At 69.8% G+C, this 55,161-nt stretch carries 52 protein-coding genes, 2 tRNA genes and 1 pseudogene; 32 read left to right on the forward strand and 23 right to left on the reverse strand.

Annotation, left to right across the window (positions count from 1 at the left end; translation table 11 throughout):
- From B9H04_RS06455 to B9H04_RS06480, 6 genes and pseudogenes are all read left to right on the forward strand, one after another.
- A pseudogene (locus B9H04_RS06455) lies at positions 1 to 195 on the forward strand (PAS domain-containing sensor histidine kinase); the annotation flags it as partial.
- A gap of 30 nt (positions 196 to 225) precedes the next feature.
- Positions 226 to 309 (forward strand) — tRNA-Leu (locus tag B9H04_RS06460).
- Positions 310 to 811: 502 nt separating this feature from the next.
- Positions 812 to 2,467 carry a CTP synthase gene (locus tag B9H04_RS06465; protein ID WP_049932723.1) on the forward strand — a complete coding sequence of 552 codons (1,656 nt, stop codon included), beginning with the start codon at positions 812 to 814 and terminating at the stop codon, positions 2,465 to 2,467.
- On the forward strand, positions 2,468 to 3,385 hold the full coding sequence (guaA, locus tag B9H04_RS06470) for a glutamine-hydrolyzing GMP synthase (RefSeq protein WP_049932721.1): 918 nt from the start codon (positions 2,468 to 2,470) through the stop codon (positions 3,383 to 3,385).
- Positions 3,385 to 3,771: a DUF7126 family protein gene (locus B9H04_RS06475; protein ID WP_049932720.1), complete on the forward strand. Its 387-nt coding sequence runs from the start codon at positions 3,385 to 3,387 to the stop codon at positions 3,769 to 3,771. Before guaA ends, B9H04_RS06475 begins: the two co-directional genes overlap by 1 nt.
- Entirely contained in the window at positions 3,768 to 4,058 is a 291-nt protein-coding gene (locus tag B9H04_RS06480) for a glutaredoxin family protein (protein WP_085682553.1), read from the forward strand. The genes B9H04_RS06475 and B9H04_RS06480 overlap by 4 nt, the downstream gene beginning before the upstream one ends.
- Before the next feature lie 45 nt (positions 4,059 to 4,103).
- Here B9H04_RS06480 and B9H04_RS06485 read toward each other — a convergent pair whose 3' ends face one another.
- Entirely contained in the window at positions 4,104 to 5,786 is a 1,683-nt protein-coding gene (locus B9H04_RS06485; RefSeq protein WP_049932717.1) for an HVO_2922 family protein, read from the reverse strand.
- A gap of 117 nt (positions 5,787 to 5,903) precedes the next feature.
- Between B9H04_RS06485 and B9H04_RS06490 the strand changes: the two genes are divergently transcribed.
- From B9H04_RS06490 to B9H04_RS06505, 4 genes are all read left to right on the forward strand, one after another.
- Positions 5,904 to 7,088, forward strand: a complete 1,185-nt coding sequence (locus tag B9H04_RS06490; protein WP_176450643.1) for a metal-dependent hydrolase family protein — start codon at positions 5,904 to 5,906, stop codon at positions 7,086 to 7,088.
- 75 nt (positions 7,089 to 7,163) lie between these two features.
- Positions 7,164 to 9,329, forward strand: a complete 2,166-nt coding sequence (ligA, locus tag B9H04_RS06495; RefSeq protein WP_085682554.1) for an NAD-dependent DNA ligase LigA — start codon at positions 7,164 to 7,166, stop codon at positions 9,327 to 9,329.
- A gap of 81 nt (positions 9,330 to 9,410) precedes the next feature.
- Positions 9,411 to 10,418, forward strand: coding sequence for an ABC transporter ATP-binding protein (locus B9H04_RS06500; RefSeq protein WP_049932714.1), 1,008 nt, complete (start codon positions 9,411 to 9,413; stop codon positions 10,416 to 10,418).
- Positions 10,415 to 11,230, forward strand: coding sequence for an ABC transporter permease subunit (locus tag B9H04_RS06505; RefSeq protein ID WP_049932712.1), 816 nt, complete (start codon positions 10,415 to 10,417; stop codon positions 11,228 to 11,230). Before B9H04_RS06500 ends, B9H04_RS06505 begins: the two co-directional genes overlap by 4 nt.
- A 500-nt stretch (positions 11,231 to 11,730) precedes the next feature.
- Here the strand turns inward: B9H04_RS06505 and B9H04_RS06510 are convergent.
- A tRNA-Val gene (locus tag B9H04_RS06510) sits at positions 11,731 to 11,804 on the reverse strand.
- Between the two features lie 61 nt (positions 11,805 to 11,865).
- On the opposite strand from B9H04_RS06510, the gene B9H04_RS06515 reads away from it, so the two are divergent.
- Positions 11,866 to 12,345, forward strand: a complete 480-nt coding sequence (locus tag B9H04_RS06515; RefSeq protein ID WP_049932711.1) for a DUF192 domain-containing protein — start codon at positions 11,866 to 11,868, stop codon at positions 12,343 to 12,345.
- Positions 12,346 to 12,411: 66 nt separating this feature from the next.
- Positions 12,412 to 12,825, forward strand: coding sequence for an SHOCT domain-containing protein (locus B9H04_RS06520; protein ID WP_049932709.1), 414 nt, complete (start codon positions 12,412 to 12,414; stop codon positions 12,823 to 12,825).
- Between the two features lie 35 nt (positions 12,826 to 12,860).
- On the opposite strand, the gene B9H04_RS06525 is transcribed toward B9H04_RS06520, so the two are convergent.
- The 4 genes from B9H04_RS06525 to B9H04_RS06540 form a co-directional block, all read right to left on the reverse strand.
- Complete coding sequence (locus B9H04_RS06525; RefSeq protein ID WP_085682555.1) at positions 12,861 to 13,979, reverse strand: ABC transporter ATP-binding protein; 1,119 nt, start codon at positions 13,977 to 13,979, stop codon at positions 12,861 to 12,863.
- Positions 13,980 to 14,081: 102 nt separating this feature from the next.
- A complete protein-coding gene (locus B9H04_RS06530; protein WP_049932707.1) occupies positions 14,082 to 15,026 on the reverse strand; it encodes a carbohydrate ABC transporter permease in 945 nt (314 codons plus the stop codon).
- Positions 15,023 to 16,009 carry a carbohydrate ABC transporter permease gene (locus B9H04_RS06535; RefSeq protein WP_049932706.1) on the reverse strand — a complete coding sequence of 329 codons (987 nt, stop codon included), beginning with the start codon at positions 16,007 to 16,009 and terminating at the stop codon, positions 15,023 to 15,025. Before B9H04_RS06535 ends, B9H04_RS06530 begins: the two co-directional genes overlap by 4 nt.
- 53 nt (positions 16,010 to 16,062) lie before the next feature.
- The gene (locus B9H04_RS06540; protein WP_049932704.1) at positions 16,063 to 17,406 is read right to left on the reverse strand and encodes an ABC transporter substrate-binding protein; all 1,344 of its coding nucleotides are present in this window, start codon (positions 17,404 to 17,406) and stop codon (positions 16,063 to 16,065) included.
- A 147-nt stretch (positions 17,407 to 17,553) separates the two neighbouring features.
- Between B9H04_RS06540 and B9H04_RS06545 the strand changes: the two genes are divergently transcribed.
- From B9H04_RS06545 to B9H04_RS06565, 5 genes are all read left to right on the forward strand, one after another.
- A complete protein-coding gene (locus B9H04_RS06545; protein ID WP_049932702.1) occupies positions 17,554 to 18,210 on the forward strand; it encodes a DUF4013 domain-containing protein in 657 nt (218 codons plus the stop codon).
- Between the two features lie 84 nt (positions 18,211 to 18,294).
- The gene (locus tag B9H04_RS06550) at positions 18,295 to 19,344 is read left to right on the forward strand and encodes an AAA family ATPase (RefSeq protein WP_085682556.1); all 1,050 of its coding nucleotides are present in this window, start codon (positions 18,295 to 18,297) and stop codon (positions 19,342 to 19,344) included.
- The gene (locus B9H04_RS06555) at positions 19,341 to 19,982 is read left to right on the forward strand and encodes a protein sorting system archaetidylserine decarboxylase (RefSeq protein WP_085682557.1); all 642 of its coding nucleotides are present in this window, start codon (positions 19,341 to 19,343) and stop codon (positions 19,980 to 19,982) included. Before B9H04_RS06550 ends, B9H04_RS06555 begins: the two co-directional genes overlap by 4 nt.
- Positions 19,983 to 20,130: 148 nt before the next feature.
- A complete protein-coding gene (locus tag B9H04_RS06560) occupies positions 20,131 to 20,799 on the forward strand; it encodes an HVO_2922 family protein (protein WP_049932699.1) in 669 nt (222 codons plus the stop codon).
- Positions 20,800 to 20,902: 103 nt separating this feature from the next.
- On the forward strand, positions 20,903 to 22,078 hold the full coding sequence (locus tag B9H04_RS06565; protein ID WP_049932698.1) for a DNA primase: 1,176 nt from the start codon (positions 20,903 to 20,905) through the stop codon (positions 22,076 to 22,078).
- Positions 22,079 to 22,124: 46 nt separating this feature from the next.
- On the opposite strand, the gene B9H04_RS06570 is transcribed toward B9H04_RS06565, so the two are convergent.
- From B9H04_RS06570 to B9H04_RS06590, 5 genes are all read right to left on the reverse strand, one after another.
- Positions 22,125 to 22,340 (reverse strand): DUF7472 family protein, encoded by a 216-nt coding sequence (locus tag B9H04_RS06570; protein ID WP_049932697.1) that lies wholly within the window; start codon positions 22,338 to 22,340, stop codon positions 22,125 to 22,127.
- 58 nt (positions 22,341 to 22,398) lie between these two features.
- Positions 22,399 to 22,590: a hypothetical protein gene (locus B9H04_RS06575; protein WP_049932696.1), complete on the reverse strand. Its 192-nt coding sequence runs from the start codon at positions 22,588 to 22,590 to the stop codon at positions 22,399 to 22,401.
- Positions 22,591 to 22,714: 124 nt separating this feature from the next.
- Complete coding sequence (gene rpl12p / locus B9H04_RS06580) at positions 22,715 to 23,059, reverse strand: 50S ribosomal protein P1 (protein WP_049932695.1); 345 nt, start codon at positions 23,057 to 23,059, stop codon at positions 22,715 to 22,717.
- A 16-nt stretch (positions 23,060 to 23,075) separates the two neighbouring features.
- Positions 23,076 to 24,122 carry a 50S ribosomal protein L10 gene (locus B9H04_RS06585; RefSeq protein WP_049932693.1) on the reverse strand — a complete coding sequence of 349 codons (1,047 nt, stop codon included), beginning with the start codon at positions 24,120 to 24,122 and terminating at the stop codon, positions 23,076 to 23,078.
- Positions 24,119 to 24,757, reverse strand: a complete 639-nt coding sequence (locus B9H04_RS06590) for a 50S ribosomal protein L1 (protein ID WP_049932691.1) — start codon at positions 24,755 to 24,757, stop codon at positions 24,119 to 24,121. Before B9H04_RS06590 ends, B9H04_RS06585 begins: the two co-directional genes overlap by 4 nt.
- Before the next feature lie 283 nt (positions 24,758 to 25,040).
- On the opposite strand from B9H04_RS06590, the gene B9H04_RS06595 reads away from it, so the two are divergent.
- Together B9H04_RS06595 and B9H04_RS06600 are read left to right on the forward strand one after the other, a co-directional pair.
- On the forward strand, positions 25,041 to 26,585 hold the full coding sequence (locus B9H04_RS06595) for an acyl-CoA carboxylase subunit beta (RefSeq protein WP_085682558.1): 1,545 nt from the start codon (positions 25,041 to 25,043) through the stop codon (positions 26,583 to 26,585).
- Positions 26,585 to 26,923 carry a hypothetical protein gene (locus tag B9H04_RS06600; RefSeq protein WP_049932688.1) on the forward strand — a complete coding sequence of 113 codons (339 nt, stop codon included), beginning with the start codon at positions 26,585 to 26,587 and terminating at the stop codon, positions 26,921 to 26,923. Before B9H04_RS06595 ends, B9H04_RS06600 begins: the two co-directional genes overlap by 1 nt.
- A 271-nt stretch (positions 26,924 to 27,194) precedes the next feature.
- Here the strand turns inward: B9H04_RS06600 and B9H04_RS06605 are convergent, their stop codons facing one another.
- Entirely contained in the window at positions 27,195 to 27,407 is a 213-nt protein-coding gene (locus B9H04_RS06605; protein WP_049932686.1) for a hypothetical protein, read from the reverse strand.
- Positions 27,408 to 27,493: 86 nt separating this feature from the next.
- On the opposite strand from B9H04_RS06605, the gene B9H04_RS06610 reads away from it, so the two are divergent.
- The 5 genes from B9H04_RS06610 to B9H04_RS06630 all read left to right on the forward strand — a co-directional run bounded on the left by B9H04_RS06610 (position 27,494) and on the right by B9H04_RS06630 (position 35,103).
- Positions 27,494 to 29,362 (forward strand): ATP-binding protein, encoded by a 1,869-nt coding sequence (locus B9H04_RS06610; RefSeq protein WP_049932684.1) that lies wholly within the window; start codon positions 27,494 to 27,496, stop codon positions 29,360 to 29,362.
- 136 nt (positions 29,363 to 29,498) lie between these two features.
- Positions 29,499 to 33,404, forward strand: coding sequence for a PAS domain-containing protein (locus B9H04_RS06615; protein ID WP_085682559.1), 3,906 nt, complete (start codon positions 29,499 to 29,501; stop codon positions 33,402 to 33,404).
- 90 nt (positions 33,405 to 33,494) lie between these two features.
- Positions 33,495 to 33,842, forward strand: a complete 348-nt coding sequence (locus B9H04_RS06620) for a hypothetical protein (RefSeq protein ID WP_049932681.1) — start codon at positions 33,495 to 33,497, stop codon at positions 33,840 to 33,842.
- A gap of 158 nt (positions 33,843 to 34,000) precedes the next feature.
- A complete protein-coding gene (locus B9H04_RS06625) occupies positions 34,001 to 34,480 on the forward strand; it encodes a TRAM domain-containing protein (RefSeq protein WP_085682560.1) in 480 nt (159 codons plus the stop codon).
- A 137-nt stretch (positions 34,481 to 34,617) separates the two neighbouring features.
- Entirely contained in the window at positions 34,618 to 35,103 is a 486-nt protein-coding gene (locus B9H04_RS06630; protein WP_049932678.1) for a Tfx family DNA-binding protein, read from the forward strand.
- A 28-nt stretch (positions 35,104 to 35,131) separates the two neighbouring features.
- Here B9H04_RS06630 and B9H04_RS06635 read toward each other — a convergent pair whose 3' ends face one another.
- A complete protein-coding gene (locus B9H04_RS06635; protein WP_049932675.1) occupies positions 35,132 to 36,193 on the reverse strand; it encodes a succinylglutamate desuccinylase/aspartoacylase family protein in 1,062 nt (353 codons plus the stop codon).
- A gap of 188 nt (positions 36,194 to 36,381) precedes the next feature.
- Here B9H04_RS06635 and B9H04_RS06640 point away from each other — a divergent pair, with 188 nt between their 5' ends.
- Complete coding sequence (locus B9H04_RS06640; protein WP_049932674.1) at positions 36,382 to 37,209, forward strand: MBL fold metallo-hydrolase; 828 nt, start codon at positions 36,382 to 36,384, stop codon at positions 37,207 to 37,209.
- 61 nt (positions 37,210 to 37,270) lie between these two features.
- Positions 37,271 to 38,359: a molybdopterin-dependent oxidoreductase gene (locus B9H04_RS06645; RefSeq protein WP_049932673.1), complete on the forward strand. Its 1,089-nt coding sequence runs from the start codon at positions 37,271 to 37,273 to the stop codon at positions 38,357 to 38,359.
- A gap of 19 nt (positions 38,360 to 38,378) precedes the next feature.
- Here the strand turns inward: B9H04_RS06645 and B9H04_RS06650 are convergent, their stop codons facing one another.
- On the reverse strand, positions 38,379 to 40,880 hold the full coding sequence (locus tag B9H04_RS06650) for a DEAD/DEAH box helicase (protein WP_049932671.1): 2,502 nt from the start codon (positions 40,878 to 40,880) through the stop codon (positions 38,379 to 38,381).
- A 260-nt stretch (positions 40,881 to 41,140) separates the two neighbouring features.
- Between B9H04_RS06650 and B9H04_RS06655 the strand changes: the two genes are divergently transcribed.
- Both B9H04_RS06655 and B9H04_RS06660 read left to right on the forward strand, forming a co-directional pair.
- The gene (locus tag B9H04_RS06655; RefSeq protein ID WP_080508603.1) at positions 41,141 to 41,776 is read left to right on the forward strand and encodes an IS6 family transposase; all 636 of its coding nucleotides are present in this window, start codon (positions 41,141 to 41,143) and stop codon (positions 41,774 to 41,776) included.
- Positions 41,777 to 41,902: 126 nt separating this feature from the next.
- Complete coding sequence (locus B9H04_RS06660) at positions 41,903 to 42,367, forward strand: DUF5807 family protein (RefSeq protein WP_085682561.1); 465 nt, start codon at positions 41,903 to 41,905, stop codon at positions 42,365 to 42,367.
- A gap of 36 nt (positions 42,368 to 42,403) precedes the next feature.
- On the opposite strand, the gene B9H04_RS06665 is transcribed toward B9H04_RS06660, so the two are convergent.
- Genes B9H04_RS06665 through B9H04_RS06675 form a run of 3 tightly spaced genes read right to left on the reverse strand, consistent with a single transcriptional unit; the run spans position 42,404 to position 46,740 of the window.
- Positions 42,404 to 44,056, reverse strand: coding sequence for a long-chain fatty acid--CoA ligase (locus B9H04_RS06665; protein ID WP_085682562.1), 1,653 nt, complete (start codon positions 44,054 to 44,056; stop codon positions 42,404 to 42,406).
- Between the two features lie 57 nt (positions 44,057 to 44,113).
- Positions 44,114 to 45,412, reverse strand: coding sequence for a homoserine O-acetyltransferase MetX (gene metX / locus B9H04_RS06670; protein ID WP_049932668.1), 1,299 nt, complete (start codon positions 45,410 to 45,412; stop codon positions 44,114 to 44,116).
- Positions 45,409 to 46,740: an O-acetylhomoserine aminocarboxypropyltransferase/cysteine synthase family protein gene (locus B9H04_RS06675; protein ID WP_049932666.1), complete on the reverse strand. Its 1,332-nt coding sequence runs from the start codon at positions 46,738 to 46,740 to the stop codon at positions 45,409 to 45,411. The genes metX and B9H04_RS06675 overlap by 4 nt, the downstream gene beginning before the upstream one ends.
- A 169-nt stretch (positions 46,741 to 46,909) precedes the next feature.
- On the opposite strand from B9H04_RS06675, the gene B9H04_RS06680 reads away from it, so the two are divergent.
- Positions 46,910 to 48,328: a single-stranded-DNA-specific exonuclease RecJ gene (locus B9H04_RS06680; RefSeq protein ID WP_049932665.1), complete on the forward strand. Its 1,419-nt coding sequence runs from the start codon at positions 46,910 to 46,912 to the stop codon at positions 48,326 to 48,328.
- 59 nt (positions 48,329 to 48,387) lie between these two features.
- Here the strand turns inward: B9H04_RS06680 and B9H04_RS06685 are convergent, their stop codons facing one another.
- The 5 genes from B9H04_RS06685 to B9H04_RS06705 all read right to left on the reverse strand — a co-directional run bounded on the left by B9H04_RS06685 (position 48,388) and on the right by B9H04_RS06705 (position 52,305).
- Positions 48,388 to 48,687, reverse strand: coding sequence for a hypothetical protein (locus B9H04_RS06685; RefSeq protein ID WP_049932664.1), 300 nt, complete (start codon positions 48,685 to 48,687; stop codon positions 48,388 to 48,390).
- Positions 48,684 to 48,965 carry a winged helix-turn-helix domain-containing protein gene (locus B9H04_RS06690; protein ID WP_049932663.1) on the reverse strand — a complete coding sequence of 94 codons (282 nt, stop codon included), beginning with the start codon at positions 48,963 to 48,965 and terminating at the stop codon, positions 48,684 to 48,686. The genes B9H04_RS06685 and B9H04_RS06690 overlap by 4 nt, the downstream gene beginning before the upstream one ends.
- An 85-nt stretch (positions 48,966 to 49,050) precedes the next feature.
- Positions 49,051 to 50,616, reverse strand: a complete 1,566-nt coding sequence (locus tag B9H04_RS06695; RefSeq protein WP_049932662.1) for a molybdopterin-dependent oxidoreductase — start codon at positions 50,614 to 50,616, stop codon at positions 49,051 to 49,053.
- A gap of 3 nt (positions 50,617 to 50,619) precedes the next feature.
- On the reverse strand, positions 50,620 to 51,549 hold the full coding sequence (locus B9H04_RS06700; RefSeq protein ID WP_049932661.1) for a spondin domain-containing protein: 930 nt from the start codon (positions 51,547 to 51,549) through the stop codon (positions 50,620 to 50,622).
- A gap of 192 nt (positions 51,550 to 51,741) precedes the next feature.
- Complete coding sequence (locus B9H04_RS06705; RefSeq protein ID WP_049932659.1) at positions 51,742 to 52,305, reverse strand: HalX domain-containing protein; 564 nt, start codon at positions 52,303 to 52,305, stop codon at positions 51,742 to 51,744.
- A 144-nt stretch (positions 52,306 to 52,449) separates the two neighbouring features.
- On the opposite strand from B9H04_RS06705, the gene B9H04_RS06710 reads away from it, so the two are divergent.
- A complete protein-coding gene (locus tag B9H04_RS06710; RefSeq protein ID WP_049932658.1) occupies positions 52,450 to 53,181 on the forward strand; it encodes an RAD55 family ATPase in 732 nt (243 codons plus the stop codon).
- A 97-nt stretch (positions 53,182 to 53,278) separates the two neighbouring features.
- Here the strand turns inward: B9H04_RS06710 and B9H04_RS06715 are convergent, their stop codons facing one another.
- Positions 53,279 to 53,617: a helix-turn-helix domain-containing protein gene (locus B9H04_RS06715; RefSeq protein ID WP_049932657.1), complete on the reverse strand. Its 339-nt coding sequence runs from the start codon at positions 53,615 to 53,617 to the stop codon at positions 53,279 to 53,281.
- Positions 53,618 to 53,802: 185 nt separating this feature from the next.
- Here B9H04_RS06715 and B9H04_RS06720 point away from each other — a divergent pair, with 185 nt between their 5' ends.
- Complete coding sequence (locus B9H04_RS06720) at positions 53,803 to 54,141, forward strand: hypothetical protein (RefSeq protein WP_049932656.1); 339 nt, start codon at positions 53,803 to 53,805, stop codon at positions 54,139 to 54,141.
- Between the two features lie 224 nt (positions 54,142 to 54,365).
- Positions 54,366 to 54,950: an SHOCT domain-containing protein gene (locus B9H04_RS06725; RefSeq protein WP_049932655.1), complete on the forward strand. Its 585-nt coding sequence runs from the start codon at positions 54,366 to 54,368 to the stop codon at positions 54,948 to 54,950.
- Positions 54,951 to 55,161: the final 211 nt, after the last annotated feature.

Consider the following 55,161-nt stretch of genomic DNA (forward strand, 5'->3'; position numbering starts at 1 on the left):
GGTCCGTGGCTGCCGGAGGAGGATGGCGGACGGTGGGATGTTAGCGCCGTTGGCGTCGCTGCGGGGGGCGGGGGCGGGCGCGGGCTCGCTATCGTCGAGCACGTGGCGGCCGCGCACGGCTGGACGCTCGAAGTCGACGAGTCCCCAGAGGGGGGCTTCCGGGCGACGCTGGTCGGTGCGGAACCGACGGGATAAAGAGGAGGCCGATCCAACGCCAGTCCGCGTGCGAGGGTAGCCAAGCCCGGAAACGGCGGCGGATTCAAGCTCCGCTCCTGTAGAGGTCCGTGGGTTCAAATCCCTCCCCTCGCATCGCCGGGGTCCTCCCCCCGTGATGCGGGAAGACGCTCTCGGAGCGCTCTTCCCTCGCAAAATCCACTCGAACGCCGCGAGCGACTGCTCTGTCAAATCGGCTGCCAGAGGGACCTTCGGTCCCTCGCTGGAGTCAGTCGTCCGAAGCGAAGCGAGGACGACTGACGAGGCCGGGGAGGCGCGAGGTGCGGTTGCTGTGTGGGGCGGGACTCAAACGGGCGGTCGCGACGGCGAAGCACGACGAACAAACACCGCAGGGAGCGAGCGGAGTGAGCGACTGAGGACCACAGCGAGTCGCGCGAGTCCTCGCGACCGGGGCTTTGGCGGTGTTCGCCGATGATCCACGGTCACCGACTTCCGAACAAGCGGTCGACCTGACGGCCTCGATCACCTCGCCACCACACAGTTCTCCACGGTGATCCGACACGTCCCGAAACGACACGAACGTCCAGCGAACCGCGGGGTCCGAAACGGTTTTGCCCCGGCCTGCCGGACGGTCGATATGCCAGCAGATCCCGACACGGGGTACGACCCCTCGCTGGGTCGGAAGTTCGTGTTCGTCACGGGCGGAGTGATGTCCGGGCTGGGCAAGGGCATCACCGCCGCCAGCACCGGGCGCCTTCTCGCCAACGCGGGCTTCGACGTCACCGCAGTCAAGGTGGACCCGTACCTCAACGTCGACGCCGGGACGATGAACCCGTACGAGCACGGTGAGGTGTACGTCCTCAAGGACGGCGGCGAGGTCGACCTCGACCTCGGCAACTACGAGCGCTTCCTCGGGACCGACATGACGTTCGACCACAACGTTACCACGGGGAAGACGTACCAGCACGTCATCGAGCGCGAGCGCGCCGGCGACTACCTCGGCAAGACCGTCCAGATCATCCCGCACGTCACCGACGACATCAAGCGTCGCATCCGGGAGGCCGCCGAGGGGAGCGATGTCTGTCTCGTCGAGATCGGCGGGACGGTCGGAGATATCGAGTCGATGCCGTTCCTCGAAGCCCTCCGCCAGTTCGCCCACGAGGAGGACGACGATGACATCCTCTTCACGCACGTCACCCTCGTCCCGTACTCGAAGAACGGCGAGCAGAAGACGAAGCCCACCCAGCACTCCGTGAAAGAGCTGCGCTCGATCGGCCTCCAGCCCGACATCCTCGTCGGCCGCTCGGAGGACCGGCTCGACCCGGAGACGAAAGAGAAGATCGCGCTCTTCTGTGACGTGCCCACGGACGCCGTCTTCTCGAACCCCGATGTCGAGGACATCTACCACGTCCCGCTGATGGTCGAAGACGAGGGATTAGACGAGTACGTGATGGAGCGGCTCGGCCTCGCCGACGAGGCGCTTCCGAAGGAAGAGCGGTCGACGGAGTGGCGCGAGCTGGTCACCCGCGACCGCGACGAGGAGATCGACGTGGCGCTCGTGGGCAAGTACGCGCTTGAAGACGCGTACATGTCGATCCACGAGGCGCTGAAACACGCCGGCATCCAGACCGGCACCGAGGTGAACGTGCTGTGGGTCGATGCCGACGAGACGCAGGCCGAACACGAGAAGCGGCTCGCCGAGGCCGACGCGGTCGTCGTCCCCGGCGGCTTCGGCTCCCGCGGGACCGACGGGAAGATCGAGGCGATCCGCTACGCCCGCGAGAACGGCGTGCCGTTCCTCGGGCTCTGCTTGGGCTTCCAGATGGCCGTCGTCGAACACGCGCGCAACATCCTCGGGCTCGACGGCGCCCACTCCGCGGAGATCGACCCCGACACGCCGCACCCCGTCATCGACCTGCTCCCCGAGCAGTACGAGACGGAGGACATGGGCGGGACGATGCGGCTCGGCGCCCACGAGACCGACATCGAGCCCGACACGCTCGCCGCCCGGGTGTACGACGCCGACGCCTGTACCGAGCGCCACCGCCACCGCTACGAGGTGAACCCCGAGTACATCGACGATCTGGAGGCCGACGGACTCGTCTTCTCGGGGCGCGCCGACAACCGGATGGAGATACTCGAACGCCCGGACCACCCGTTCTTCTTCGGGACGCAGGCGCACCCCGAGTTCCGGTCGCGGCCCGACCGCGCGAGCCCGCCGTTCGTCTCCCTCGTCGAGGCGGCGCTGGGATCGACGGACACAACCGAGCGGAACGCGGACGTGAGGCTATAGATGGTCGAGACGGAGGAATTCATCGCGGAGGCGAAAGCGGAGATACGGGAGGCGATCGGCGACGCGAACGCCGTGATCGCCTTATCCGGCGGGGTCGACTCCTCGGTCGCGGCGACGCTCGCCTACGAGGCGGTCGGCGACCAGCTCACCCCCGTCTACGTCGACACGGGACTGATGCGGAAGGGGGAGACCGCGGAGATACGGGACACGTTCGACTTCATGGAGTCGCTGCGCGTCATCGAGGCGCAGGACCGGTTCTTCGACCGGCTCGAAGGCGTCACCGACCCCGAGGAGAAGCGCCACGTCATCGGCGAGGGGTTCATCGACGAGTTCGAGACGGTCGCGCGCGACGTGGACGCCGACTACCTCGTTCAGGGGACGATCTACCCCGACCGCATCGAGTCGGAGGGGAACATCAAGTCGCACCACAACGTCGGCGGGCTCCCCGAGGTCGTCGACTTCGAGGGGATCGTCGAGCCCGTCCGCGACCTCTACAAGGACGAGGTGCGCGAGGTCGCCCGGGAGCTCGGCCTCGAGGAGATCATCTCCGAGCGCATGCCGTTCCCCGGGCCCGGGCTCGCCGTCCGGATCGTCGGCGAGGTGACCCCCGAGAAGGCCGCGGTCGCCCGCGAGGCGACCCACGTCGTCGAGGAGGAGTTAGCGGAGTACGACCCGTGGCAGGCGTTCGCCGCGGTCCTCGGCAAGGCGACCGGCGTCAAGGGCGACAACCGCGTCCACGGCTGGGTAGTCGCCGTGCGCTCCGTCGAGAGCCGTGACGGGATGACCGCCCGCGCGCAGGAGCTCGACTGGAGTACGCTCCAGCGGATCCAGAGCCGGATCACCGGCGAGAACGAGAACGTGGCGCGGGTCGTCTACGACGTGACCCACAAGCCGCCCGCGACGATCGAGTACGAGTGATGACGGACCAACCACTCGCCGTCGTCGCCGGCCCCGACGAGCACGGGCTCGGCGAGGAGCTCGCCGCGTGCGGCGTCGCGATCAACCGTATCGAGGGGCTCGTCACCGCCGACGCGCTCGCCGAGGCCGGCATCGCCGACGCCGCGTACTTCGTCCTCACCGACGTGGAGGAAGCGACCGGTATCCCGGTCGCGAAGGAAAAGAATCCGGAGGTCCAGATCGTGACGTACGCGAGCCGGTCGCTGCCGGAGTTCGTCGCGACGGTCGCCGACCTCGCGGTCGGCCCCGAACTGCTGGACGCCGCGACGGTCGCCGAGGAGCTGACCGGCGACGCGGACGACCCCGCCGAACCGGCCGACGACGCGGACGGCTCCTCCGAGCCGTGACCGGGGACGAAGCCTCGGCCGACGACGGCCCGACGACCGTCCCGGTCACCCTCTACACCCGCGAGAACTGCTCGTTGTGCGTCGTCGCCCGCGAGACGATCGAGTCGGTCGCCGCCGACCTCGACCCCGTGACGGTCGATATCGACGAGATAGACGTCGATACCGACCCGGAACTGGCCGACGAGTACGGCGAGCGCGTCCCCTGCGTGCTGGTCGACGGCCACCCGGCGTTCAAGTACGAGGTCGACGAGCGCGACCTGCGGCTGAAGCTCCTCGCGGCGACCTGATCCGGGTGAAAACGCGCGACGGACCGCCCGGCTCTACCGCCCGGTCTACTGCTCGACCGTCTTCGCCCCGGGCGCGTTGGCCTTCACGCCCGTCACGGCCTCGACGGCGTTCGACCGGGAGGCGTACCCCTCGCCTGAGTCCGCGAGGACGTTGCCGTTGCGGTGACGGAGCCGCCAGCGCCACTCGTCGGCGGCGTCCTCGTATATCTCGAACGCCGCCCCGCCGGCCGCCAGCGCGCTCGCGTCGGGGGCGTACTCGCCGACGCGCTTGACCGCGTCCGTCGCGTTCGACTCGGAGGCGTACCCCTGGCCGGAGTCGGCGATGATGTTCCCGTTGTCGTGGACGAGCCGCCAGCGCCACTTGCCGCCCCTGTCCTCGTAGGCTTCGAACGTCGCCTTGCTCTCGCCGTCGCCCGCCCGGCCCTCCGCCTCCTCGTCGTCCGGGAACTCGAGCCCCGCGCCGCCCGCGTTGGACCTGACGCTGTCGAGCCCCTGCTGTGCCTTCGACCGGGAGGCGTACCCCTGGCCGGAGTCGGCGATGACGTTCCCGTTCTGGTGGACGAGCCGCCAGCGGTACTCGCTGGCCGCGTCCTCGAACACCTCGAACGCGGCGGGGTCGATCCGGAGGTAGTCCGCGGCTGCGACGTGGTCGCGCAGCTTCGAGAGCGCGCGCTTCGCGTTCGACTTGGAGGCGTACCCCTCGCCGGAGTCGCCGACGATCTCGCCGTTGTCGTGGCGGAGCCGAAAGCGCCACTCGTCGGCGGCGTCGGCGTACAGCTCGAACGTCGCGTCGCTCTCCGGGCCCTCCGTCTCGTCCGGGATGGCCACGTCCGGGTCCGTCGCGTCGGTCGGCTCCGGGCCGTCGTCGTCGGCCACGGCCGCCGCCTCCTCGACCGGCGTCTCGATCCGGAGGAGGCCGGCGCCGAGCGCGTTCCGGCGCACGCTGTGGAGGCCCTGCTGGGCTTTCCCGCGGCTGCTGTACCCCTGTCCGGCGGTCGCGATGACGTTGCCGTTGCGGTGGCGAAGCCGCCAGCGCGGCTTCCCGCTCGCGTCCTCGAACAGCTCGAACCGGGCCTTGCTCTCGCGCAGCGACGCGACGACGGCCTCCGCGGCCGTCAGCTCGTCACGGGTCGCTTCGAGGTCGGCCTCTGTCTCCGAGAGATCTTCACGGGCCGCCTCCAGCTCGGACTCCGTCGACGCCAGCTCGCCACGGGTCGCCGCCAGCTCCTCACCCGCCTCCTCGGCCGTCGCGGTCGCCGCGGCGGCCTCGTCGCGCATGCGCTCGTAGTCCTCGTAGACGGGGTCCGAGAGCAGGGGGACGACCGTCCCCGCGACCCCGATCAGGAGGAGCCCGACCCCGTAGACGGTGATCACGGCCGGGTCGCCCGACGCGGTGAGCCACCCGTCCGGGAAGACGTTCACGAACCACACGACGCCGAGGACGCTCACCGCCGTGCCGAGGTAGCCGAGGTACGTCCCGGTCCGCCGGAGCGGGAACCGGATCACGGCCCCGAGCATCACGAACGGCGGGGCCAGCGCGGCCAGCGCGTACCCGACGCCGCGGGCGACGGTCGCCGACTCGGTGAGGAGAAACACCGCGACGCCGGCGAGGCCGAGCAGCACGCCGAAGCCGAACAGCCAGTAGCCGTTCACCTCGTCGGTCGTCGTCGGCGTGCCGATTCGCCGCCGGTACAGTCCGCCGCCGTCTTGTTTGTCATCTGTTGCCATATGACGGCTGACTCCGGCCAGCCGGTTATATGTAGTGGCGATTGACACGAGCGCGCGCTCGCCTCCCCGACTACCGCGACCCGAGCGTTTACGACCCTGACGCTCCCTCGTGGTGGCATGTACGTACTGCGAGGCGGTCGCGTGGCGGACGCCGAGGGGACCCGCGAGGCCGACGTGGCGGTCGCGGACGGCGATATCGTCGCGGTCGGCGAGCCGGCGGCGGTCGACGACGCGGTCGCGGAGCGCGACGCGGGGGAGGTCACGGAGGTCGACGCCGACGGGCGGGTCGTCTCGCCCGGACTGATCGACGCGCACGTCCACGCGATGATGGACGGGCGACCGGACGTCTCGACGGCGGTCTCCGACAGCGACTACGCGGCGAGCTACCGGGCCGCGAGCAACCTCGAGGCCGCGGTCGAAGCGGGCGTCACGACCGTCCGCGACCTCGGCAGCCGCGGGACGCTCGCGCTCGACGCCGGCGAGGCGATCGCGGCCGGCGACATCGACGGGCCGCGCGTGCTCGCCTGCGGCCGCAACGTGATCATGACCGGCGGCCACGGCAACTGGTTCGGTCGGGAGGCCGACGGCCCCGCGGAGGTGCGGAAGGCGGCCCGCGAGCAGCTGAAGGCGGGCGCGGACGTGCTCAAGTGTATGGCCACCGGCGGTGTGCTCACCGAGGGCGCGGTGACGGGTGCGCCCGAACTGACACCCGAGGAGCTCGCCGCGTTCACCGACGCCGCGGCGCCCACGGACACGCCGACCGCGGCCCACGCTCACGGCGAGGTCGGGATCAAGAACGCGGTGGAGGCCGGCATCTCCAGTATCGAACACGGGACGTTCATGGACCGCGAGGCCGCCGAAATGATGGCCGAGCGCGGCACCTACTGGGTGCCGACCGCGAGCGCCCTCCGCGGCATCGTCGACAACGGGATCGAGGCCGGGATCCCCGAAGACGCCGTCGCGAAGGCCGAGGACGCCGCCGAGCGCTTCGGCGACGCGTGGGACCACGCGCTCGACGCGGGCGTCCCGATCGCGATGGGGACCGACGCGGGCACGCCGTTCAACTTCTTCGAGGAGATCCCGCAGGAGATGGGGTACATGGTCGATTACGGGCTCTCGCCGGAGCGCGCGCTGGAGGCCGCCACCGTCAACGCCGCCGACCTGCTCGGACTCGACGACGTGGGGCTCGTCGCCGAGGGGTATCGGGCCGACCTCGTCGTCCTCGACGCCGACCCGACCGAGGACGTCGAGGCGTGGCGGGACCCGGACGCGGTGTTCGCCCGCGGCGAGCGCGTCGCCTGACGGCCGACCCGGACACCGTCCGACGGCCGCTCGCGAACCGGCCTTTTTACCGGGTCGCGCCCCGACGATCGACCGATGACGACCCCGTCGACCCGGCACGCGGACCCGGACGGGAACCCTTACGTCGAAGACCCGCCGACCGACTTCGACCCGGTCGCCGACCTCTCCGAGGACGAGGCCGCCGAACAGGCCGCCCTGCTCCGGGCGGCCGTCCGCGAACACGACCACCGGTACTACGTCGAGGCTGCCCCCCTCGTCACCGACGAGGAGTACGACCGGCTGTTCGCCCGACTGGCGGACCTCGAAGCGGCGTTCGACCTCCCGACCGAGGACTCGCCGACGCGCCGAGTCGGCGGCGAACCGCTCGACGAGCTGGAGAGCGTCGAGCACGTCGCGCCGATGCGCTCGATCGACAACGACACCGACGCCGACGCCGTCCGCGAGTTCGACGAGCGCGTCCGCGAGGGATTGGCGGACGCGGCCGACGCCGGCGACCTCCCCGGGTTCGACCCCGGCGACCTCGCGTACGTCTGCGAGCCGAAGTTCGACGGGCTCTCCGTCGAGGTGGTGTACGAAGGCGGCGCGTACGTCCGCGCGGCCACGCGCGGTGACGGGCGCGAGGGCGACGACGTGACCGAGCAGGTCCGGACGATCGGATCGGTCCCCGCGCGGCTCCGGGGCGACGACCACCCCGAGCGCCTCGCGGTCCGCGGGGAGGTGTACATGCCCCGCGACGCATTCGAGGCGTACAACGAGGCGCTCATGGAGCGCGGCGAGGAGCCCTTCGCGAACCCTCGGAACGCAGCGGCCGGGACGCTCCGCCAGCTCGACCCCGCGGTCGTCGCCGAGCGCCCCCTCGACGTCTTCTTTTTCGACGTGCTGGCGTGGGAGACGGGCGACGACGGCCCCGAGCGCCCCGCGCGCCACCGCGACGCGCTCGACGCGTTCGCGTCGCTCGGCCTCCGGCGGAACGACCGCGTGAAAGTCGTCGACGATGTCGAGGCCGCGATCGACTACCGCGACGAGATCCTCGCCGCCCGCGACGAGCTGAACCACGCGGTCGACGGCGTCGTGATCAAGGTCGACGCGCAAGCGCACCGCGAGGCGCTCGGGAGCACGTCGCGCGCGCCGCGGTGGGCGTTCGCGCATAAGTTCCCGCCGCGGACCGCGACGACAACGGTCGAGGGCGTCACGGTCCAGGTGGGCCGCACCCGACGGCTCCCGCCCGTCGCCGAGCCCGACCCCGCCGCGGTCGGCGGGGTCACCGTCTCGCGCGCGACGCTCCACAACCCCGCGGAGATCGAGGCGCTCGGCGTGAACGTCGGCGACCGGGTCCGGATCTACCGCGCGGGCGACGTGATCCCCTACGTCCCGGAGGTCGTCGAGAAGCGGTCGGAGGGGACCTACGAGTTCCCCGACGCCTGCCCGGTCTGCGGCGCCGCGGTCGAGCGCGACGGCCCGCTCGCGTTCTGTACCGGCGGGCTCGGCTGCCCCGCGCAGCTGGAGCGGGCGGTCGAACACTGGGCGCGCCGCGACGCGCTCGACGTGGAGGGGCTCGGCCCGGAGCGCGTCGAACAGCTCCGCGAGGCCGGCCTCGTCGAGTCGCTGCCGGACCTGTACGACCTGACCGCCGCCGATCTCGCCGCACTGGAAGGGTGGGGCGAGACGAGCGCCGAGAACCTGATCGCCGAGCTCGACGCCACCCGCGACCCGCCGCTCGACGACTTCCTCGCCGGACTCGGGATCCCGGACGTCGGCGCGACGACGGCGCGGGCGCTCGCCGCGCACTTCGGGACGCTCGACGCCCTCCTCGACGCCGACGAGGCGGCCCTCCGCGAGGTCGACGACGTCGGCCCCGAAGTGGCCGGGTCGATCCGCTCGTTCTTCGCCCGCGAGGAGAACCGCGCCGCGATCGCGGGGCTCCGCGAGCGCGGCGTCGACCCCGAGCCGTTCGAGAGCGACGCGGGCGACGCTCCGGCCGACGCGCTCGACGGCCTCACCTTCGTGTTCACCGGGTCGCTCTCCGTCCCGCGGAGCGAGGCCCAGGCGCACGTCGAGGCGCACGGCGCGTCGGCGACGTCGAGCGTCTCCGGGAACACGGATTACCTCGTCGCCGGCGAGAACCCGGGCCGGTCGAAGCGCGACGACGCGGCCGCCGAGGACGTGCCGGTCGTCGACGAGGACGGGTTCGGCGACCTGCTCGCGGACCGCGGCGTCGACTGGCCGCCGACCGACGACTGAGGCGACGGGAACGGGGGCACCGTCGGCCGCGCTCCGCGGCGACCCGCAACCATTTATCAACTTACGACGGAACCGAATGATATGACCGCGATCGAACTGCGGGGCGTGACCAAGGAGTTCGGCGACGTCACGGCCGTCCGCGACCTCGATCTCACCGTCGAAGACGGCGAGGTGTACGGGTTCCTCGGCCCGAACGGCGCGGGCAAGTCGACGACGATCGACATGCTCTTGGACCTCGTCCGCCCGACGGCGGGGACGGTCCGCGTCCTCGGTGCCGACGTGGCGACCGACGGGGTCGATGTCCGGCGTCGGACCGGCGTGCTCCCCGACGGATTCTCTGTGTACGACCGCCTCTCCGGGCGGAAACACGTCGAGTTCGCCGTGGAGTCGAAAGAGGCCGCGGACGACCCAGACGCGCTGTTGGCGCGCGTCGGGCTCGCCGACGCCGCCGACCGGGCCGCCGGGGAGTACTCGAAGGGGATGCGCCAGCGGCTCGCCCTCGCGATGGCGCTCGTCGACGACCCCGACCTGCTGGTCCTCGACGAGCCCTCCTCCGGCCTCGACCCGGCCGGCGCGAAGGAGATGCGCGAGATCGTCCGCGCGGAGGCCGAGCGCGGTGCGACCGTCTTCTTCTCCTCGCACATCCTCGAACAGGTCGACGCCGCCTGCGACCGCGTGGGCATCCTCCGCGACGGCGAACTGGTGGCCGAAGACTCCGTCGAGGGGCTCCGCGAGGCCGTCGGCGGCGAGGAGACGCTCGACGTCGCGGCTGCCGGCGCCGACGACGAGGCGGTGGCGGCGGTCCGCGCGCTCGACGGCGTCTCGGGCGTCACCCGCGACGGCGACGAACTGGTGGTGAACTGCGACAGCGACACGAAGACCGAGGTCATCGCCGCCTTGGAGGACGCCGGCGTCGCGGTCGCCGACTTCCACACCCGCGAGGCGTCGCTAGAGGACCTCTTCCTCGCATACACGGAGGGTGGCGCGGCGACGCGCGACGCCGACGCCGCCGCCTCCGCGCCGACCGAGGGCGAACCGACCGACGACGCGACGGACGACGATTCGGCGCCCGAGGAGGTGGACCGATGAGCCTCATCGCCATCGCCCGGAAGGACTTCCAAGAGACGGTCCGGTCACGGGGCATGATCGCTTTGGTGGTGCTGTTCTCGCTGCTCGTCGCGGCGTTCGCGTTCGCCGTGCGCCCCACAGCCGAGAGCGAGCAGTTCGCCACGGAGGTGCTGTTGAGCGTCTTCATTGGTCCGTTCCTCGTCACGACGCTCGTCCCGCTCGTCGGCGTCGTCGTCGGCTACAACGCGGTGAGCGGCGAGCGCGAGTCCGGTTCGCTGAAACTGCTCCTGTCGCTGCCGCACTCGCGGGCGGACGTGGTCTTCGGCAAGGTCGTCGGCCGCGGCGCGGCGCTCGCGCTCGCGGTGTTCGCCGGCTTCCTGCTCCCCGCGCTCGTGTTGATCGCCGCGCCCGTCGTGTTCAACGGCGGCGCGTTCCTCGGGTACACGGTGTTCGCGGCCGCGCTCGGCGTCGTGTTCGTCTCGATCGCGGTCGGCTTCTCCGCCGCGTCGTCGACCCAGCGCCGGGCGCTCATCGGCGGCGTCGCGATCTACGTCCTCTTCGTCCTGCTCTGGGGCGCGGTCACCGGGCGGCTCGTCGGGGCGGCCGGCCCCCTCGTCGACGCGCTCCCGGTGTCGGCGACGCAGCTCCGGGTGTTCCTCCGCGTCTCGAACCCCACGACCGCGGTGGAGGCGCTGTCGAACGCGTTCCTCGGCGAACAGCTGTTCAGCGGCGAGACGGCGAACCGGCAGCTCTCCGCGGCCGCGATGTTAGTCTTCTGGACGCTCGCGCCGCCGCTCGCCGGCCTGCTGAAGTTCGACGCCGACGACCTGTAAGCGGGGGCCGCGCCTGCGGCTCGCGGAGTCGCTCGCCGCAGGAAGTTGGATCGGGAGGATTCGAATCCGCCCTCAGACACGCACGTCGCTGTCGCTCACGGTGTGTTCGCGACAGCGACAGTGGGCTCGGGCGGGTTCGAACCGAAATCGGACGTGCTCGCTCGCTCCGCTCGCTGCGCGCGACCGATAGGGTTCGACAGCCCTCGCACACATTTCTGTGATTCACTCAGCTTTGAACATTGCCGTGTTGACACTCTTGGGCCCGAAATCGGACGGAAAGACGCTCTACGAGGAGTTTACGGTATCGGTCGAACAGGAGAGTGATTCACAGAGGATGATGAAGGCAGCGTTCACGGCGTTTGAACCTCTAGTGGAGAGCGGAGCGTCTGCGGCTGAACCCTCTTTTCCATGCTCACACCGTCTCAGCCGCCATTTTGGTCGATTAAGTGTTAGATACTCAATATTCAAAACTGAGTGATTCTCTTCGTTCGTCCCAGAAATGGGCTCGGGCGGGTTCGAACCGCCGATCTCAGCCTTGTAAAGGCCGCGTCATAACCAGCTAGACCACGAGCCCTCACCCGTTTGAACCCACCGGGAGCGGAAAACGGTTTCTTTCTCCGGCGCGACGATCGACCGTGAACCGCCGTCTCGCCGGGGTCGCGGCCGCGCTCGCGCTCGTCCTCCTCGCCGTCGCCGCCGTCGCCGCGACCAACCCCGCGTTCCTGATCACCGGCTACGACACGACCACGGTCGAGGCCGTCGACGGCGACACCGGGGAGTCGCTCGCGACGGTCGAGGCCCGCGTCGCCGACGGCTTCCTGAAGCAGTACGTCGGACTCTCCGCGACCGATGACCTCGACGCGGGCGAGGGGATGCTGTTCGTTCACGGCGACGCCGCCGAGCGCGCCTACGTGATGCGCGACATGGCGTTCCCAATCGATATCGTCTTCGTCGATACCGACGGGACCGTCACGACGATCCACGAGGCCGCGCGGGAGTCAGGCTCGCTCACGCGCTACGAGGGCACCGGGAAGTACGTCCTCGAAGTCCCCCGCGGGTGGAGCGAGCGCCACGGCGTCGACCCCGGCGACCGACTGGTGATCGACCGCGAGTGACGCCGCGGCGCCGCGGTCGCGCCCGGCGACGAAACCGCTTTCAGCCTCGCCGGCGTCGCCACGACCATGACCGGACTCCCCGCCCGGATCGCGTGGAACCTCCGCCACCGCTGGCGGCGGATGTTCGCGCTCTGCGTCGTCGGCGCCGGCGTCGCCGCGCCCCTCCTCACCGGCGTCTGGTGGTGGCTCCCGCTCGTGTGGTTCTTCGGCCTCTTCATCGCGCTCCCGATCCTCCACACGCTGGTGAAGCCGGTCCCGGACGACGGCTCCGACGAGGACGCGCACGCGACCGGCGACCCCGCGCTCGACGCCCTCCGCGAGCGCTACGCGAACGGCGACATCGACGAACGCGAGTTCGAACGCAAGCTGGACCGCCTCCTCGAAACCGAGGACGCCGAGACGGTCGACGCCCCCAGCGAGGACGTCGCGAACAGGGTCCGCGAGGGCGTCCGGCGCGAGGTAGAGCGGCTGCGGGAGTGAAAACGAGGCCACCCCCCGAAAGCGATTCCGGCGCGTTACTCGTCGATCTCGCGGTTGTGGACCGCTTCGCCGGAGGTCCCGTCGAAGAGGTGGATCGTCTCTTCGGGGATCTCGACGGTGATCTCGTCGCCGGCCGAGACCTGCTGGAGGCCGCCGACGGTGGCGATGAACGTCTCGCCCTCCGGGGCGTCCGCGAACCGGAGGTACACGGTGTTCTCGTCGCCCATCGGCTCGACGACCTCGACGACCGTCGAGAAGGTGTGGTCGCCGGCCGAGTCGCCGGCCAGCGAGATGTCCTCCGGACGGACCCCGAGGGTGAGGTCGGTCACGTCGCCCACGTCGTCGAGCGTCGACCCCGAGAGCGGGTAGTCGAACATGTCGCCGACGAGGGTCTCGCCGTCCCGCTCGACGGGGAAGAAGTTCATCGACGGGTCGCCGATGAACCCGGCGACGAACCGGTTCGCCGGCTCGTGGTAACACTCCAGCGGCGTCGCGACCTGCTGGAGCTCGCCGGCGTTGAGGATCGCGATCCGGTCGCCCATCGTCATCGCCTCGGTCTGGTCGTGCGTGACGTACATCGTCGTCACGTCGAGCTCGTCTTGGAGGCGCTGAAGCTCCGTCCGCAGCTCCGACCGGAGCTTGGCGTCGAGGTTGCTGAGCGGCTCGTCCATGAGAAACACCTCCGGGTCGCGGACGATCGCCCGCCCGAGCGCCACCCGCTGCCGCTGGCCGCCGGAGAGGTCGGCTGGCTTCCGGTCCAGCAGCTCGGCGATGCCCATCGTCTCCGCGGCGTCGGCGACGCGCGTCTCGATCTCCCCGTCGGAGAGATCCGTCGGCTCCTCTAACCCGAACGCCATGTTCTCCTCCACGGTCATGTGGGGGTACAGGGCGTACGACTGGAACACCATCGCGATGTCCCGGTGCTGCGGTTTCACCTCGTTGACCCGCTGGCCCGCGAGGCGGATCTCCCCGCTGGAGATCGTTTCAAGGCCAGCGACCATCCGGAGCGTCGTCGACTTGCCACAGCCTGAGGGACCGACGACGACGAGGAACTCGCCGTCGCGCATCTCGATGTCGACGTCGTCGACGGCGACAATCTCGCCGTCGCCGTCGGGGAACACCTTCGTCACGCCGTCGAGTTCGAGCGTTCCCATCCTATCGCCCCCGCGAGTCGGCGCGGCGGTTTGAGAGCGATTCCTCCGGTCGGCTGCGTGAGTGCTGTCGAGTCATAGATTGCTGCTGGCGAGCGATGGCGGTCACGTCGCCACCCCCTCGGCGAACTCCTCGCCGAACGCGATGTACACCGCGAGCGTCGGGAGGGCGGCGATGAACGCGCCCGCCATGCGGAGCGCGAAGTCTTGGCCTTCGAGGGACGTTCCCAGTCCCGCGAGGATCAACACGATCGGCGCGGCCGCGCTGGACTCCGTTTGGACCAACACGAGGGTGAACAGGAGGTCGTTCCAGATCTGCGTGAACTGATAGATCAGGACCACCGCGAACATCGGTCCCGAGAGCGGGAGCACGATGCGGCGGTAGATCCGGCGAATCGACGCGCCGTCCAGCCGCGCCGCCTCGATCATCTCGTCGCTCATGTTCTTGTAGTACGACCTGAACAGAACAGTACAGATCGGCAGGCCGTACGCCACGTGCGTGATGATCAGTTCGATGACGCTGGCGTAGTCGTTGTTGATCCCGAGCGCCCACAGGAACCCTAACCACTCTTGGAGCGGGATCATCGACCAGAACTGCGAGAGCGGCACGAGAACGGCCTGATAGGGAATGAATACCCCGGCGACCAGCAGCGCGAGGACCGGCGCCTTGTACTTCTGCTTCCAATTCGACTGGGTGAGCCCGTAGGCGGTGAAACTCCCGAGGAGCGCCGAGATGACGGTCGCCGGGATCGCGTACAGCGCGCTGTTGATGAGTCCCCGGCCGAGCGCGTCGAACGCCGCCCGCCACTTCTCGAAAGTGAACGTACCGCCCGTGGGCGGCGCGAAGGGAAGGGACCCGCTCACGCCGCTGGCCGTCTTGAACGAGGTGACGAGCCCCGACTCGATCGGGATCAGGAAGAAGCTCAACATCCCGAGCAGCCCGAGGTACAGGAGGACCCGGTACGCGTCGAGGCCCGAGAGTAGTCCAGCGGACGCTCCGGGGCCCGCTTCCGTTACCGTACCACCGTCGGTTCGTGCGTCGTTGCTCATAGGTTCCCTCGGTTGTACTGGTAGTAGAGGTACGGACCGACGATGCCGAGCGTCATCACGAACAGGGTGATGGCGACCGCGGACGCGTACGCCCAGTTCAGGTTCGCGTACGCCTCGCGGACCATCTTTGTCGCGAGGATGTCGGCCCCGTTCGGTGGTCGGTACCCGCCGACGAGCGAGTAGAGGAAGTCGAACGCCTTCAGCGCGAACACCATCAGGACGACCGAGGCGCTGATCGTCGACCCCTTCAGCTGGGGGATGATCACGCGCCAGTACATCCTGACCGTGGAGGCCCCGTCGACCTTCGCCGCCTCGTAGTGTTCGTTCGGAATCGCCCGCAGGCCCGCGAGGAACACGACCATCGCGTACCCAGCGAACTGCCACATCAGCGCGAACATGACCGCCCAGAGGACGATGTCCGGGTTCCCGATCCAGTCGACTCGGCCGAGTCCGAGCGACGTGATCACGATGTTGATCACCCCGTTGTTGAAGTTGAACATCCACGCCCAGAACTGGGCGGTGACGACGAACGAGAGGCTCATCGGCAGCAGGTAGATCGTCCGGAAGGTGTTCTCAAACCGGATGTTCCGGTCGATGAGGATCGCCAACCCGAGCCCGAGCGCAAGCGTCACGAGGGTGAACCCGACGAGCAGGATGAAGGTGTTGATCGCGGCGTCGACGAACCCGCTGTCCGCCAACGCGCGGCTGTACATCTGGAGGTCGAGGTCGCTGTAGTCCGGGGTCCCGAATCCGGTGAAGTCCGTCAGCGATATCAGGAGGTTCCAGATGATCGCTCCGTAGACGAACAGTCCCACCAACAGGAACGGCGGGAGCCAGAACTGCGACGACTCCACGAAGTCGCTGCCGAAGCGCTCGTTCAGCGCGGCGACCGGACTGAACCCGGAGCGCTGCCCGTCCTCGGCGACGCCGCCGTCCGTGACCGCGTCGCCACTGTCGTCGCCGGTGTCAGTATTTCGTGTCATATTGTTCTTCGTGCGCCGAAACCGCCGAAATCCGGTCGCATCGTGGACCGGAGTCAGTTAGAGACCGCGTCGACGAATCCTTGCGTGGCGGCGTCGACGTCGTACGGTCCGGAGAATTCGCTGGAGATCACGTCGTTCAGCGACGTCATGGTCTCCGAGGGGACGCCGAGACCGTGCTGGAGGTTCGGCGGTCGCTGGTCCGCGCTGGCGAAGTCCTCCTGCGTCTCCTGGAGGTACGGGCCGAACTGGCTCATGTCCACGTCGGTGCGCGTGGGGATCGAGCCCTTATACTGGTTGAACGCGACCTGTGCCGCCTCGCTGCCGGCGAAGGCCATGAACTGCTCCGTGGCCTCCGGACTCGGGTTGTCCGAGGGGTAGAGGAACGAGTCGAAGTGGAGCATGTACATGCCCTCCGAGCCGGGGTACGTCTTGAAGCCCCAGTCCTCGTCGTAATTGAAGTCCTCGGCGTTCCGGTAGGCGCCGGCCGCCCAGTTCCCCTGGTGGATGAACGCCGCGTTCCCCTCGATGATGTTCTGGTTGGACTCGGTGAGCCCGATCGAGGAGGCGTCCTCGTTGATGTAGTTCCCGAGGATCTCCGCGAGCGACTCGAAGGTCGCGCGGACAGCGGCCTCGTCCGGGCTCCCGTCAAGGAAGCTCATGTACGCGTCGTACCCCTCCTGTCCGAGCATCGTCGAGGCGAACAGCTGGGTCGTGGTCCAGGTGCCGCTCGCGCCGTGGGTCATCGGAATCGCGTCAGTCTCGCTCTGGACCGTCTCCAGCGCGTCGATCAGCGCCGAGACGCTCGTCAGCGAGTCGGGGTCGACGCCCGCTTCCTCGACGACCGACGTGTTGTAGAACAGGCAGTTCAGCCGGTGCGAACCGAGCGGAACGGCCCGGTACGCGCCGTTGTACTGGTGGAGGTCGACCGCCTCGTCGACCATCACGTCCTCGAAGCCTTCGGACTCCCAGACGCCGCCGACCTCGCCCAGCACGCCCTCGTACCGCTGGAGGTTCGGGCCGGGCCAGTTGGCGAAGGAACTCGGCGGGTCGCCGTTCTGGAGCCGGTTCGCGACGACCGCGTCGAGGTTCTGATTCCCGCCGCCGCCGATCGGGTTGAACTCGTGGTCGACGTCCGGATACTCCTCCTCGAAGGCCGCGACGAGTGCTTCGGCCGCGCGGGCGCCGTCGCCGCCGGTCCACGCGTGGAGCACTTCGAGCGTGTTATCGCTGCCGCCGTCGCCGTCACTTCCGTCGCCGTCGCCGCCGTCGCTACCGTCGCCGCCGTCGCTACCGTCGCCGCCGTTGCCGCCGGAACAGCCAGCGAGGCCTGCGAGCGTCGCTGCCCCCGTCGCTCCGACGAAGTGTCGCCGCGACAACCGCTTGTCTTGATTTGTCATGGTACTTCACTATGTACAATGGATCTTTGGCATATATACTTACTCATTTTTTTAGAACTATTTCTGACGGATTTCTTTACGGACGGTTTCAGTCCCGAGCGACCCGGGACCGACGGGCATACCACGGTTCGGGCGATGAGCGTACTCATGCGCCCCTCGATCGCCGCCGTCACGTACCCGATCGCCGGCGACGCTGCCGAGCGACCGCTGCTTGCTGTCTGGCTGCTGTTCGCGCTGTCGGTCGTCGTCCCCGTGCTCCCGGCGGTGCCGGTCGTCGGCTACCTCGTCCGCGTGTTGGCCGCCAGCGAGCGCGGCGAGTCGATCCCGCCGTTCCTCTCCGAGCCGCGGACGCTCGTTCGTCGGTCGATCGGGGGAGCGGTCGTCTGTTTGGCGTACCTCGGCGTTCCGCTCGCTGCCCTCCTCGTGACGCTCTACGGGGTCGTCTCGCTGGAACCCGGCGCGAACGCGCCTGTCGGTCGGATCCTCGCCGGCTCGACGGCCGTCCTCTTCCTCGGCATCCTCGGCACGTATCTCGCGCCGATCGCGTTGACCGTGTACGGGCGCGAGGGGTCGCTCCGCGGAGCGTTCTCCCCGGACGCCGTCCGCCCGGTCGCCGGACACGCGGCGTATTTCTTCGGCTGGACGCTCGGCTTCACCGCGCTCGTGGTCACCGTTGGAGTCGGCGGCGCGCTGTTCACCCTGTCGCGTCTCGGCCCCCTCGCCGGGACCCTCGTCCTCGCGTACGGCCTCCTCGTGGCCGCGTACCTCCTGGGTCGCGCCGTCGAGCGCGCGAGGCGACGGTAGGCCGCGCTGTCGGCCGCCGAACGCACGCCGCTGGGGGCGCCGCGACCGACCGATTCTTGACCGGGCGGCCCGGAGGTGACGGTAATGCAGGGACCGCTGTGGATAGACACGCACGCGCCAGATCTCGACGAGATCCGGCAAAACGAGGCCCGCGACCGCCTGCGCCGGGCCGTCGACGAGCCGATGAACCTCGTCGTTCAGGGGCCGCCGGGGGTCGGGAAGACGGCGGCCGCGCGCGCGCTCGCCGACGCGTCGCACGCCGACCCGGACGCCGACCTGATCGAGATCAACGTCGCCGACTTCTTCGGCCGGACGAAAAAAGAGATCCGCACCGACCCGCGGTTCGAGGGTTTCCTCGCGGGGCGGAGCAGCAGGGCGAAACGCGACATGATAAACCGCGTGCTGAAGGAGTCCGCGTCGTACGCGCCGATGTCCGGCGAGTACAAGACGGTCCTGTTGGACAACGCGGAGGCGATCCGCGAGGACTTCCAGCAGGCGCTGCGCCGCGTGATGGAGAAGCACCATCGGACCACGCAGTTCGTGATCGCGACCCGCCAGCCCTCGAAGCTCATCGCCCCGATCCGGTCGCGCTGCTTCCCGGTCCGCGTGCGCTCCCCGACGACCGACGAGACGATCGACGTCCTCGAGACGATCTGCGACTGCGAGGGCGTCGACTACGACGGTGACGGGCTGGAGTTCGTCGCCAGCGCGGCCGGCGGCGACCTCCGAGAGGCGATCCTCTCGGCGCAGGCGACCGCCGTGGAGGGCGACGAGCTCACCATGTCGACCGCCTACGAGACGCTCGGCGAGGTCGGCGACGACGACGCGCTCCGCGAGGCGCTCGCCGCCGCCCGCGACGGCGACCTGAAGGGCGCGCGCTCGACGCTCGACGACCTCCTCGACGAGGGGTACAGCGGGCAGGAGCTGCTCCGCGAGACGCTCCGTGTCGCCCGCGCCGGTTCCGAGTTCGGCGGCGACGACCTCGCGCGGCTCCACGCGCTCGCCGGCGAGGTCGACCTCGACATGACAGACGGGCTCGACGACACGACGCACCTCGTCCACCTGCTCGCGGCGTGGGCCGCGGGGCGGACCGAGCTCTCGCCCGAACTGCGGGACGCGGAGGTGCCCCCGTGAGCCGCGCGCCGCCGCTCTCGCGGCTCCTCCCGTTCCCGGTGGTCGACGCCGCGTGGGACTTGGCGCTCGTCCCGGCGCTCGCGGGCGCCGTCGCGCTGCCTGTCCTCTCGCCGGTCGGCGTCGCGCTCGTCGCGCTCGCGGTCGGGATCCTCTGGTTCCACCGCGACCCGGAACGCGATCCGCCCGACCCGGAGGAAGCGGTCGTCTCCCCCGCCGACGGCACGGTCTCCGTCGTGCGCGAGGAGGGTTCGCGGCTCCGCGTCGGCGTGTTCATGAACGTCACCGACGTCCACGTCAACCGCGCGCCGATCGCGGGCGAGGGCACGGAGGTCCGCCACCGCCCCGGCGCGAACCGCCCCGCGTTCGACAAGGAGTCGGACCGCAATGAGCAGGTCGCGATCGACTTCGGCGACTACGAACTGCTCGTCATCGCCGGCTGGTTCGCCCGCCGGATTCGCCCCGCGGTCGAGGCGGGCGACCGGGTCGAGCGCGGCGACCGCGTCGGACACGTTTCGTTCGGCTCGCGCGCGGACGTCGTGTTGCCCGCGGACGTGACGCGCGACGACCTCCTCGTCAGGGAGGGCGACGGCGTGCGCGCGGGCGAGACGATCATCGCGGAGCGGCCGGACGATCCTTAGATCCCTCGCGCGACGCGGCCGAACGGTTCCGGACCTCTCGCGCGGCGCTGTTGCGCACGGCGTCGAATCGGGCGTCGCCTCGGACCGCACGACCGACATCCGAGTTCGGGCATACGCTTTTGTTTCGCGGCAGTGACCGTTATCGCGTATGCCAGATGATACCATCCACGAGTCGAAGCGGTCGCGGACCCGACAGGGGCTGGCCACGTACCTCCGCCGGATCGCTCGGGCGCTGGGACGCGGCGAGCCGGTGCCGGTCGACGAGGCCGGCACGGTGACCGTCGACGCGGCCGCCACCGGCGACGTCGAGGTCGAACTCGAACGCGACGACGAGACGGTCCACCTCGAGGTCGAGATGGAGTGGCCCGATGAGGAGGCCGCGGTCGACTCCGACGCGGCCGCGAGCAAGGCCACGTTCGAGCTGTACGCCGACAGCGCCGACCAGTACCGCTGGCGGCTCCGACACGACAACGGGAACATCATCGCCGACGGCGGCGAGGGGTACGCCGACAAGCGCGACGCCCGCTCGGGGATCGAGAGCGTCCAGCGGAACGCCCCGGGTGCGCACGTCGTCGACGTCTCGCGCGACGAGGAGGCGCCAGACGAGGGGGGCAGCGACGCCGTCTTCGAGCTGTTCCGCGACAAGGCGGACAAGTACCGCTGGCGGCTCCGGCACGGCAACGGCAATGTCATCGCCGACGGGGGACAGGGGTACGCCTCCAAACAGAAGGCGAAACAGGGGCTGCGCAGCGTCAAGTCGAACGCGCCGGGCGCGGCCGTCGAGGAGCCCGGAGACCCCGAGGGATCCGAGGAGTAGCACCGCCCGCCCCGTCTGGGGCTTCGACCCGCCCGGTCCGATCCCGCTCGACCGACCGCGGACCGCACCGCTTATTCGCCGGCCCTCACTACCTCGGGCCGACATGGACGCGCTCGACGCCAAGTACCCGTTCTTCGCGAGCGCCCGCGAGGCGGTCGCGTCCGCCGGGGTGTCGCTGCCCGACCTCGTCGCGGCCGACGCCCCGGCCGTCGAGCGCGCCCGCGAGCGCGTCGAGCGCGCACTCCTCGAAGGAACGGTCGCCTCGGAGAGCGGCGCGTTTCCCGGCGAGTCGGCGTACGACGTACAGGCCGAACTCCTCTCGTACCCCATCGCCCGGATCCTCGTGTCGCTGCTCGACTCCGACCCCGCCATCGAGAAGTACGCTGCCGCTGAGGCGGCGACTGCTATGGACCGGGTTCGTCGCGACCTCGAGACCGACGACGAGTTGCGGTCGGTGTCGACCGCGACGGTTGCGCTCGACGACCTGCTCGCCGAGTTCGACCTCGCGGACGCGGTGCGCCCCGGCCGTAGCGCCCCCGCCGGCGTCAGCGGCGGTTCGAGGGGCGGCGCGGCCGGGGGAACGACCGGGAACGCCGCGGGCCGTGACCCCGACCACTACCGGATCGACGTCGGATCCTACCTCCGGCTCACCTCGCCCGAGTGGGGGGACTCGTGGCGGCTCGTCAACCGCGCGCTCGCCGACGGCGCGGTGCGCGTCACGCGCGACGAGCTACTGGCGGCGCTGGAGGCCGCCGTCGAGGAGCGCGTCGCCGAGGGACTCCCGTTCGAGGACCTCGGGGAATCGCTCGCCGAGGCACTGGAGTCCCGTGTGGCCGACCTCCGGGGCCTGCTCTCCGAGCGGACGTACGCCGAACCGCCGGATGTCGTCGACCGCGAACTGTTCCCGCCGTGTATGACCAACCTGATCGAGAAGGCCGCGGACGACACTAAGCTCTCGTCGGCCGAGTCGTTCGCGCTGATGGCGTTCCTCGTCGGCATCGGGATGACGCCCGACGAGGTCGTCGCCTTCTGTGCCGACACGAGCCTCGACGCCGAGGGGATCCGCTACCAGACCAAGTTCCTGACCGACGACCGGGGCACCCAGTACCCTCCGCCGACCTGCGAGACGCTCGCGAACTACGGGATCTGCCACAACGAGGACGACCACATGCAGGTCGCGATCGGCCCGCTCTCGTACTACGAGAAACGCGTGGCGGCCGCCGACGAGGTGACGGACTGGCGGGCCGAGCGACGACCGGACGAGACGACCGGGGCGTGAACGCGACGCCCCGGACGCGGAGAAAGAGTCGGCGAGGTCGGACCGGCTACGGCTCGTCTTTCGCGCGCATCAGGTACGTCCCGATGCCGGCCATCAGCAGGACGAATCCGGCCAGCAGCCCGATGAGCGCGATCGCCCCTGCCTCGGGGAGGACCGTCGACCCGCCGAAGGTGACCCCGATCCCGACTAACCCGACGGTGAACACCGCGGCCGCCGCCAGCGAGACGGTGATCTGCCGACGGAGTTCCGCGTCGATTTCCATGGCTGCGGCTTCCCGTCGCCACTAAAAAAGGACTTCGATGGGCGTCCCGCCTGGCGACTCACCGCGCGAGATGGGTGATGTCCCGCCGCAGGCTGTACCCCCGCGGCACACCGACGACCTCCAGGCAGTCGGCGCACAGCACCCGCTCGTAGTCGCGGTTCGTGTCCTTCTCCAACAGAGAGACGTCTTCGAGCGGGAACACCGACTCGCACCGGTCGCACTCCGCCTTGTCGCCGTCGACGATCTTCATCGCCTCTCGGTACCCGGGATCCGTACATAAAATCGCGGCCGGCGTTATCACTCCGGATATCGGCGGTCGGAAAAATCGCGTTCGAGCGTCGGTCGATGCGGTCGGGGGTCGGTGGGCTCCGGCGTTAGCCGAAGAGCTCGCCGAGGCCCTCGCCGCCGTCGCCGTCCTCTTCGTCGTCGTCGGCCTCGTCGGCCTCCTCGGCCTCGTCGGCCTCTTCCTCCTCGTCGTCATCCGCCTCGTCGGCGGCGTCGGCGTCGGCGGCGCCACCGGCGGACGCGCCGGCGGCCGGGGCCGCGGCGGCCGTCTCGATGGCCTCCTCGATGTCGACGTCCTCCAGCGCGGCGACGAGCGCCTTGACGCGGGACTCCTCGACGTCGACGCCGGCGGCTTCCAGCACGCCGGTGACGTTGTCTTCGTTGATCTCTTCGCCAGTCTCGTTCAGGATGAGCGCAGCGTAAACGTATTCCATTGGTGTGTACCTCGTGTTATCCGAACATCGCGCCGAGACCGTCGCCGCCGTCGTCGCCGTCGTCCTCGTCGGCGTCGTCGGCGTCGGCCTCCTCGGCGTCTTCCGTGTTGTCGTCCGCCTGTTCCTCCTCGTCGTCGGCGTCGTCCGTCGCCGGCTCCGCCGCCGGCGCGGCCTCGACGCCCTGGAGCTCCTCGGGGAGCGCCTCGTCGTCGTCGATCTGCGCCGCGAGCGCGCGCAGCTGGGCGTCGGCCTTCCCGATCAGGTCGGGCACGACGTCCGGGCTCTCGATCTCCGCGAACAGCCCGACGGACTTCGCCTCGCCGGACGCCTTCGCGAGAAGGGTGCCGGCGGTGGCGGCCGTCGGGTACGCGGCGTTGACCGAGAGGTTTCGCGCGGCGGCCGCGGCGGACCGGATGTCCGCCTCGTACTCGTCGACGTCGAGTTCGAGTTCTTCCGGCTCGAACAGGACGCCCTCGGAGTAGACGGCGCGCAGGTCGAGACCGACCTCCTTGGGCTCGATGCCGAGCTCGACGAGGACGTTCGCGAGGTCGTCGTCGACGACCTCGCCCTCCTCCAGCACGGTCGAGTCCTCGGTCACCTTGATCGAGCCGTCCATGATGCGGGCGGACGCGCCGACCGTCTGGAGCTCGCCGACGAACGGTCCCGGGTCGACGCCGGTGTCGCCCTCGGGGATCACGATGTCGTTGGGGGCCACCTCGCCCGCGTTGATCGGGGCGGGGGTCTTCGAGGCTTCGAGCTGCTTGAAGAGGCCGAACGGGTTGTCGTTGGTGCCGACGAGCGCCACCTGGCCGCTGACGTACTCCGTCAGCGCCTCGACGCTGTCGCCGACCTCCTCGAGCGCTCGGGTCGTGAGCGTGTTGCGGCTCATGCGGACGGCGGCCGAGCCGTGGAGCTCCCGGCGCATGGCCTGGAGCTGCCGGCTCGGGATGCCGGCCACGCCGACGATCCCGACCGACTGGTAGGAGTCGATGAACTCGACGAGCTCGTCGACTTCCTCCCGTTTCCACTCGGGGATCGTCTCGGTCTTGCGGACCGAGCTCATACGGGCACCTCCTTCGCGGGACCCATCGTGGTCTTCACGTAGATCCCGTCGATGTTGAGCGGGCCCTTCTCGAGGTCTGCTTCGAGTCGCCGGATGATGACGTCGATGTTGTCCGAGATCGCGTCGGCGCCCATGTCCTCGGCGCCCACGCGGGTGTGGAACGTGCGCCGGTCGCGCGACCGGAGCTGCACCGTGTTCTTCATCCGATTGACTGTGTCGACGACGTCGTCGTCCGGCTGCAGTGGGGTAGGCATCTTCCCGCGCGGACCGAGGACGGTACCGAGGTACCGACCGATGTCCTGCATCAGGTTGGCCTCCGCGACGAAGAAGTCGGTCTCGCCGGCGAGGTCCTTTGCGCGGTCGTCGTCGTCTCCTAAGTCTTCGAGGTCGTCGCTGTCCAGCACTTCGTCAGCGACCTCCTCTGCGCGGACGGCGGTTTCGCCCTCCGCGAAGACGACGATCTGTGTCTCCTGCCCCGTTCCAGCCGGCAGCACGACGGACTCGTCGATACGGTTCGACGGATCGTTGAGGTCGAGGTCTCGCAGGTTGATCGCGATGTCCACGGTCTCGCGGAAGTTCCGCTCGGGCGCATCGTCGAGTGCGAGGGTTACGGCCTCTTGTATTGTGTCTGCCATTTTCACCTCCGTAGTACGCAGGTCGCTCCTACGGGTCAGTGAAACAGGCGAAGCCTGTCTCATCGGAGAGTGGTTCATCGGAGGTTTAAAAGCGTCGAACCGCCGGTCGCCGTGTGAACCGGAGGCAGGGCCGCTCGCCGGCGGTCACGCGGTCGCGCCCGCTTCGCCGGGCCGCAGGACTCGGATTCGACGGGCGTCGAACGCCAAAACGTCGGATAGGGGAACCCTTTTGACGGCGCTCTTCGACCCACGAAGTAATGACGCAGGGTGGTCCGCCGTGACGATGGACGACCGCATCGACGACCTCCGGGAGCGCCGCGAGCGGGCGGCCAAGGGCGGCGGCGAAGACCGGATCCAGTCGCAACACGACAAGGGGAAGATGACCGCTCGCGAGCGGATCGACTACTTCCTCGACGACGGCACGTTCCACGAGTTCGACCGGTTCCGCACCCACCGCAACCACACCTTCGGGATGGAGGAGAAGCAGATCCCGGGCGACGGCGTGGTGACCGGCTACGGCGAGGTGAACGGCCGGAAGACATTCGTCTTCGCGCACGACTTCACCGTCTTCGGCGGGTCCCTCGGCGAGGTGTTCGCCGAGAAGGTGTGTAAGGTGATGGACAAGGCGATGGACGTGGGCGCGCCGGTCGTCGGCCTCAACGACTCCGCGGGCGCCCGCATTCAGGAGGGGGTCGCCTCGCTCGGCGGCTTCGCCGAGATCTTCCGGCGCAACACGGCGGCCTCGGGCGTGATCCCCCAGATATCGGCGATCATGGGGCCGTGCGCCGGCGGCGCGGTGTACTCCCCGGCGATCACGGACTTCACCTTCATGGTGAAAGACACGTCGCACATGTTCATCACCGGGCCGGACGTCATCGAGACGGTCACCGGCGAGGAGGTGAGCTTCGAGGAGCTGGGCGGCGCAGTGACCCACTCGTCGACATCCGGCGTGGCGCACTTCGCCGAGGAGAGCGAGGAGGAGGCGCTGGACAACATCGCGCGGCTGCTGTCGTACCTCCCGGCGAACAACGTGGAGGACCCGCCGCGCGTCGAGCCGTGGGACGACCCGGAGCGCGCGGACGACGCGCTCGCCGAGATCGTCCCCGACGCCCCCCGGAAGCCGTACGACATGAAAGACGTGATCGAGAGCGTCACCGACGAGGGCTCCTTCTTCGAGGTTCAGGAGAACTTCGCGAAGAACATCGTGGTCGGCTTCGCCCGGCTCGACGGCCACTCCGTCGGCGTCGTCGCGAACAACCCCCGCGTGAACGCCGGCACCCTCGACATCGAGTCGAGCCAGAAGGGCGCGCGGTTCGTCCGCTTCTGCGACGCGTTCAACATCCCCATCGTCACCTTCGAGGACGTGCCCGGGTTCATGCCCGGCACGGATCAGGAGCACAACGGGATCATCCGCCACGGCGCGAAGCTGCTGTACGCCTTCTCCGAGGCGACCGTCCCGCTGCTCACCGTCATCACCCGGAAGGCGTACGGCGGCGCCTACTGCGTGATGTCGTCGAAGCACATCGGCGGGGACGTCAACTACGCGTGGCCCACCGCGGAGATCGCGGTGATGGGACCGAAAGGCGCGGTCAACGTCCTCTACCGCGAGGAGCTGGCCGAGGCGGACGACCCCGACGCGCGCAGACAGGAGCCCATCGACGAGTACCGCGAGGAGTTCGCGAACCCCTACACCGCCGCCGACCGCGGCTTCGTCGACGACGTGATCGAACCGACCGAGACGCGCGCCCGCCTGATCGAGGACCTGAAAATGCTGAAGGGGAAGCGCTCGGACCAGCCCGCGAAGAAGCACGGCAACATCCCGATCTGATGGCGACCGACCACGAACCGGGCCGCGAGGGGTCGGCGGGCGAGGGTGCGGCCGACGAGGCTCCGACCACGGATCCGGCGCCCGCGCTCGCCGGCCTCTCGATCCCCGACGACGCCCGCGACGACGAGGCGGCCGCGATCGCCGCCGCGGTCGCTGCGCACCTCCGGGACGGCGAACTCGCCGCGGCGGCCGCCGCGAGCGACGCGGACGACGACCGCGACGAGGACCGCTGGGGCTTCGCCGCCCGGATCGACCGGCTCCACCGCCGCCGGGTGCGCGTCCCCGTCGACGCGCCGACGGACCCGTGGACCGCGGCCGGTCGGAGCGACCGGTTCTGACCCTCTCGGCGGAGGCGACCGACCCCGACTTCTCGCCCGACCCACTTCGCTTCGCTCTGTGACGGTCGAGTTCAGACGGTCGCTCGCGCCGTCGCTGGTCGGACACTCGACACGTCGAATAGCGTCGCCGGACGCGGTGGCGTCCGGCCGCGTACATTCCCCCGACGGCGCGCCGTCGACCCGTCGCGCCGTCAACCCGGCCCTGACTCAGGGCGCGTTCGTAGATCCGTCCACTGACATATATACCTGTGGTAGTCTCTCTCGCGGTCGGTCACTCCTCTCCGAGCTCGTCGCCGCCGGAGGTCGACGGCCCACCCCGGTCGCCGAACAGCCGGTTGAGGACCATCGGAACGACGACCACGAAGGCGAGGAGGGCGCCGACTCGGACCAACAGCGACGCGTCGGTCGCTACCGTGAGTCCGAGGTAGACGGCGGCGCCGACGAGGACCGACGGCAGCATGTACGGGTTCCCGGCGTCGAGCATACCTCACCGTGGCGCCCGCCGCCCCCTTAACCGTCTCGGCACGGACCGACAGAGTTTGGTAGCAGTTCGTGGAAGAACCGACAGGAATGTTCGATAAGGTTCTCGTGGCGAACCGCGGCGAGATCGCGGTCCGCGTGATGCGCGCCTGTGAAGAGCTCGGCGTCGACACCGTCGCCGTCTACAGCGACGCCGACAAGCACGGCGGCCACGTCCGGTACGCGGACGAGGCGTACAACGTCGGGCCCGCCCGCGCGGCCGACTCGTACCTCGACGGCGAGGCGGTCGTCGACGCGGCGCGGTCCGCCGGCGCCGACGCGATCCACCCCGGCTACGGCTTCCTCGCGGAGAACGCCGAGTTCGCCGCCCGCGTCGAGGCCGCCGACGGGATCACGTGGATCGGTCCCGCGAGCGACGCGATGGAGCGGCTCGGCGAGAAGACGCACGCGCGCCGCGTGATGGACGACGCGGACGTGCCGATCGTCCCCGGGACGACGGAGCCGGTCACCGACGTGGAGGCCGTCACGGCGTTCGGCGACGAGTACGGCTACCCCGTCGCGATCAAAGCGGAGGGCGGCGGCGGCGGCCGCGGGATGAAGGTCGTCGAGAGCGCCGACGAGGCCGAGGAGGCGCTCGAATCCGCCAAACGCGAGGGCGAGGCGTACTTCTCGAACGACTCGGTGTACCTCGAACGCTACCTCCAGACCCCCCGCCACGTCGAGGTCCAGATCGTCGCCGACGAGGGCGACGACGGCGAGGGCCCCGCCGACACGTCCGACGTGGTCCACCTCGGCGAGCGCGACTGCTCGCTCCAGCGCCGCCACCAGAAGGTGATCGAGGAGGGGCCCTCCCCCGCGCTCTCCGACGAGCTGCGCGAGAAGATCGGCGAGGCCGCCCGCCGGGGCGTCGCCGCCGCCGACTACACCAACGCCGGCACCGTCGAGTTCCTCGTCGAGGAGGACCCCGACCGCGACCCGTCGGAGCCGCTCGGGCCCGACACCCCATTCTACTTCCTCGAGGTCAACACTCGGATTCAGGTCGAACACACCGTCACCGAGGAGCTGACCGGGATCGACATCGTCAAAGAGCAGCTCCGGGTCGCCAGCGGCGAGGGGCTCTCCGTCTCGCAGGACGACGTCGAGCTGGAGGGCCACGCGATCGAGTTCCGGATCAACGCCGAGAACGCCGCGGACGACTTCCAGCCCGCCAACGAGGGGTCGCTGGACACGTACGACCCGCCGGGCGGGATCGGCGTCCGCGTCGACGACGCGCTCCGGCAGGGCGACGAGCTTGTCACGGACTACGACTCGATGATCGCGAAGCTGATCGTACGAGCCGGCGACCGCGAGACCTGTCTTGCCCGCTCGAAGCGCGCGCTCGCGGAGTACGACATCGACGGCGTCGTCACCATCGTCCCGTTCCACCGGCTCATGCTCGACGACGAGCGCTTCGTCGACGGGACGCACACGACGAAGTACCTCGACGAGGAGCTCGACCGGGAGCTGGTCGCCGAGGCGCAGGAGCGCTGGGGCTCCGAGACGGTCGGCGCCGCGGACGACGACGAGGAGGTGACCGAACGCGAATTCACCGTCGAGGTGAACGGCAAGCGCTTCGACGTCGAGTTAGAGGAGCGCGGCGCGCCCGCGATCCCGGTCCCGGAGGGCGGTGGGAGCGGCCAGCAACGCCCGCCGCAAGCGAAATCCGACGACGGCGGCGACGAGGGCGACGTCGACGTCGCGGAGGGCGGCGAGGCGATCGACGCGGAGATGCAGGGAACGATCCTCTCGGTCGACGTCGCGGAGGGCGACGAGGTCGCCGCCGGCGACGTGGTCTGCGTCCTCGAGGCGATGAAGATGGAGAACGACGTGGTCGCCGAGCGCGGCGGCACCGTCGCGGGGGTCCACGTCGCGGAGGGCGACAGCGTCGACATGGGCGACGTGCTGATCGTGTTGGAGTAGTCGGACTCCCGTCCCCGCGAGTCGCTTCGCGCGTTGCCGCGGTGACGAACCCGTCTCTCACGGCACTCGCGGTGGCTCTATCACTGGAAATAATCGGCGGGAATGATTGATACGACCGCGTCGCCGAGAGTCCGTAATGGAACACCCGAGCGACGAACACCCGGAGCGGATTCACGTGCTGTACGTGAACGGCGACGCCGACTTCGCCGAACTCGCCCGGGCGAAACTCGAACGGATCGCCCCGCGAGTCACGGTGACGACCGTCGGCGACGCGCGGGCCGCCCTCGATCGGGCGATCGAGGGCTCCGCCGACTGCCTCGTCACCTCGTACTCGCTGCCGGAGGGGACCGGGATCGACCTCGTCTCGCGAGTCGGGACCGAGCGCCCCGACCTGCCGACGGTCCTCTTCACCGGGAGGGGCAGCGAACGGATCGCCAGCGAGGCGACCCAGGCCGGCGTGTCGGACTACATCCCGATCCACGGGACCCAGGACAGCTTCGAACTGCTCGCCGGGCGGATCCGGACGCTCGTCGACGCGGCGCGCAAGCAGGCGGCCGCCGAGCGGTTGTCGGACCGCTTCCAGCGGACGCTCGAACGCGCCACCGACGCGATCTACGCGGTCGACGACGACTGGCGGGTGGAGTACATGAACGACACGATGGCCGAGCGGGTCGACCGCGACCCGGAGCGCATCGTCGGGAACACGATCTGGGAGGCGTTCCCGTCGATAGTGGGGACGGAGCTCGAAGAGCGGTATCGCACGGCGATGGCCACCGGGGAACCGGCGTCGTTCGAGCAGCGGCTCGGCGAGCCGTTCGACTACTGGGTCGAGGTGCGGGCGTTCCCGGACGAGGACGGGCTCACCGTCTTCTCGCGGGAGATCACTGACGACCGGGAACGCGAACTGGAGCTGGAGCGCAGCGAAGCGGTACTGGAGAACGTCCACGACGCGGTGACGGTCGTCGACGAGGACCGGTCCGTCGTCTTCGCGAACGCGGCCGCGGGCCGACTGCTGTCGGACGATCGGTCGGCGGACCTCACGGGGGAGCGGCTCTCCGACCTCGTCGGCGACCGCGTCGGCGAGTCGGACGCTCGCGCGTTCTCCGAGACCGTCGACCTGACGCTCGACGAGATAGAGAGCGACGGCGGGACCTCCGGGTTCTACGACGCAGACCTCCAGATGGACGTCGCCGTCGGAGGCGGCCAGCGGACGTTCGACATTCGGCTGACGCCGTTCCAGCGCCGATCGACCAACCAGGTGCTCGTCGTCGCCCGCGACGTGACCGAACAGAGCGAGGCGAAACGCCAGCTGGAACGGGAGCGAGACGCGCTCCGAGAGCTCCAGACCGTCATGGGGAAAACCGACATCTCGGCCACGGCTCGCCTCCGGGACCTCCTCCGTGTCGGCTGCCGGACGCTCGGGCTCGAGATCGGCATCGTCTCGCGGATCCGCGACGACGACTACACGGTCGAAGCGGTTCACGCGCCGGACGCCGACCTCGAGGCCGGCGATCGGTTCGACCTCGAAACGACGTACTGCGCGGAAGTGGTCGAGACCGACTCCGTCTGCTCGTTCGCCGACGCGGTCAGCGACGGGAAGGAGACGCATCCCGCGTACCGCGACCTCGAACTCGAGTCGTACATCGGCGTGCCGCTCGTCGTCGACGGCGCCCGCTACGGGACGGTCAACTTCTCGAGCCCGACGACGCGGGTTGCCCCGTTCGGGGCGCTCGAACGGACGTTCGTCGAGCTGTTGGCCGAGCTCGTGAGCGCCGAGCTCTCCCGGGCGCGAGACCGCGCCGAACTGGAGCGACAGGAGTTCCTCTTCGACCGCGTCCAGGACATCGCGGACATCGGCGTCTGGGAGTACTTCCCGTCGCGAGAGGAGCTCACGTGGTCGGACGGGACGCGCCGGATCCACGGCGTCGACGCGGGGTACGAGCCGTCGATCGACAACGCGGTCGAGTTCTACCACCCGGACGACCGCGCGACGATCACCGACGCGGTCGAGGCCGCGGTCGAGGACGGGGAGCGGTACGACCTCGACCTCCGGATCGAGCGGGCGGACGGCGAGGTGCGCGACGTCCGAGCGTGGGGGGAGTACGTCGAGGACGCGCGGCGGGGCGACGCGGCGCTTCGCGGCGTGTTCCAAGACGTGACGGAGCGGGAGGCGAAGCGGCGCGAACACCAGGCACTCGCGGAGGAGTACGCGGCGCTGCTGGAGACGTCCGGCGACGCGATATTCCTGCTTGACGTCGACGCCGCCGGCGACGAGCCGTCGTTCGAGTTCGCCCGACTCAGCCCCGGCTACGAGTCACAGACCGGGCTCACGACCGCGGACGTCCGGGGTGAGACGCCGCGGGCGGTGTTCGGGGAGGAGCAGGGGGCCGAACTCGCGGCCAACTACGCCCGCTGCGTCGCCGAGGGCGAGCCGATATCGTACAGCGAGGAGCTCGAGACCGTCGCCGACGGCCGCTTTTGGGAGACTAGCCTCGCACCGGTGATCGTCGACGGCGAGACGGTCCGGCTCGTGGGTATCGCCCGGAACGTGACCGAGCGGGTCGAACGGGAGCGGGAGCTCGAGGCGACGAACCAGCGACTGGAGTCGCTCATCGAGGCGACCCCGCTCACCGTCATGGAAGTCGACGCCGACGGGAGCGTCGTCCGCTGGAACGAGGAGGCCGAGACCATGTTCGGCTGGTCCCACGAGGAGGTGCGCGGCGAGGAGAACCCGCTCGTCTCGGCGGAGCGGTGGGACGAGTTCGCCGCGCACCGGCGGCGGGCGCTCCGCGGCGAGCGGGTCCGCGCCGAGGAGGTACGGCTAGAGACGAGGGCCGGGGCGGAGCTGGATCTCCTCCTGTCTATCGCCCCGATAACGGATCCCGACGCCGAGGTCACGGGCACGCTCGCCGTCGTCGAGGACATCTCCGACCAGAAGCAGCTGGAGGGCCGGCTCCGGGCGCTCCAGGAGACCGCTCAGCGGCTCAGCAGCGCCGAGTCCGCCGGGGGGATCGGCTCCGTCGCCGTCGGCGCCGCGGCCGACGTCCTCGGCCTCGACATCACCGCGGCGTGGGAGCACGACGAGCGGGCGGACGCGCTCGTCCCGATCAGCGAAACGCCGGCGACGACGGACCTGTTCGGAGCGGCGCCTCGGTTAGACCGCGGCGAGGGGCTCGCGTGGGACGCGTTCGAGTCGGGGGAGACGCGGGTGTACGACGACCTCGACGACGCGGACCGCCGATACGACCCCGACACGCCGATCCAGAGCGTGGTCATCGTCCCGCTGGGCGAGTACGGCGTCATGATCACCGGGTCGACGTCGCCCCGCGAGTTCTCCGAGACCGACGTCGACCTGTTCCGGATCCTCGGCGCGACCGTCGAGGCGGCCTTCGCGCGGGCGAGCCGTGAGGCGGAGCTCCAGCGACAGAACGAGCGGCGCGACGAGTTCGCGAGCGTCGTCGCCCACGACCTCAGGAACCCGATCACCGTCGCGCAGGGGTTCCTCGAAATCGCGGCGGAGACGGGCGACCCGGACCACTTCGACCGGGTACAGTCGGCGCACGACCGGACCGAGCGGCTCATCGAGGACCTGCGCGCGCTGGCTCGCGGCGAGGCCGCGGTCGAGGACGCCGAGACTGTGGACCTCGGGACCGTGACGATGGAGGCGTGGGGGTACGTCGACACGGACGAGGCGGCGCTCGCGGTCGCGGACGCCGTCCCGACGGTCACCGGCGATCCGGGGCGCCTGACGCAGCTCTTCGAGAACCTCTTTCGGAACGCGGTCGAACACGGCGGGTCGACCGTCTCGGTGACCGTCGGGCGGCTGGACGGTGACGGGGGCTTCTACGTGGAGGACGACGGGAGCGGGATCCCGCCGGATCGACGCGACGAGGTGCTCCGTCACGGCGTCACGTCCAGCGACGGAGGGACCGGCTTCGGGCTCTCGATCGTGGCCGACATCGCGGAGGCGCACGGCTGGACGGTCGCCGTGACGGAGGGGAGCGACGGCGGCGCGCGGTTCGAGTTCGACGCGGCCGCGTAGGGCCGCACCCGAGTCGGAGCGGGGGACCGCGACGTCGGTCGGGCCGATCTGACCGACGCTGTTTAACCGAACGCCCGAGAACGAGGGGGTATGGAACCGGTCGACGACTGGCGGTCGGCGATCGCCGAGGCCGGCGAGCTGACCGGCCCGATCGCCGCGGCCCTCGTCGAGGCCCACGGCGACCGCGGCCAGCGCGCGATCGAGGCCGTCGGCGAGGGGCGCGTGAAGCGGTACCGCGATTTCACCGTCGTCGTCGGCCACGAGGACGAGTACGTGGTCGAAGACGGGGAGTGTACCTGCGCGGACGCGACGTACAACCTCGACGCCGACGACCCCGACGAGCGCTGCTGGCACGCCATCGCGGTCGACGTCGCGGACGCGCTCGACGCCGTCGACCACCACGACATGTGGTACTCCGAGGTCCGCGAGTTTCTCTGAGGCCGCCGCCCGCGCCGCTAAGCGTCGCTGCCGCCGCCGCTCTGGGTCGTCGGACCCCACCAAAACAGCCGCCGCTCGCCCGCGTGAGGCGACGTTTTTCGCGAACTTCGGTCTGAGAGTCGAAAACGTTTACAACAGCGGCCGGTCTCCCCTACGGTATGGCGGACTGTCCACTCGCCGACGACTGCCCCAGCTTCGACGAACGGATCCAGGGGATGGGGTGTCAACACTACGGCAACAAAGGCGGCGCGGAGTGGTGTAACCACTACGACATGCCGATCTACGAGCTGAAACAGCAGCCGGTCCAGCCCGGCGAGGCGGTCGTCGTCGAGGTCGACGACATCCACGAGAGCGGTGCTGGCGTCGGCCGCACCGACGACGGGTTCATCGTCCTCGTCGACGGGCTCCTCCCCCCGGCGCGCGCCGAGGTCAAGATCCACCGCGTGAAGTCCAGCCACGCGACGGCGCAGGAAGTCGTCGAGCGCCTCCCCGACGACCCGGACGCCGAGGCGTCCGACGACGACGCGGACGCCGAGGGGAATGACGAGGAGGAGAGCGAGGACGACGAGGGTCGCAGTCGCCGCGACCGCCCGGACCGCGAACGGCTCGGCAGCCGCGAGAACTTCTGGGGCAAGTGACGGCGTCTCGGGGGAGCCCCGCCCCACGGACAGTCCGGACGCCGTCGATCCGTCGCGCGATTCTCCGCCGCCCGACTCCCGCGACGCCCGTCGCCTGAAACCGCCGTTTTTTGAGCGACCGGCCCGTCGATGACCACATGGTGGCAGACGACGAGCAGCCGGAGCCGGTCGATGTCGACGCCGACTCGATCCTGGAGGGGGCTGGGTTCGACGCCGACGAGAGCGTGCTCACGCGCCGGCAGGCGGAGGTGTTAGCGCTCCGCGAGCGCGGGCTCCGACAGTCGGACATCGCCGGCCGACTCGGCACCTCTCGCGCGAACGTCTCCAGCGTCGAGGCCAGCGCCCGCGACAACGTCGAGCGCGCCCGCGAGACGGTCGCGTTCGCGGAGGCGCTGTCCTCGCCGGTCCGCGTCGAGATCGAGGCGGGAACCGACCTCTACGACGCGCCGAAGCGGGTGTACGACGCCTGCGACGAGGCGGGCGTCAAGGTGAACCAGACCGCCCCGGAGCTGATGAAGGCGATCGGCGACCGCGCGGGAGACGCGGTCCACGGCCGCGAGGTCCGCAACCGGCTGTTCGTCACGGTCGCCGCCGACGGGCAGATCCGCGTCCGGCGGCCGTAGCCTCGCGCCGCAGTCGGTTTCCGCTCTCTCACTCCACGTCGATCCGCTCCGCGACGCCGACGAGCGTCGCGCCCGCGGTGACCGTTGCCTCGCGGGCGACCGAGTACGCGATCCCGTCGCGGTCGGCGCGCGCGACCTGATGCGTCTCGAACGTCGTCGGGTCGAACACCTCGCCGACGCGGTCGCCCTCGGTCACCCGGTCCCCGACGGCGAGGTCTGGCTCGGGGACGAACAGCCCGGAGTCGCCGGCGGTCACCCGCCCGAGGTGGTTGCGCGCGACGACGCCGTCCCACGGCTCGGGCTCGCCGTCGAGCAGCCCCTCGTGTCGCAGCGCGCCGATCATCCCGGCCACGCCGGTCTCGACCGCCGCCGGGACGACCTCCCGGCTGTGGGCGAGCTCGGGCGTGATCGTCGGGATCCCCTCGCGGGTGGCCGCGACCCGGAGCTTCCCGGCGAACCCGCGCTCGTCCCACTCCGTGTCCGCGTCGTCTCCGGCCGCCTCCGCGAGCAGCAGGTCGGTGCCGAACGCCTCCGCGAGCCCGCGGCAGGCGTCGTCGCCGCGCATGTACACCGCGTGGGTCGCCATCGACGGCGACCCGGTGTGGAGGTCGACGATCGCGTCCGCCTCGCCCGCGAACGCCCAGAGCCGGGCGGCCATCCGGTCGTGGAGCGACCCCTCCGGGTCGCCGGGCCAGCATCGGTTCATGTTCGGCTGGCGCGAGTCGAGCGACTCCGGCGTCGTGTACGAGACCCGGTCGAAGGTGAGCGGGTCGGCGACGGGGACCGTCACGAGCGTGCCGGTGAGACCGGCGGCCGTGGGCTCGGCTCCGTCCCCGGTTTCGGCTCCGGACGCGCCCTCGGCGCCGTCGCCGACGAGCCGGTCGTGGAGCCGCCGGAGCACCGCGGTCCCGTTCACCTCCCGGCCGTGTTGGGCCGCTTGCGTGTACACCACGGGCGCGTCCTCGGGCGCGTCGAGTTCGGGGCCGTCGTCGCCGTCGACGAGTTCGCCCTCGCCGTACGCGTGGACGGTCGTCCGGATCGGCACGCCCGAGGGGAGCCGCGCGAGCGTCAGTTCTCGGCTGGTGTGTATGGTCCGGATCGGGGCGGATCGGGGTTATACCTCGGGGGTTCGGTCGCCGTGCGCTTCGGCCGCCGTGCGGTTCGGTCGCCGTGCGCTTCGGCCGCCGTGCGGTTCGGCCGCCGTGCGGTCGCTCCCGCCCCGACTTCTGCCGCGCCCCGACCGCGGACGCTAAGGCCGTGGCCCGCCGAGAGCGTCCCATGCGGGTCACCCTCCTCGGGACGGGCGACACGACGGGGACGCCGACCGTCGGCTGCGACTGCGACACCTGCGAACGGGCCCGCGAGCGCGGGGTGTCGCGGTCGCGCTTCTCCGTCCACATCGCCAACGAGCGCACCGGCGAGTCGCTGCTCGTCGACTTCAGTCCCGACTTCAGACAGCAGTTCCTCGCGGCCGACGTCCCCCTCCCTGACGCCGGGCTCGTGACGCACATCCACTTCGACCACCTCGACGGGCTCGGCAACGTCTACCGGCTCGTCGACGGGCTCCCGGTCCACGCGCCGAACGAGACCGACCCCGCGACGGATCAGAGCGTCGCCGAGACGATCCGCGACAAGTACGACTACCTCGAGGACCGGATTGGCGTCCACGCCCGCGAGCCGTTCGAGCCGTTCGAGACCTGCGGGTTCGAGGTCCGGTTCGTCCCGGTCGACCACCCGCCGCTCGTTTGTTACGGCGTCGTGATCGAGGATCCGGTGACCGGCGCGAAACTCTCGCTCACGGGCGACACCAGCTACGACGTTCCCGAACGCTCCCGCGAGGCGCTCGCCGGCGCGGACCTCCTCCTCGCCGACGCCATCGTTCCCGCCTCGCTCTGTGAACACCACCCGATCGGCGGCCGACACGAGGGGCCGGACGGCGTCGCCCGCACGTTCGGCACGAAGCACATGACCCGGGAGGGGGCGCTCGCGCTCGCGGACGAGCTCGACCCCGACCGGACGCGGCTCGTCCACCTCGCCCACTACTACCCCGCCGACGAGGCGTTCGAGGAGCCGCTCGCGGTCGACGGCGAGGTGTACGAGCTGTAGCGAGCACGGCGATTCTCCGCGGGCTGTATCCTTTTGTCTCGCTAGCACGTAGCACGCGTAGATGGCCGCGACGGACCGACTCCGAACCGCGCTCGACCGCTTGGAGCCGCCGCCGCGCGCGGTCGACTGGTCGCTGTTCGCGTTCGTCGTCGCCGAGGCGGCCACCGGGCTGGTCTCCTTCACCGTCGGCGTCCCGGAAGGGTGGCCGCTGTTCTGGCTCCACCGCGCGCTCGGCGTCGGCATCGTCGCGCTGCTCGGGTGGAAGCTCGCCCGCGTCCGGCGTCGGCTCACTGACCCGACCCTGTGGCGGCGGTCGACCGCGCTCTCCGTCCTGACGCTCGTCGCCGCGGTCGGCGCGCTCGCGACCGGCGTCGCGTGGGTGTTCGGCCTCGACGTGCGTCTCTCCTACTGGACCCTGCTGTCCGTTCACGTCGGGTTCGGGCTCGCGCTCGTCCCGCTCGTGGCCGCGCACGCCGCCACCCGGTTCCGCCCGCCTCGGCGCGTCGACTTCGAGCGGCGGCGGACCGCGGTCCGCTACTTCGCGCTGCTCGCGGCCGGCGGCACGACCTACCGCCTCCAGCAGGGGATCAACGACGCGCTCGACACGGCCGGGGCAGACCGGCGGTTCACCGGCTCGCAGCCCCGCGAGGGCGACGGAAACGGCGCCTTCCCGATCACCTCGTGGGTCGCCGACGACCCCGACCCGATCGACCGCGACGCGTACCGGCTGGCGGTCGACGGCCTCGTGAGCGACGCCGTCGAACTGACCGCCGACGAGCTGGCGGCGGGCCACGAGACGGAGGCGCTGCTCGACTGTACGAGCGGCTGGTACACGGTCCAGGAGTGGGGCGGGATCCGCGTCGGCGACCTGCTCGACGCGGCCGGAGATATCGACGACGACGCGGCCTACGTCCGGTTCACGTCCGTCACCGGCTACCGCTGGAGTCTCCCCCTCGACGAGGCCGAGGACGCGCTGCTCGCGACGCACGTGGGCGGAGAGCGGCTGAGCCACGGCCACGGCGCGCCCGCCCGACTGGTCGCGCCCGACCGCCGGGGTTTCCAGTGGGTGAAATGGGTGACGCGCGTGGAGGTCCGGTCGGAGTACGACCTCGGGCAGTGGGTGGTGACGCTGGTGAGCGGGTTCGACTAACTCCGCGGCCGGTCCGGCCTCACTCGTACTCGGTCCCGACGACCTCGCGGATGCGCTCCGCGGTCACCGGGCCGACGCCGTCGACGTCCAGTAAGTCGTCTTCGGGCGCGGTCATCACGGCCTCGACGGTGCCGAAGTGTTCCAGCAGCGTCCGCGCCGTCACGGGCCCGATGTCGGCGATCGAGGAGACGACGTACTCCTGCTGTTCCGCGCGGGTCTTCGTCGTCTTCTCGCCGTGGACGCTCACCTCGCGGTCGCGCGTCTCCTGCTCCCGCTTGGCGATCGTCGCGAGCAGCTCGGTGGTGTCCTCCTCGCCCTCGGTGCGGAGGACGCTCACGTCGAAGTCGACTGCGAGCGACGCGAGCGCGCCGCGGATCGCGTTCGGGTCGATATCGCGCTGGCCGTAGAGGTTCGTCCCTTCGACGACCATGACGGGGCGAGCGTACGCCCGCGAGAGCTCGCCCACCTGCTCGAACATCGACCGGTCGGAATCGAGCATCGAGTCGACGAAGTCGGCCGCCGACTTGCGCTCGACCGCGACGCGGTCCGAGAGGACGTAGTCGCCGACCGCGAGCGTCTCCAGCCGGGTGACGAGGCCGTCGCGCGTCGAGAGGTCCTTCGCGATCGAGGAGTCGAGCTCGCGCTGGTCGACGACAACCTCGACGCCCTCGTCGACGCCGGCGGTGGCGACGACGCCGTCGTCGCCTGCGTCCGTCTCTCCCTCGACCTCCGTCTCTCCGCCAGCCTCGGCCTCCACGTCGTCCACGTCGTCTTCTCCCTCCCGCGCTTCCGCAGCGAAGTCGGTGAGACCGGCGTCGCCCTCGTCGTCACCGCCGATCTCGCCTTCATCGTCACCATCGACTTCGCCCTCAGCCTCACCCTGGTCATCGCCCGAGCCGCCTTCGCCAGAGTCGCCCTCGCTCGCGGACCCGCCGGCGAACGCGTCGAGGCCGGCCTGTCCCTCGTCGCCGACTGACTCCTCGATGTCGTCGGTGGCCTCCTTCAGCTCGGCGAGCTGGCTGGCCATCTTCTTTTCTCGGCGCCGTGAGATCCAGAAGAACGCCTCGTCGCGGGTGTCCTCGGCCATCAGGACGACGACCTTTCCCTCGGCCTGCCGGCCCGTCCGCCCCTTGCGCTGGATCGAGCGGATCGCAGTGGGGACGGGCTCGTAGAAGCAGACGAGGTCGACCTCGGGCACGTCGAGGCCCTCCTCCGCGACCGAGGTGGAGACGAGCACCTCGAACTTGCCCGTCTTGAATTCGTCGAGCGTCTCTTGTTGCTGTTTCTGGCTCATCCCGTCGGAGCCGTCCTTGTCGCCCTGTCCGACGAACTTGCGCACGTCGAAGCTGGCGGAGAGGAACTCCACGAGCGCCTCGGCGGTGTCGCGGGACTCGGTGAACAGGATGGCGCGCTCGCCCTCGTTGATCCCGAGCGTCTCCGCCAGCAGGATGCGGGCCTTCGAGAACTTCGGGTGGAGCCCGTCGAACGACTCCGCCTTCCGCATCGCTTCTCTCACTTTGGGGTCCGCGACCATGCGCTGGCTGGCCTTCGACGCGCCCGACGACCGGGCGGCCTCGCGCTGGCGCTCGAAGTAGCGACGCACGGACTCGACGGACTGCGTCTCGACAAGCTCGGTCGCGCGCCGGAGCTTCATCACCTCGGCGTGGGTGGACATCCCCTTGTACCCCTCCGACTGGTCGTTGTCCATCATCTGTTTCAGCTGCCCCCGCATCTTGTTGAGGTCCTTCTGCGAGAGGTCGGGGTTCGTCGTGTTCGTCACGCCGAGCTGTTTCAGCTTCTCCAGCCGGTCCGTGATCACCTCGTTGAGCGCGTCCCGGATCGCGAGCACCTCGTCCGGCAAGGTGACTTGCTCCCACCCGACATCGGTGTCGTGAGTGTACTCGTCGACGTCGGCGTCCTCCTCGGTCATCACCTCGACGTTGACGAGCCCGAGGTTCTCGCAGACCGTCTCGATCTCCTCGGTGTCGCCGCCCGGCGAGGCCGACATCCCGGTGACGAGGGGGTCGGCTGCGTCGGCGTGGTACCGCTCCGCGATGTAGACGTACGCGTAGTCGCCGGTCGCGCGGTGGCACTCGTCGAAGGTGAGGTGGGTCACGTCGCGCAGCGAGATCCGGTTACCGACGAGGTCGTTCTCGACGACCTGCGGCGTCGCGATCGCGATGCGCGCGTCGTCCCAGAGCGCGGCGCGGTCGTCGGGCTTCACGTCGCCGGTGAACACGACGATCTCGTCGTCCGGAATCTCAAGCGCCTCGCGGTAGAAGTCCGCGTGCTGCTGGACGAGGGGCTTCGTGGGGGCCAAGAAGAGCGCCTTCCCGCCCGCCTCGTGGAGGCGCTCGACGGTGACGAGCAGGCTGACCGTCGTCTTGCCGAGGCCGGTCGGGAGACAGACCAGCGTGTGTTTGTCGGCGGCGGCGTCCGCCAACTGGAGCTGGTAGCGGCGCCGCTGGAGGAAGTCGTCGACGAGCAGGGGTCTGTCGATCCCGGCGGCCTCGGTCGCCATCGGCGGTGCTTCGCCGCCGTCGGCCTAAAGCCTTCGCGAAGCGGGGTGAAAGTTATCCGTCGACGGAACGTTCCTCTCGGAGCTCCTCCGGAACGTCCTCGTCGACCAGCTGCGCCCACTCCGCGAGCCGGTCGTCGGATCTGTTCTGCGTGCTCATTACGCGACGGATCTCCGTGGTGCGTATTAACAGTTACCCCGATTCCACAGGCGGTGTTCAGATAAGGATTGAAAAGTGAGGCAGCGCGTTTTCAAAGTGATTTATGCCCGAAAACGACCGCCTCAGCGGCTGTTTAGACAAGATCAACTTAGACTTTGTGGAGCGAGAGGCAACACCGAAGCTGTTGATGAAGCTCAGTATTCAGCTTCATTTAGCAGGACTATCGCTTTCGAATATTGTCTCGTTTCTTGAGGTATTTGGTGTTGAAAGAGTTCGATCCACCGTTCACAACTGGGTTCACAAAGCAGATCTACAGCCGGAATCTGGGCGGAACCCGAATCACGTTGCGGTCGATGAGACTGTGATTCGGCTTGATGATGAACAATATTGGCTGTACGCTGCCGTCGATCCGGAAACGAACGATCTGCTTCATACACAGCTTGAACCGACGACAAACAACGCTCTCGCAGATCGGTTTTTCGCTGATCTCCGTGACAAACACGACATTGATGACGCAACAGTTCTCGTAGATGGATCAGCTTCACTTCAGCGAGCCTGTCGCAAACATGACCTCGATTTCAGATACGAACGACATGGAAATCGGAACAGCGTCGAACGTGTCTTTCGCGAGATAAAACGCCGAACTACCTGTTTCTCAAACTGTTTCAGCAACGCCGAAGCAGAAACTGCTGACGAGTGGCTGAGATCGTTCGCTTTCGCATGGAATCAGCTTATCTGAACACGAGGATTCCACACGATCTATTATATGCTCGGCGGATCGCCGCTCCGCGATCGCCCGCGACCGGAGCCGGTTCCGCTCGAGGCGACACGCACACCTTTTACCGCTCACGCGCCTCCGGGCGGCATGAGCAACCTCGACGAGTTCCTCGCGGGCGAGCGGCTCGACGACGTGGTCTTCTACCTGAGCGACGCGTACCTCGACGACGACTCCCGGCTGCGCGAGGTCGGCACCGAGACCGCCGGCGGCGTGCGGCTGATCCTCGACGGCGAGACCGGGCGGTCGGCGTTCCAGGCCGGCACGGGCATGGGCGCGATGGAGTTCGCGAAGACGGCGATGGCCGCGGAGGGCGAGATCGCGCGCTCGCTCGACGACGGCGCGTGTCCGTTCGCGGACGGCCCGGACGCGGACGACGCGAGCGAGGCTCCCGAAGCCGACCACGACATCCAGTTCATCTTCGCGTTCGCCGCGGCGCAAAACGAGGAGGTCGGCGGCCTCTACGCCGAGGGCGACGTGGTCCACGCGTACGCTCACTGTACCTGCGGCGAGAGCTACTCGCACAAGTGGGTCGTCGGCGACCGCGACGACTGAAAGCCCGCCGAGCGACCGGCTACCCGCTCGGCTCGACTACTCCTGCTCGGGCGCGTCGTCTTCCGGGACGGCCCCCTCGACGAGCGACTGGTCGCCGTACTGCTCCCGGAGGTCCTTCTTCGAGAACTTCCCGGTGGCGGTCTTGGGAACCTCGTCGATGAACTCCACCGCGTCCGGGACCCACCACTTGGGGTACTCCTCGCGGAGCCCGGTCTCGATCCGCTCGACGAGCTCGTCGCGGTCGACGCCCTCGGCCACGACGATGAACGCCACGGGGCGCTCCTGCCAGCGCTCGTGGGGCACGCCGACGACGGCCGCCTCGCTGACGCCGTCGTAGGCCATGATCGCGTTCTCCAGCTCGACGCTGGAGATCCACTCGCCGCCGGACTTGATCACGTCCTTCGTCCGGTCGACGAGCTGCATGTAGCCGTCCGCGTCGACGGTGACCACGTCGCCGGTCTTCAGCCAGCCGTCGACGAACTCCTCCTCGTTCGCCTCGGGGCGCTTGAAGTACTCCTGCGTGACCCACGGGCCGCGGATCCGGAGCTCACCGAACGCCTCGCCGTCCCACGGGATCTCCTCGCCGTCCTCGTCGATGACCTCGAACTCCAGGCCGGGAGCGACGAGCCCCTGCTTCGAGCGCTTGTTCACCTGCGTCTCGTACTCGGCGTCGCGAAGGTCATCTTTGAGATGCGAGACGGTGCCGATCGGCGACAGCTCCGTCATCCCCCACGCGTGGAGCACCTCCACGTCGCGCTCGTCGTACCACTCGACCAGTGCCTTCGGCGCGGCCGCGCCGCCGATGATCACGGTGTCGAGCGTCGAGAGGTCTACCTCGTTACCCCCCTCGATGTACTCGCGGAGGCCGAGCCACACCGTCGGCACGCCCGCGGAGATGGTCACGCCCTCCTCTTCGATCAGCGCCGCGAGGTCCGCGGGGTCCGGCGATGGACCGGGGTAGACGTGCTTCGCGCCCGCGGCGGCGGCGGTGAACGGCATCCCCCACGCGTTGACGTGGAACATGGGAACGACGGGCATCACCACGTCAGAGTCCTCCATCGGGATCCCCTGCGGGGTCTGGGAGGCCATCGTGTGGCTCCATAGCATCGAGTGGGTGTACTCGACGCCCTTCGGCTTCCCCGTCGTACCGGAGGTGTAACAGAGGCCGGCGGGCTGGTCGCCGTCGAGGTCCGGCCAGTCGTACTCGGTCGAGTGGTCCGCGATGAACTCCTCGTAGGCGGGCGCGTTGAGCGCGTCGATGCCCTCCGAGCCCATCGCGACGAAGTCGACGCCGTCGAACTCTTCCGCCCCCTCCGCAGCGCCCGCGATCTTCTCGGCGAGCGACGGGTCGACGAAGATGATCTCGTCTTGGGCGTCGTCGACGATGTACTGGATGTGCTCGTCGGGCAGCAGCGGGTTGATCGTGTGGAGCTGCGCGCCCGTGTTCGGGACGCCGAAGTACGTCTCGAAGTGCCGCGTATGGTTCCAACAGAACGTCGCGACGCGGTCGCCGCGCTCGATCCCGTGGTCGTCTAAGGCGTTCGCGAGCCGGGCCGTCCGGTCGGCGTACTCGGCATACGTGTGCCGCGTCCGCCCCTCGTGCGTCCGCGAGACGATCTCGGTGTCGGGGTACAGTCGCTCGGCGCGCCACATGAACGGTCGCAGGGTCTGCGCGTGTCCGCCTGGCATACCTCTCACCTCACGCGGTCTGGAACTATGAACGTTATCATGATTGATCGTGACTCTTCACCCCCGAAACAGGCTCGCGTGGACCGGCGCGTGGTTAGAGTCTGGCCGCGGGTCGTCGCCGTCGTCGCCGTCCTCGTCGGAGACGGCGCGGCCGTCGACGCCGTCGGCGAGGAAGTCTCGGACCGGCGGGCCGACGTGTTCCGGCTCGACGAGGAACGCGTCGTGGCCGTGGTCGGAGTCGACCACGTGGTGGGCGACCGGCACCCCGGCCTCGCGGAACGCGTCGCCCAACGACGCCGACTGCTCGACGGTGAAGTGCCAGTCGGCGGTGAAGCTCATCAGCAGCGTCTCGCCCTCGAACGCGGCGAGGGCGTCGGCGTCGGTCCCGTGGCCGGCGGCGAGGTCGTACTCGTCCATCGCGCGCGTCAGATAGAGGTAGCTGTTCGCGTCGAAGCGGTCGCCGAACCCCTCCGCCTGGTAGTCAAGGTACGACTCGACCTCGCGGTACGGGAAGAACCCGGCTGTCGGCTCCGGCGGCAGCCCGAGGTCCCCGTCCTCGCGCGTCAGGGAGTCGCGGCCGGCCGACCGGCGCCCGAACTTCCGCTCCATCGACGCCTTCGAGAGGTACATGATGTGGCCGATCTGGCGGGCGATCGCGAGCCCCTCGGTCGGGGCCGGCCGGTCGTCGCCGTAGTAGTCGCCCCCGTTCCAGTCCGCGTCCGCGCGGATCGCCCGGCGCGCCACCGCGTCGAGCGCGAGACACTGCGCGTCGAGGCGTCCGGCCGTCGCGATCGCGACCACGCGGTCGACGTCGTCCGGGTACCGCTTCGCCCACTCCAAGGCGTTCATCCCGCCGACGCTGCCGCCCACGACCGCCCGGAGCCGCCCCACGCCGAGGTGGTCGAGCAGCCGGCGCTGCGCGCGCGCCCAGTCCTCAACTTGGACCGGCGGGAACGCGGTCCCCCACCGGTCGTGGTCGGGCTCCTCGCGGAGGTCGAGGTCCGCGGGTCGCTCGCTGGCGGGACCGGTCGTCCCGTAACAGGAGCCCGGAACGTTCGCGCAGACGACGTAGTACTCGGTCGTGTCGATCGCCTTCCCCGGGCCGACGACGTCGTCCCACCACGCCCGGGCCTGCCCGGCCTGCCCGGCCCCGGTGGTCTCCGCGTCCCGCTCCGGCTCGGGGGAGCGCGCGACGTTCTGGCTCCCGGTGAGCGCGTGGCAGACGAGCACGACGTTGTCGCCGTCGAACTCGCCGTGCGTCTCGTAGGCGACCTCGAAGTCGGGGACCGACTGCCCGCACTCGAAGGTGAACTCGCCGAGCGAGGCGACGCCGTGGTCGGTCGGGACGGCGCTCATCGGTCCGCCCCCTCGTCCGCGGCCCGCTCCTCCTCGGTCCGGCCCGCCGCGACGTGCTCGCCCGCGGCCAGTCCCGCGTCGAGGTCGGCGATCACGTCGTCGGGGTCCTCGATCCCCACCGAGAGCCGGAGCATCTCGGGGTAGACGCCCGCGAGCCGCTGCTCGTCCTCGTCCATCTGCGCGTGGGTGGTCGAGGCGGGGTGGATGACGAGCGTCTTCGCGTCGCCGATGTTCGCGAGGAAACTCGTCAGGTCGACCGACTCGCAGAAGGTCTTTGCGGCCTCGTATCCGCCGTCGACGCCGAAGGTGACCATCCCGCCGAAGCCGTCGAGGTACTCCGCGGCGTTGCCGTGGCTCTCGTGGTCCTCGAAGCCGGGGTACGTCACCCAGTCGACGCGGTCGTCGCCGCGGAGGAACTCGGCCACCCGCCGCGCGTTCTCGCAGTGGCGATCCATTCGCAAGGGGAGCGTGTTCAGCCCCTGGATCGTCTGCCACGCGTCGAAGGGCGACTGCTGGCCGCCGGTCGGCCGCACGCCGCGCTGGCGGGCGACGTTCGCGAACGCGGCGTCGCCGAACTGCTCGACGAAGTCGATCGGGTACGCGGGCGATTCGCCGTCGAGCTCGGCGTAGTCGGCGTCGGGGTGGTCCCACGGGAACTGCCCGCCGTCGATCACGACGCCGCCGACGGTGGTGCCGTTGCCCGTGATCCACTTCGTCGTCGACTCCCAGACGACGTCGGCGCCGTGCTCGAACGGCCGACAGCAGTACGGCGTCGCGAACGTGTTGTCGACGACGAGCGGCACCGCGTTCTCGTGGGCGATCTCGGCGAGCCGCTCGAAGTCGGGCGTGACGAGCGAGGGGTTCGCGAGCGTCTCGACGTGGACGAACGCGGTGTCGTCGTCGATCGCGTCGGCGTACGCGTCGTAGTCGAGGGTCTCCACGAGCCGCGTCTCGATCCCGCGGCGGTCCGCGACGCTGGTGAGGTACGCGGCCGTCCCGCCGTACATCTCGGAGCTGGCGACGACGTTGTCGCCCGCGCTCGCGAGGACGGTGGTTATCGCGTCGAACGCGGCCATCCCCGAGCCCGTCGCGACCGCGTCCGACCCGCCGGCGAGGTCGGCGAGCCGCTCTTCTAAGACGTTCACCGTCGGGTTCGAGAGCCGGGAGTAGACGTGGCCCTCCGCCCGGAGCGCGTACAGCTCCGCCGCCGTGTCCGCGTCGTCGAAAACGTACGAGGTCGTCTGGTGGATCGGCGTGGCGCGGGCGCCGGTCGCCGCGTCGGGCTCGGCGCCGGCGTGGAGACTCCGGGTCGAAAACCCACGTGTCATGTTTGTTGCTCATACGACTACATACATCTATAACTGTCAGTTACGGCAATTGATGCCCCTTCGGCGCCGCGTCCGCCGGGCGGCGCCGCTGGGCGCCGCCACCGGCGCCGTCGCGTCGTTCCGCGCCCGAAGCGTGCGTTTATGACCGGTCGGGCGCCAACCGGTGGTAATGGCAGTCGCCGCCCCAGTCCCCGACCTCGCCGACCGCGCGACCGACTGCGCCGACCGGCTGCGCGAGGCCAACCGGGTGCTGCTCGCGTCCCACATCGACGCCGACGGGATCACGAGCGCCGCGGTCGCGTCCACCGGGCTCGCCCGTGCGGGGATCGACCACGAGGTCGTCTTCGAGAAGCAGTTGGACGCCGACTCGATCGCCGGGATCGCCGCCCGCGAGTTCGACGTGGTGCTGTTCACCGACTTCGGCTCCGGCCAGCTCGACGCCATCGCCGACCACGAGGACCGCGGCGACTTCGTCCCCGTCATCGCTGACCACCACCAGCCCGCCGACCGCGACACGCGGTACCACCTCAACCCCCTCTTGGAGGGGATCGACGGCGCGAGCGAGCTGTCGGGTGCCGGCGCGAGCTACCTCCTCGCCCGCGCGCTGGAGGGGCCCGACGGCGACAACCGCGACCTCGCCGGGCTCGCCGTCGTCGGCGCGGTCGGCGACATGCAGGACTCGGCGGACGGGCTCGTCGGCGCCAACGAGTCGATCGTCGCTGACGGTGTCGACGCCGGCGTCCTCGACGCGCAGACCGACCTCGACCTGTACGGCAGACAGACCCGCCCGCTCCCGAAGCTGCTGGAGTATGCCTCCGACGTGGACATCCCGGGGATCTCGAACGACGAGGCGGGGGCCATCTCCTTCCTCACCGACCTCGACCTCGACGTGAAACGCGACGGGGAGTGGCGCCGCTGGGTCGACCTCGACGCGGAAGAGCGCCAGCGGCTCGCCTCCGCGCTGATGCGCCGCGCGGTCGCCTCCGGCGTCCCCTCCGAGCGGATCGAGGCGCTCGTCGGCACCGCCTACACCCTGACCGACGAGGAGCCAGGCACCGAGCTTCGCGACGTCAGCGAGTTCTCCACGCTGCTCAACGCGACCGCGCGCTACGAGCGCGGCGACGTCGGGCTCGCGGTGTGTCTCGGCGACCGCGGCGACGCGCTCGCGGAGGCGCGCCGGCTCCTCCGCACCCACCGACAGAACCTCTCCGAGGGGCTCCAGTGGGTCAAAAACGAGGGCGTCACCCACGAGGAGCACCTCCAGTGGTTCGACGCGGGGTCGCGCATCCGCGAGACCATCGTCGGCATCGTCGCAGGGATGGCGGTCGGCTCCCCCGCGGTCGACCGATCGAAGCCGGTGATCGCCTTCGCCGAGGAGAGCGCCGAGGAGCTGAAGGTGTCCTCGCGCGGCTCGCACGCGCTCGTCCGCAAGGGGCTCGACCTCTCCGCGGTGATGCGCGAGGCGAGCCGGTCGGTCGGCGGCGACGGCGGGGGGCACGACGTGGCCGCGGGCGCGACGATCCCCATCGACGAGCGCGACGCGTTCCTCGCCGCGGCCGACCGGATCGTCGGCGACCAGCTCTCGTGAGCCGCCGCGCTCCCCGCTCGCGGGGACGCGGTCGCCTCGTCAACTCACCGCCGCCCCGGTCACCTGACCGTCGCGTAGGTCAGTAGCGACACCGCGAGCAGTTCCAGCACGCTCATCGCGAGGACCACCCGCCCCACGAGCGGGTCCATCGCGTACAGCGTCCGCATGCTCGCGAAGAAGAAGGCGACCGAGACGAGGTTCTCGATCAGGAGCACGCCGCTGAACCCGACCAGCCCGAGCAGCAGCGTCGACCCGAACTCGCGGTAGTTGCGGAGCCAGACCGAACCCAGCACCGCCAGCAGGGCGCTGTTGACGACCGCGATCAGCACGGCGACGCCGGTCGGCGACGCGGGGTTCATTCCGCGTCCACCTCCCCGGTGATCTCCTCGAACGTCTCCGCGTGGCGCTCGAAGCGGTCGGTCAGGAAGTACAGCTTCCCGTAGTCGTGGTCGCTCGGCTCGACGACGTCGTGGTCTTTCAGCATATCGAGGTGGTGTGTGATCGTGTTGTAGTCGACGTCCAGCGCCTCCGCGAGCTCGTTCGCGTTCCGCGGACGGTCGCGGAGCCGCCGGACGATCCGGACCCTGTTGGCGCCACCGCGGCTCGCGACGAACAGGTACCACAGGGCTTTCTCCATCTGACGTACTGGTGTGTCCGGTATGTGATAAAAGTCGTTTCGCCCCGGGTCGGTCCCGGCGAGCGCACCGAGCGCGGCGGCCACGTCAGCCGACCGTCCGCCGGACCCACCCCGACGCGCCGCTCGGGACGGAGCCCGACTCCTCGCCCGACTGGAGGGCCCCTGTCCCGTCGGTGGCGCGGACGACGACCTCGTGTTCCCCGTCGGGCTCGAAGACGTGGCGCCACTGCCGCCAGACGTCCGCGTCGGGCAGCCCGTCGGAGAGGGCGGCGTCCGTCCACGAGTCGCCGCCGTCGGTCGACACCTCGACGCGCTCGACCCCGCGGGTCCCGGCGTAGGCGTGGCCGGCTAGTTCGACTCGCCCGTCGCCGAGTTCGGTGATCCCCTCGTCCCAGAGCTTGGCGACCGTCTTCACCTCGCCGGTCCCTTCCCAACCGCGCTCCTCCCAGTAGCCGTCGTCCTCGACGCTGAGGAGCTCGATCTCCGAGAGCCACTTCACGTTCGTCTCGCCCCAGTGGCCCGGGATCAGCACCCGGACCGGGTGGCCGTGACCGGAGGGGAGTTCTTTCCCGTTCATCCCCCACGCGAGGAACCCCTCGGCGAGCACGTCGACCGGGAACTGGACGTAGTAGCCGTCCTCGCCGCGCAGCATCGCGCAGTCGCACTCGCCCTGCGGGTCGACGGATTCGATCAGGGGCCGGATCGGCGTTCCGGTCCAGACGGCGTTGTCCAGCTTCCGCCCGTTCAGGTCCTCGCCGACGCACCGCAGCGTGATCGCGCGGTGTTCGACCGGTCGGTCGACCAGCTCGTCGAAGGTGACCGTCCGGTCGGTCTCGGTCTCGCCGGTGAACGTCAGCGACCACTCGGCGGCGGTGACCTCCGGGTCGAACTCCGCGATGTCGACGTTGTAGAACTCGCCGATCGGACTCACCATGTCGTGGAGGTCGTCGCTCTCGAACGCCAGCCCCGCCGCGTCGAGCTCCTGGAGTCGGACTGCGGCGCCCTCGGACCGCGGGGCGTCCGGGAGGGGATCGTCGCCCGCGGCGGACAGCCGCCGGCCGCCGGCCGCCGCGACGACGAACCCGAGCGCCCCCGCGACGACGCCGAGCGTCCGACGACGCACCGCGTCGACGCCGGCGGGTAGCCGACTTCCGTCCGCGGCGATTCCCTCCCGGTCGGAAGCGTCGTCCGGCGCAGAGTTCGACGGGGACGGAGACGCGGGGCCGTCGGCGCTCGGCGGGAGCCAGCCGGCCCCGACGACCGCCGCCGCGGGGAGCGCCGCGCCCAGCGCCCCGATCGAGACGCCGGTCAGCGCCGCCGCGAGGAGCCACGCCCCGCCGCCCGCCGCGGCCGCCGCGGTCGCCCGTCGCTCTGTGCGCGCGGCGACCCGGAGGCCCGCGAACGCGACCGCGCCGAACAGCCCCGCGACGGCCGCGACCGCCATCCCGATGTGGATCAGGTGGCCGGCGTCGCCGAACGTCGCGATCGCGAACGTCACGACCGGCCCCGGAGTCAGGTTGACGATCGCCTGGTCGACCGGCCGCACGACGAACGAGGGCGTCCATCCCGTCGCGAGGTACGACCCCGCGACCGCGGCGGCGCCGGCAGCCGCCGCCAGCAACGCGTCTCGGCGTTTGGGACCGTTGATCATACTTTACGTCGGGGTTACGGTCACTTGAACTACGTCCCCGACCGCCGGGTACTCGTGGCCGTCGTCGACCCCGCGCAGTCGACGCACGACGCCGCCCTCGTCCGCCCCTTGGTCCGGCGCCTCCTGCGCCGGGGCTTGGTCCGGGCCCCTTCCGGGCGGCTCCGCGTTCGGCTCCGTCCCCGCGTCGAACAGCGCCGCGGCGTCGGTGACGTCGCCGTCGACCGGGTCGCCGTCCTCCGGCCAGAGCACGATCCCCGCCTCCTCCGTCGAGACGAACACGTCGTTCGAGGGGACGAACATCGAAGCGAACGAGAGCCGGTGGCCGGGCGAGACGTCGACCTCGAACTCGAACGCGCCGCCGGGCGCGATCGGCGGTGCCCCCGGAACCTCGCCAGTCGGGTCGTTCGGGTCCGCGACGGTGTCGGCCGGCGCGTACACCCCCGAGTGGGCAACGACCGACGACGCCTCCAGTTCGTCGACGAGCCCGTCTGCCCCCTCGAAGCCGGTCGGCGGACCCGCCTCCGCGAGCGCTTCGAGGCCGATCGAGGCCGACTCGCCGAGTTCGTAGACCGGGTTCTCTCCCTCGTGGACGGCGTACGCGCCCGGCGTGATCCAGACGGCGCCGTCCGTCGGCGTCTCGGCGGGATAGAAGTCCGGGGACGCGACGTTCTCGACCCGCACTCGCACGGTGGCGGACTCCGCCATCCCGTCGTCACCCGTCTCGTCGTCGTCCGTTCCGCCGTCGCCGTCCATCGCCTCATCGTCGTCCGCCCCGCCGTCACCGTTCATCGCACTGTCGCCGTCCATCCCGCTGCCGTCATCCATGCCGCCTTGGTCACCCGTCCCGCCGTCGCTGAGGCAACCGGCGAGTGCCAGCGTCGCGAGTCCGCCGCTCGCCGTCAGGAATCGTCGCCGCGCGTCTCGGTGCGTCATGGCTTCGGCGAGGGCGATGACGGGGATATAGATTTTTCAAGTACGGAACAAACTCGGTGCGGAGTCGGGGCGAACTCCGTTCAAACTTCGTTCGGGATCCGGACGCAGTCGGCGGGTTCCGCCACCCGTCGCTACCGGCGCGGCAGGCGACGCTTGGTGTCGATGAGCGCGGCGGAGAAAGCAGTCGCCGCCTCAGGCCTCGCCGAGGTCGCGGAACATCGCGCGGTAGTCGTCGGTCGACAGCGACTCGCCGAGGTCGTCGATGTCGGTGTCTAAGTCCTCCAACCGGTCGACCAGGTCGGCGTAGGCCTCGTTCTCCTCGCGCTGTGCGGCCGGTTTCTGTGAGCTGAGAACCGCGCGTTTGCTGGCGAGCGCGGCGGCCTCTTGGACGAGGTCGTCGTACTCGCTGCGCGTCAGGAGTGTGTCGATGGCTGCGAGCAGCTTCGAGCGGCTCACCGGCTTGGTGAGGTAGAGGTCGAACCCCATGTCGATGATGTCGAAGTCGGGTTCGACCGCGGTGACCATCGCCACGCGACAGTCGTACCCCTCCTCGCGGATGTGTTCCAAGACGTCGTCGCCGCTCCCGTCGGGGAGGCGGCGGTCGAGGAGCACCACGTCGACGCCGCCGTCGACGCGATCGATCGCCTCGGCGGCAGTCTCCGCCACGTCGACGGCGTACTGCTCCTCTAAGAAGCCGGCGTACAGCGCCGCGATGTCTGGCTCGTCCTCCACGACGAGCACCGACGGATCGCTCACCGCCGATCACCGCCCAGGGCGACCGGACACGCTTCACCGGGCATACACGAATGGGCGGCGTGTCGAGAGATAAAACTGTCGCCGTTCGCTCGCCCGATGTGCTCAACCGTCTTTTATATACCCTGGCCGTCAAAGAGGAGACGAATGTCAGAACTCGTCTCCACCGGGGTCGAGGGGCTCGACTCCATTCTCACCGGCGGCATCACCGAGCGGTCGACGGTCCTCGTCTCCGGCAACCCGGGCACAGGCAAGAGCATTTTCGGCATCCAGTACCTCCATCACGGCGTCTCCGAACACGACGAACGCGGCGTCTACGTCTCCTTCGAGGAGGACGAGGCCGACATCCGCGGCGCGGCCGAGTCCGTCGGCTTCGAGAGGTTCGACGAGATGGTCGAGGACGGCGACATCGTCATCCTCGACAAACGCGAGATGCTCCGCGAGACCGACTTCTCGACGGCGGTCGACCGCCTGCTCGACACCGTCGAAGACGGCGACTTCGACCGCCTCGTCTTGGACTCGCTGTCGATGTTCCAGTTGTTCTTCGACGCCGAACAGGAGAAGCGCACCTACCTGCTGAAGTTCTCGGACATCCTCAAGGCGAACGGGCTTACCTCGCTGCTCATCAACGAGCAGGGCGCCGTCTTCCCCGACACGGAGGTTGGCTTAGAGAACTTCCTCACGGACGGGAACATCTACTTTATCCAGACGCCGACGGACTCGGGCGTCAACCGCTACGTCTGGGTGGCGAAGATGCGGAAACAGGACATTGACACCGACATCTTCCCGATGGAGATCGGACAGGGTGGGATCACGGTCCACGAGCGCGCCGGCGGGTTCTCGATGATGGGCGGCTCCGACGACCAGCCCTCGTTCTAACCCTCGCAGCGCGGCTGCGTCGATCGCGACCCGGTGACGCTCTTTCGATCGCGGCACGATCGACGGTCTTCCGATCGCCGCCGCCGCCCAACGCTGATCACTTTCGCGACGAGAGGTCGCGCCAGACGTCGTCGAGGCGGTTCTTCACCGCCGACCGTTCCTCCACCTCGACCGTGAGCCCGTCGCGGAAGTCGACCTCGACCCCGTCGACCCTCCGACGGTACACCTTCACGCGCCGGTGTTCGTCCGAGAGCGGGCGGTCGTGTAACTCCAGTAGATCGGCCTCCTCCAACTCGTTGATCCGTCGGTAACACGTCGCGATCGGGACGTCCAGCTGGTCGCTGAGATCCTGCGCCGACTTCGCGTCGCCCGTCGCCGTCAGGATGTCCGTGTTGTATTTGTTACCGAGTACGGTGATCAGATTGTCCCCCACCATTCACGTTATCGGGATTGATTTTTATCTCTTATAACGGTACCGGTGAGTGCCCCGGGCGGCAACCCTCGCGATCCGGCGTGCGGTACGGGACCACGGGCGGTTCGGCGACTCGAATCGGTTTGCCGTGTTATCGCTGCTGATACCCGCTCCCGTGGGTTTATAATCCGCATTCGAGCAGGTGAGGTATGGAGCTCATTGAGGGGTTGTACCTGATGACGACCACCGTGCTGGCCGGCGCGAGCGCGACGCTGGTTGCGTTCGCCGTCGCGGCGTATCGGTCGTCCGGCCGCACGGCGATGGCGTACCTGGCGGTCGGCTTCGGACTCGTCGTCGTCGCGGCGGTCGCGACGCCCGCGGCCGCCTTCCGGACCGAATTCGCCGACCCCGAGGCCCTCCTCCTCGTCAACACCGGGCTGCTGGCGGCGTCGATGGCGCTCGTCGCCGGGAGCCTTGCGGTGTACGAACCGGGGACGCGGGAGTTCGTGATCCCCGAGTCGGAGCTGTCGCGTCTGCGCGATCGGTGACAGTCGGATCCGAGCCCTAACCTCCCGCGTCCCCGCTGAATCGATCCTAAGCGAACACCGCGAAACCGGAGGCGTACCCCGCTCCCCGACGCCCTTTTGCGTTCTCGGTCCGTAACGACATCGATGACAGATCGCTGTCGAAACGGCGGCGCGACCCCGGGCCCGCGACCGGCTCCGCGGCGGCGCCGACCCGGTGAATCGCCCCGAGGCTCGGGGCGTCGACGATGACGGCCGCCGACGCCCGCGGGGGTCGCTCGCCGGTCGCGCGCCTCTCGGATCTCGCCGCGCGCGCCGGCGTCGGCGCCGGGGTCACGGTGCTCGTGAGCGTCCTGCCCGTCGTCGGGCTGGTCGCGCCTGCGGTCGGCGCCGGCGTGGCGAGTTGGACCGACGACGCGGAGCGCCCCCGCGGCCCGAAGATCGGGGCCGCCACGGGCGCGCTGGTCGCGCTGCTGTCGCTGCCGCTGACGTTCTTTGCGGTGTGGGTCGCCGCCGCGGTGTCGCCCGCGGCGACCGTCGGCGTCCTCGCGCTCACGCTGTTCGGCGCGGCGTACGTCGTCGGCAGCGGCGCGCTCGGCGGCTACCTGGCGGACCGGATCGCCGCCGAGCGCGATACCTCGCGGGCGGACGCCGACCGCGAGGCGCCCGCGACGCCGATCGAGCGCCTCAAACACCGCTACGTTGAGGGCGAGATCTCCGACGCGGAGTTCGAGCGCCGCCTCGACCGACTGGTCTCCGCCGACCGCGACCGCACCGACTCGGCGTCTCGGCGCGAGCCGCCCGAGACGACTGCTCCCGAACACGAGCGCTGAAACGGCCTCGGTGGGATCGCTCTTTCGAACGGCGTCGTTGACACTCGGTATTCTCTCCTCGCTCTTCAGTAGACTGGCGGAACCAGGAGCATTAGTGCCTCTGGCCCGGCAAAAACGGGTATGTATGAAGACCGTCCTGCCTTCGGCCAGAGGCTATCAGAACTTGCGGAACTTGGGGTAATAGAATTTCGGGCCGAGCCGCTCGACGCCA

The organism is Halorubrum ezzemoulense DSM 17463, assembly GCF_002114285.1.
Taxonomy (GTDB): domain Archaea; phylum Halobacteriota; class Halobacteria; order Halobacteriales; family Haloferacaceae; genus Halorubrum; species Halorubrum ezzemoulense.

What these genes read in the sequence shown, in the direction of transcription:
- B9H04_RS06465 (WP_049932723.1), top strand. Translation starts at nt 812, where the DNA reads ATGCCAGCAGATCCCGACACGGGGTACGACCCCTCGCTGGGTCGGAAG.
- B9H04_RS06720 (WP_049932656.1), top strand. Translation starts at nt 53,803, where the DNA reads ATGGAGCTCATTGAGGGGTTGTACCTGATGACGACCACCGTGCTGGCC.
- B9H04_RS06560 (WP_049932699.1), top strand. Translation starts at nt 20,131, where the DNA reads ATGCCAGATGATACCATCCACGAGTCGAAGCGGTCGCGGACCCGACAG.
- B9H04_RS06570 (WP_049932697.1), bottom strand. Translation starts at nt 22,340, where the DNA reads ATGGAAATCGACGCGGAACTCCGTCGGCAGATCACCGTCTCGCTGGCG.
- B9H04_RS06655 (WP_080508603.1), top strand. Translation starts at nt 41,141, where the DNA reads ATGCCCGAAAACGACCGCCTCAGCGGCTGTTTAGACAAGATCAACTTA.
- B9H04_RS06600 (WP_049932688.1), top strand. Translation starts at nt 26,585, where the DNA reads ATGGCGACCGACCACGAACCGGGCCGCGAGGGGTCGGCGGGCGAGGGT.
- B9H04_RS06545 (WP_049932702.1), top strand. Translation starts at nt 17,554, where the DNA reads ATGCGCCCCTCGATCGCCGCCGTCACGTACCCGATCGCCGGCGACGCT.
- B9H04_RS06685 (WP_049932664.1), bottom strand. Translation starts at nt 48,687, where the DNA reads ATGAACCCCGCGTCGCCGACCGGCGTCGCCGTGCTGATCGCGGTCGTC.
- B9H04_RS06650 (WP_049932671.1), bottom strand. Translation starts at nt 40,880, where the DNA reads ATGGCGACCGAGGCCGCCGGGATCGACAGACCCCTGCTCGTCGACGAC.
- B9H04_RS06535 (WP_049932706.1), bottom strand. Translation starts at nt 16,009, where the DNA reads ATGACACGAAATACTGACACCGGCGACGACAGTGGCGACGCGGTCACG.
- B9H04_RS06610 (WP_049932684.1), top strand. Translation starts at nt 27,494, where the DNA reads ATGTTCGATAAGGTTCTCGTGGCGAACCGCGGCGAGATCGCGGTCCGC.
- B9H04_RS06550 (WP_085682556.1), top strand. Translation starts at nt 18,295, where the DNA reads ATGCAGGGACCGCTGTGGATAGACACGCACGCGCCAGATCTCGACGAG.
- B9H04_RS06645 (WP_049932673.1), top strand. Translation starts at nt 37,271, where the DNA reads ATGGCCGCGACGGACCGACTCCGAACCGCGCTCGACCGCTTGGAGCCG.
- B9H04_RS06520 (WP_049932709.1), top strand. Translation starts at nt 12,412, where the DNA reads ATGACCGGACTCCCCGCCCGGATCGCGTGGAACCTCCGCCACCGCTGG.
- B9H04_RS06525 (WP_085682555.1), bottom strand. Translation starts at nt 13,979, where the DNA reads ATGGGAACGCTCGAACTCGACGGCGTGACGAAGGTGTTCCCCGACGGC.
- B9H04_RS06595 (WP_085682558.1), top strand. Translation starts at nt 25,041, where the DNA reads ATGGACGACCGCATCGACGACCTCCGGGAGCGCCGCGAGCGGGCGGCC.
- B9H04_RS06675 (WP_049932666.1), bottom strand. Translation starts at nt 46,740, where the DNA reads ATGACACGTGGGTTTTCGACCCGGAGTCTCCACGCCGGCGCCGAGCCC.
- B9H04_RS06665 (WP_085682562.1), bottom strand. Translation starts at nt 44,056, where the DNA reads ATGCCAGGCGGACACGCGCAGACCCTGCGACCGTTCATGTGGCGCGCC.
- metX (WP_049932668.1), bottom strand. Translation starts at nt 45,412, where the DNA reads ATGAGCGCCGTCCCGACCGACCACGGCGTCGCCTCGCTCGGCGAGTTC.
- B9H04_RS06485 (WP_049932717.1), bottom strand. Translation starts at nt 5,786, where the DNA reads ATGGCAACAGATGACAAACAAGACGGCGGCGGACTGTACCGGCGGCGA.
- B9H04_RS06585 (WP_049932693.1), bottom strand. Translation starts at nt 24,122, where the DNA reads ATGAGCTCGGTCCGCAAGACCGAGACGATCCCCGAGTGGAAACGGGAG.
- B9H04_RS06605 (WP_049932686.1), bottom strand. Translation starts at nt 27,407, where the DNA reads ATGCTCGACGCCGGGAACCCGTACATGCTGCCGTCGGTCCTCGTCGGC.
- B9H04_RS06590 (WP_049932691.1), bottom strand. Translation starts at nt 24,757, where the DNA reads ATGGCAGACACAATACAAGAGGCCGTAACCCTCGCACTCGACGATGCG.
- B9H04_RS06680 (WP_049932665.1), top strand. Translation starts at nt 46,910, where the DNA reads ATGGCAGTCGCCGCCCCAGTCCCCGACCTCGCCGACCGCGCGACCGAC.
- B9H04_RS06475 (WP_049932720.1), top strand. Translation starts at nt 3,385, where the DNA reads ATGACGGACCAACCACTCGCCGTCGTCGCCGGCCCCGACGAGCACGGG.
- B9H04_RS06640 (WP_049932674.1), top strand. Translation starts at nt 36,382, where the DNA reads ATGCGGGTCACCCTCCTCGGGACGGGCGACACGACGGGGACGCCGACC.
- B9H04_RS06500 (WP_049932714.1), top strand. Translation starts at nt 9,411, where the DNA reads ATGACCGCGATCGAACTGCGGGGCGTGACCAAGGAGTTCGGCGACGTC.
- B9H04_RS06625 (WP_085682560.1), top strand. Translation starts at nt 34,001, where the DNA reads ATGGCGGACTGTCCACTCGCCGACGACTGCCCCAGCTTCGACGAACGG.
- B9H04_RS06540 (WP_049932704.1), bottom strand. Translation starts at nt 17,406, where the DNA reads ATGACAAATCAAGACAAGCGGTTGTCGCGGCGACACTTCGTCGGAGCG.
- B9H04_RS06615 (WP_085682559.1), top strand. Translation starts at nt 29,499, where the DNA reads ATGGAACACCCGAGCGACGAACACCCGGAGCGGATTCACGTGCTGTAC.
- ligA (WP_085682554.1), top strand. Translation starts at nt 7,164, where the DNA reads ATGACGACCCCGTCGACCCGGCACGCGGACCCGGACGGGAACCCTTAC.
- B9H04_RS06490 (WP_176450643.1), top strand. Translation starts at nt 5,904, where the DNA reads ATGTACGTACTGCGAGGCGGTCGCGTGGCGGACGCCGAGGGGACCCGC.
- B9H04_RS06565 (WP_049932698.1), top strand. Translation starts at nt 20,903, where the DNA reads ATGGACGCGCTCGACGCCAAGTACCCGTTCTTCGCGAGCGCCCGCGAG.
- B9H04_RS06690 (WP_049932663.1), bottom strand. Translation starts at nt 48,965, where the DNA reads ATGGAGAAAGCCCTGTGGTACCTGTTCGTCGCGAGCCGCGGTGGCGCC.
- guaA (WP_049932721.1), top strand. Translation starts at nt 2,468, where the DNA reads ATGGTCGAGACGGAGGAATTCATCGCGGAGGCGAAAGCGGAGATACGG.
- B9H04_RS06725 (WP_049932655.1), top strand. Translation starts at nt 54,366, where the DNA reads ATGACGGCCGCCGACGCCCGCGGGGGTCGCTCGCCGGTCGCGCGCCTC.
- rpl12p (WP_049932695.1), bottom strand. Translation starts at nt 23,059, where the DNA reads ATGGAATACGTTTACGCTGCGCTCATCCTGAACGAGACTGGCGAAGAG.
- B9H04_RS06530 (WP_049932707.1), bottom strand. Translation starts at nt 15,026, where the DNA reads ATGAGCAACGACGCACGAACCGACGGTGGTACGGTAACGGAAGCGGGC.
- B9H04_RS06695 (WP_049932662.1), bottom strand. Translation starts at nt 50,616, where the DNA reads ATGATCAACGGTCCCAAACGCCGAGACGCGTTGCTGGCGGCGGCTGCC.
- B9H04_RS06620 (WP_049932681.1), top strand. Translation starts at nt 33,495, where the DNA reads ATGGAACCGGTCGACGACTGGCGGTCGGCGATCGCCGAGGCCGGCGAG.
- B9H04_RS06715 (WP_049932657.1), bottom strand. Translation starts at nt 53,617, where the DNA reads ATGGTGGGGGACAATCTGATCACCGTACTCGGTAACAAATACAACACG.
- B9H04_RS06630 (WP_049932678.1), top strand. Translation starts at nt 34,618, where the DNA reads ATGGTGGCAGACGACGAGCAGCCGGAGCCGGTCGATGTCGACGCCGAC.
- B9H04_RS06660 (WP_085682561.1), top strand. Translation starts at nt 41,903, where the DNA reads ATGAGCAACCTCGACGAGTTCCTCGCGGGCGAGCGGCTCGACGACGTG.
- B9H04_RS06575 (WP_049932696.1), bottom strand. Translation starts at nt 22,590, where the DNA reads ATGAAGATCGTCGACGGCGACAAGGCGGAGTGCGACCGGTGCGAGTCG.
- B9H04_RS06710 (WP_049932658.1), top strand. Translation starts at nt 52,450, where the DNA reads ATGTCAGAACTCGTCTCCACCGGGGTCGAGGGGCTCGACTCCATTCTC.
- B9H04_RS06700 (WP_049932661.1), bottom strand. Translation starts at nt 51,549, where the DNA reads ATGACGCACCGAGACGCGCGGCGACGATTCCTGACGGCGAGCGGCGGA.
- B9H04_RS06505 (WP_049932712.1), top strand. Translation starts at nt 10,415, where the DNA reads ATGAGCCTCATCGCCATCGCCCGGAAGGACTTCCAAGAGACGGTCCGG.